General features: G+C 29.9%; 41 protein-coding genes, 1 tRNA gene, 2 rRNA genes and 1 other annotated feature (1 of these 45 only partly in view). Of the genes, 29 read left to right on the top strand and 15 right to left on the bottom strand.

The window, feature by feature from the left end; translation table 11 throughout:
• Together KQI86_RS18195 and rrf are read left to right on the top strand one after the other, a co-directional pair.
• Positions 1–156 (top strand): 23S ribosomal RNA (locus KQI86_RS18195); the annotation flags it as partial.
• Between the two features lie 112 nt (positions 157–268).
• Positions 269–385 (top strand): 5S ribosomal RNA (gene rrf / locus KQI86_RS18190).
• Positions 386–427: 42 nt separating this feature from the next.
• Here rrf and KQI86_RS18185 read toward each other — a convergent pair.
• Positions 428–2,161, bottom strand: a complete 1,734-nt coding sequence (locus KQI86_RS18185) for a sigma-54-dependent Fis family transcriptional regulator (RefSeq protein WP_216440829.1) — start codon at positions 2,159–2,161, stop codon at positions 428–430.
• A 288-nt stretch (positions 2,162–2,449) separates the two neighbouring features.
• Here KQI86_RS18185 and KQI86_RS18180 point away from each other — a divergent pair, with 288 nt between their 5' ends.
• The 3 genes from KQI86_RS18180 (at position 2,450) to KQI86_RS18170 (ending at position 4,685) form a co-directional block, all read left to right on the top strand.
• The gene (locus KQI86_RS18180; protein ID WP_216440828.1) at positions 2,450–3,739 is read left to right on the top strand and encodes an L-cysteine desulfidase family protein; all 1,290 of its coding nucleotides are present in this window, start codon (positions 2,450–2,452) and stop codon (positions 3,737–3,739) included.
• 61 nt (positions 3,740–3,800) lie between these two features.
• The gene (locus tag KQI86_RS18175) at positions 3,801–4,538 is read left to right on the top strand and encodes an NAD-dependent protein deacylase (RefSeq protein WP_216440827.1); all 738 of its coding nucleotides are present in this window, start codon (positions 3,801–3,803) and stop codon (positions 4,536–4,538) included.
• Positions 4,539–4,610: 72 nt separating this feature from the next.
• Positions 4,611–4,685, top strand: a tRNA-Cys gene (locus KQI86_RS18170).
• Between the two features lie 114 nt (positions 4,686–4,799).
• On the opposite strand, the gene KQI86_RS18165 is transcribed toward KQI86_RS18170, so the two are convergent.
• On the bottom strand, positions 4,800–5,750 hold the full coding sequence (locus KQI86_RS18165; RefSeq protein WP_216440826.1) for a magnesium transporter CorA family protein: 951 nt from the start codon (positions 5,748–5,750) through the stop codon (positions 4,800–4,802).
• A 284-nt stretch (positions 5,751–6,034) separates the two neighbouring features.
• Here KQI86_RS18165 and KQI86_RS18160 point away from each other — a divergent pair, with 284 nt between their 5' ends.
• The gene (locus tag KQI86_RS18160; RefSeq protein WP_216440825.1) at positions 6,035–6,511 is read left to right on the top strand and encodes a hypothetical protein; all 477 of its coding nucleotides are present in this window, start codon (positions 6,035–6,037) and stop codon (positions 6,509–6,511) included.
• Positions 6,512–6,519: 8 nt separating this feature from the next.
• Here KQI86_RS18160 and KQI86_RS18155 read toward each other — a convergent pair whose 3' ends face one another.
• Positions 6,520–7,683, bottom strand: coding sequence for a zinc-binding metallopeptidase family protein (locus KQI86_RS18155; protein ID WP_216440824.1), 1,164 nt, complete (start codon positions 7,681–7,683; stop codon positions 6,520–6,522).
• 148 nt (positions 7,684–7,831) lie between these two features.
• Here KQI86_RS18155 and KQI86_RS18150 point away from each other — a divergent pair, with 148 nt between their 5' ends.
• The 12 genes from KQI86_RS18150 (at position 7,832) to KQI86_RS18095 (ending at position 16,307) form a co-directional block, all read left to right on the top strand.
• Positions 7,832–8,044, top strand: coding sequence for a sigma factor G inhibitor Gin (locus KQI86_RS18150; protein ID WP_216440823.1), 213 nt, complete (start codon positions 7,832–7,834; stop codon positions 8,042–8,044).
• On the top strand, positions 8,023–9,450 hold the full coding sequence (locus KQI86_RS18145) for an aminotransferase class I/II-fold pyridoxal phosphate-dependent enzyme (protein ID WP_216440822.1): 1,428 nt from the start codon (positions 8,023–8,025) through the stop codon (positions 9,448–9,450). The genes KQI86_RS18150 and KQI86_RS18145 overlap by 22 nt, the downstream gene beginning before the upstream one ends.
• 19 nt (positions 9,451–9,469) lie before the next feature.
• Positions 9,470–10,147 (top strand): dTMP kinase, encoded by a 678-nt coding sequence (locus KQI86_RS18140; protein WP_216440821.1) that lies wholly within the window; start codon positions 9,470–9,472, stop codon positions 10,145–10,147.
• Positions 10,148–10,193: 46 nt separating this feature from the next.
• Positions 10,194–10,523 carry a cyclic-di-AMP receptor gene (locus KQI86_RS18135; protein ID WP_216440820.1) on the top strand — a complete coding sequence of 110 codons (330 nt, stop codon included), beginning with the start codon at positions 10,194–10,196 and terminating at the stop codon, positions 10,521–10,523.
• A 14-nt stretch (positions 10,524–10,537) separates the two neighbouring features.
• Positions 10,538–11,473, top strand: coding sequence for a DNA polymerase III subunit delta' (locus KQI86_RS18130; RefSeq protein WP_216440819.1), 936 nt, complete (start codon positions 10,538–10,540; stop codon positions 11,471–11,473).
• Between the two features lie 6 nt (positions 11,474–11,479).
• Positions 11,480–12,385 carry a PSP1 domain-containing protein gene (locus KQI86_RS18125; RefSeq protein ID WP_216440818.1) on the top strand — a complete coding sequence of 302 codons (906 nt, stop codon included), beginning with the start codon at positions 11,480–11,482 and terminating at the stop codon, positions 12,383–12,385.
• Positions 12,386–12,394: 9 nt separating this feature from the next.
• Positions 12,395–12,598 (top strand): heavy-metal-associated domain-containing protein, encoded by a 204-nt coding sequence (locus KQI86_RS18120; RefSeq protein WP_216440817.1) that lies wholly within the window; start codon positions 12,395–12,397, stop codon positions 12,596–12,598.
• 81 nt (positions 12,599–12,679) lie between these two features.
• A complete protein-coding gene (locus KQI86_RS18115) occupies positions 12,680–12,850 on the top strand; it encodes a DUF362 domain-containing protein (protein ID WP_216440816.1) in 171 nt (56 codons plus the stop codon).
• Between the two features lie 61 nt (positions 12,851–12,911).
• Entirely contained in the window at positions 12,912–13,388 is a 477-nt protein-coding gene (locus KQI86_RS18110; protein WP_216440815.1) for a PTS sugar transporter subunit IIA, read from the top strand.
• Between the two features lie 71 nt (positions 13,389–13,459).
• Positions 13,460–14,221: a tRNA1(Val) (adenine(37)-N6)-methyltransferase gene (locus KQI86_RS18105; protein WP_216440814.1), complete on the top strand. Its 762-nt coding sequence runs from the start codon at positions 13,460–13,462 to the stop codon at positions 14,219–14,221.
• Entirely contained in the window at positions 14,205–15,068 is an 864-nt protein-coding gene (rsmI, locus tag KQI86_RS18100) for a 16S rRNA (cytidine(1402)-2'-O)-methyltransferase (protein WP_216440813.1), read from the top strand. Before KQI86_RS18105 ends, rsmI begins: the two co-directional genes overlap by 17 nt.
• Before the next feature lie 144 nt (positions 15,069–15,212).
• Positions 15,213–16,307 carry a C40 family peptidase gene (locus tag KQI86_RS18095; protein ID WP_216440812.1) on the top strand — a complete coding sequence of 365 codons (1,095 nt, stop codon included), beginning with the start codon at positions 15,213–15,215 and terminating at the stop codon, positions 16,305–16,307.
• 95 nt (positions 16,308–16,402) lie between these two features.
• Here KQI86_RS18095 and KQI86_RS18090 read toward each other — a convergent pair whose 3' ends face one another.
• A complete protein-coding gene (locus KQI86_RS18090) occupies positions 16,403–16,645 on the bottom strand; it encodes an AbrB/MazE/SpoVT family DNA-binding domain-containing protein (protein WP_216440857.1) in 243 nt (80 codons plus the stop codon).
• 437 nt (positions 16,646–17,082) lie between these two features.
• Between KQI86_RS18090 and fsa the strand changes: the two genes are divergently transcribed.
• Positions 17,083–17,724, top strand: coding sequence for a fructose-6-phosphate aldolase (gene fsa / locus KQI86_RS18085; RefSeq protein WP_216440811.1), 642 nt, complete (start codon positions 17,083–17,085; stop codon positions 17,722–17,724).
• 381 nt (positions 17,725–18,105) lie between these two features.
• Here fsa and KQI86_RS18080 read toward each other — a convergent pair whose 3' ends face one another.
• On the bottom strand, positions 18,106–19,026 hold the full coding sequence (locus tag KQI86_RS18080) for a polysaccharide deacetylase family protein (protein ID WP_216440810.1): 921 nt from the start codon (positions 19,024–19,026) through the stop codon (positions 18,106–18,108).
• A 494-nt stretch (positions 19,027–19,520) separates the two neighbouring features.
• Between KQI86_RS18080 and KQI86_RS18075 the strand changes: the two genes are divergently transcribed.
• Positions 19,521–19,688, top strand: a complete 168-nt coding sequence (locus KQI86_RS18075; protein WP_216440809.1) for a hypothetical protein — start codon at positions 19,521–19,523, stop codon at positions 19,686–19,688.
• A 131-nt stretch (positions 19,689–19,819) separates the two neighbouring features.
• Here the strand turns inward: KQI86_RS18075 and KQI86_RS18070 are convergent, their stop codons facing one another.
• Both KQI86_RS18070 and KQI86_RS18065 read right to left on the bottom strand, forming a co-directional pair.
• Entirely contained in the window at positions 19,820–21,007 is a 1,188-nt protein-coding gene (locus KQI86_RS18070; RefSeq protein WP_216440808.1) for an ABC transporter permease, read from the bottom strand.
• Positions 21,007–21,729, bottom strand: coding sequence for an ABC transporter ATP-binding protein (locus tag KQI86_RS18065; protein WP_216440807.1), 723 nt, complete (start codon positions 21,727–21,729; stop codon positions 21,007–21,009). The genes KQI86_RS18070 and KQI86_RS18065 overlap by 1 nt, the downstream gene beginning before the upstream one ends.
• A gap of 144 nt (positions 21,730–21,873) precedes the next feature.
• On the opposite strand from KQI86_RS18065, the gene ispF reads away from it, so the two are divergent.
• The gene (ispF, locus tag KQI86_RS18060; RefSeq protein WP_216440806.1) at positions 21,874–22,347 is read left to right on the top strand and encodes a 2-C-methyl-D-erythritol 2,4-cyclodiphosphate synthase; all 474 of its coding nucleotides are present in this window, start codon (positions 21,874–21,876) and stop codon (positions 22,345–22,347) included.
• 23 nt (positions 22,348–22,370) lie between these two features.
• Here ispF and KQI86_RS18055 read toward each other — a convergent pair whose 3' ends face one another.
• Together KQI86_RS18055 and KQI86_RS18050 are read right to left on the bottom strand one after the other, a co-directional pair.
• Complete coding sequence (locus KQI86_RS18055; RefSeq protein ID WP_216440805.1) at positions 22,371–23,723, bottom strand: Na+/H+ antiporter NhaC family protein; 1,353 nt, start codon at positions 23,721–23,723, stop codon at positions 22,371–22,373.
• A 39-nt stretch (positions 23,724–23,762) separates the two neighbouring features.
• Positions 23,763–24,449: a helix-turn-helix transcriptional regulator gene (locus KQI86_RS18050; RefSeq protein ID WP_216440804.1), complete on the bottom strand. Its 687-nt coding sequence runs from the start codon at positions 24,447–24,449 to the stop codon at positions 23,763–23,765.
• Positions 24,450–24,818: 369 nt separating this feature from the next.
• On the opposite strand from KQI86_RS18050, the gene KQI86_RS18045 reads away from it, so the two are divergent.
• The 3 genes from KQI86_RS18045 to KQI86_RS18035 all read left to right on the top strand — a co-directional run bounded on the left by KQI86_RS18045 (position 24,819) and on the right by KQI86_RS18035 (position 28,450).
• Positions 24,819–26,201 (top strand): tryptophanase, encoded by a 1,383-nt coding sequence (locus KQI86_RS18045; protein ID WP_216440803.1) that lies wholly within the window; start codon positions 24,819–24,821, stop codon positions 26,199–26,201.
• 377 nt (positions 26,202–26,578) lie between these two features.
• Positions 26,579–27,937: a sodium-dependent transporter gene (locus tag KQI86_RS18040; RefSeq protein ID WP_216440802.1), complete on the top strand. Its 1,359-nt coding sequence runs from the start codon at positions 26,579–26,581 to the stop codon at positions 27,935–27,937.
• A 129-nt stretch (positions 27,938–28,066) separates the two neighbouring features.
• On the top strand, positions 28,067–28,450 hold the full coding sequence (locus KQI86_RS18035) for a RidA family protein (protein ID WP_216440801.1): 384 nt from the start codon (positions 28,067–28,069) through the stop codon (positions 28,448–28,450).
• A gap of 52 nt (positions 28,451–28,502) precedes the next feature.
• On the opposite strand, the gene rluF is transcribed toward KQI86_RS18035, so the two are convergent.
• From rluF to KQI86_RS18020, 3 genes are read right to left on the bottom strand one after another with little or no spacing between them, the layout of a single operon-like run.
• Positions 28,503–29,240 carry a 23S rRNA pseudouridine(2604) synthase RluF gene (gene rluF / locus KQI86_RS18030; RefSeq protein WP_216440800.1) on the bottom strand — a complete coding sequence of 246 codons (738 nt, stop codon included), beginning with the start codon at positions 29,238–29,240 and terminating at the stop codon, positions 28,503–28,505.
• Between the two features lie 14 nt (positions 29,241–29,254).
• A complete protein-coding gene (locus KQI86_RS18025) occupies positions 29,255–30,574 on the bottom strand; it encodes a sensor histidine kinase (protein ID WP_216440799.1) in 1,320 nt (439 codons plus the stop codon).
• Between the two features lie 22 nt (positions 30,575–30,596).
• Positions 30,597–31,259 (bottom strand): response regulator transcription factor, encoded by a 663-nt coding sequence (locus tag KQI86_RS18020; RefSeq protein WP_216440798.1) that lies wholly within the window; start codon positions 31,257–31,259, stop codon positions 30,597–30,599.
• A 224-nt stretch (positions 31,260–31,483) separates the two neighbouring features.
• Here KQI86_RS18020 and KQI86_RS18015 point away from each other — a divergent pair, with 224 nt between their 5' ends.
• Entirely contained in the window at positions 31,484–32,977 is a 1,494-nt protein-coding gene (locus KQI86_RS18015) for an N-acetylglucosaminidase (protein WP_216440797.1), read from the top strand.
• Between the two features lie 78 nt (positions 32,978–33,055).
• On the opposite strand, the gene KQI86_RS18010 is transcribed toward KQI86_RS18015, so the two are convergent.
• Positions 33,056–33,301: a metal-binding protein gene (locus KQI86_RS18010; protein WP_216440796.1), complete on the bottom strand. Its 246-nt coding sequence runs from the start codon at positions 33,299–33,301 to the stop codon at positions 33,056–33,058.
• 132 nt (positions 33,302–33,433) lie between these two features.
• Between KQI86_RS18010 and KQI86_RS18005 the strand changes: the two genes are divergently transcribed.
• Together KQI86_RS18005 and KQI86_RS18000 are read left to right on the top strand one after the other, a co-directional pair.
• A complete protein-coding gene (locus tag KQI86_RS18005; protein ID WP_216440795.1) occupies positions 33,434–34,009 on the top strand; it encodes a nucleoside recognition domain-containing protein in 576 nt (191 codons plus the stop codon).
• Positions 34,010–34,020: 11 nt separating this feature from the next.
• Positions 34,021–34,539, top strand: a complete 519-nt coding sequence (locus KQI86_RS18000) for a spore maturation protein (protein ID WP_216440794.1) — start codon at positions 34,021–34,023, stop codon at positions 34,537–34,539.
• A gap of 185 nt (positions 34,540–34,724) precedes the next feature.
• On the opposite strand, the gene KQI86_RS17995 is transcribed toward KQI86_RS18000, so the two are convergent.
• Together KQI86_RS17995 and KQI86_RS17990 are read right to left on the bottom strand one after the other, a co-directional pair.
• Positions 34,725–36,062, bottom strand: a complete 1,338-nt coding sequence (locus KQI86_RS17995) for an MATE family efflux transporter (RefSeq protein WP_216440793.1) — start codon at positions 36,060–36,062, stop codon at positions 34,725–34,727.
• Positions 36,063–36,309: 247 nt separating this feature from the next.
• On the bottom strand, positions 36,310–37,668 hold the full coding sequence (locus KQI86_RS17990) for an MATE family efflux transporter (RefSeq protein ID WP_216440856.1): 1,359 nt from the start codon (positions 37,666–37,668) through the stop codon (positions 36,310–36,312).
• A 283-nt stretch (positions 37,669–37,951) separates the two neighbouring features.
• Positions 37,952–38,189 (top strand) — a binding site (T-box leader).
• 80 nt (positions 38,190–38,269) lie between these two features.
• Here KQI86_RS17990 and metG point away from each other — a divergent pair.
• The gene (gene metG, locus KQI86_RS17985; RefSeq protein WP_216440792.1) at positions 38,270–40,204 is read left to right on the top strand and encodes a methionine--tRNA ligase; all 1,935 of its coding nucleotides are present in this window, start codon (positions 38,270–38,272) and stop codon (positions 40,202–40,204) included.
• A gap of 468 nt (positions 40,205–40,672) precedes the next feature.
• Positions 40,673–41,492, top strand: the 5' portion of a protein-coding gene (locus KQI86_RS17980; protein ID WP_216440791.1) for a DUF362 domain-containing protein. Its footprint extends 293 nt past the window's final position; 820 of the gene's 1,113 nt are visible here — the first part of the coding sequence; its start codon is at positions 40,673–40,675; its stop codon lies off the right edge, out of view.

Raw genomic sequence — 41,492 nt, 5'->3', positions numbered from 1 at the left:
GCTGAAAGCATCTAAGCGTGAAGCCCACCTCAAGATTAGATTTCCCATAGCGTAAGCTAGTAAGACCCCTTGAAGAACACAAGGTTGATAGGCTAGAGGTGTAAGTGTAGTAATACATTCAGCTGACTAGTACTAATAGGTCGAGGGCTTGATCTTAATTAAAATGCTTTGTGCAATTTTGAAAGAATTATTCTTTCAATGAAACTTCGGCAGCTAAAGCTGCGAAGTACTGTTCCAAAACGAAATCAGAGATTTCTGTGGAACAGTATCTGGTGATAATGGCTTGAAGGTAACACCCGTTCCCATTCCGAACACGACGGTTAAGCTTCAATGTGCCGATGATACTACAAGGGAGGCCTTGTGGGAAAGTAGGTCGTCGCCAGGTCTAATAAATATTAAATGCAGAAGAAAAAATCTTCTGCATTTTTTAATTTTCATCTATTTTTCTGTATAAAGTTGCTATACTTATGCCAAGTTTTTCAGCTATAGTTTTTTTACCATTTAAATCATTACCGTATCGATTAAGATAATCTTTTATAATCTTTTTTTCATAAGTTTTAGTCATTTCTGAAAGTGTTAAATCTACATTTCCAATACTTGCATTATTCCATTTTTTATTTATGGTTTCAGTATCTATGTAATCTTTACTTTCAAAATTAACAGCGTATTCTATTAAGTTTTTTAACTCTCTTATGTTTCCAGGAAAAGAATAGTTAAGTAGTGCTTGTTCACAGTTTAAAGTAAAGCCTTTGATGTCTTTATTATATATATTATTATATTTGTTTAAGAAATACTTAGCTAATATAATAATATCATACCCTCTTTCACGTAAAGGTGGTATTACTATAGGAACTACATTTAATCTATAAAAGAGATCTTCTCTAAATCTTTTCTCTAAAACCATATTATGAAGATTTTTATGAGTGGCAGAAATAATTCTTGGATTAATCTTTATGTTAGTGTAGCCACCTACTCTCATAAATTCCTTTTCTTCAAGTACTCTTAAAAGTTTTACCTGCATATGTAAAGGTAAATCCCCTATTTCATCCAAAAATATAGTACCATCTTTAGCTAATTCAAATTTTCCCATTTTGCCTGTGACATTTGCTCCAGTAAAAGATCCTTTTTCGTATCCAAAAAGTTCACTTTCTATTAAATTCTCTGGTATGGCACCGCAATTAATAGGCATAAAAACATCATTTTTTCTTCTGCTAGAAAAATGTATAGCCCTAGCAAAGACCTCTTTTCCTGTGCCACTTTCGCCAAGTAAAAGTACTGATATATCCTTTTCAGCTATTTGGATAGCTTGGCTTTTAACATATTTTATAGCTTCGCTTTCACCAATTATATCATCAAAGGTTACTATACCTGATATTTTACTAGCATTTAGTACAGATTCTTGCATTTTATCAAAATCTGAAAATACTAATACCACTCCTTGCTTTTTTCCTTTAACTATAATTGGAGAAGCATTAATCAAAAACTTATTTTTTTCAATGGTAATAGGGCCGATTTCTCCATTAAAACTCCTCTCAGCTAAATTTTTTACTATTTTGAGAGGTAAAATATCAGATATATTGGCATATGGATTTACATTTGATATATTTAATCGATCTTTTATATATTTATTTATTGATAATATTGCTTTGTTGTTATTAAGTATTATAATTCCTTCATTTAAAGAATTAATCAAAGTCATAAGTTCTGATGAGCGATATTCAACAATTACTCCTAGTTTTTCTTCATTTATTCTTGTAGAGATTAAACTGCTTAATCTACTTTCAAAGTTTTTAAAATCTTCTTGCTTACTCATAAAGTCTAATTTTGTCTTCTCGTCAAATATACACATGCCTAAAATACCTATTATTTTATTATCGATTCTTATAGGTATACATAATTCTAATTTTTCTTTACAGGTATCTTTGCCATGACAGTCAACACATAATTCATCTGTGGAAGGATCAATGATTAAATATTGACGACCTGAAATTAAGGATTTTTCAAAAGCAGAATTTTTAGGAACATAACCGCCTATCTTATCTTTTAATACACCTGTTCCAGCAATTCGCTTAAGATTATTATCAACAATAGTTACATCAACACCTGTTATAGCTTTTATGGTTTCAGCTATGTTTTGAAGTTCATTTCCTATATGATTCATAAAAATTAACCTCCATTTAACTATTTAATGGGAGTATATATTAATAATATCATGAATCTATATAAAAATTCATGAAATAAAAATTATTTATCATTTTTGATAAATAATTTTTATTTTTGATAAATACAAGCATTGTTTAATAAATCAAGGGAATTGTATAAAAAGTATATTTTATTATCAAAAATGATAATTTAACGGTAGAAATGTCATGTGTTTTGTAGAGTTAGCTTAATGGCATAAACTTTGCTTTATAAATTAACAAATGTTTATGAAGGGGAGATGCTAGATATGGATAAGAATCTTATTATAGAAATATTAAAAGCAGGAGTTACACCAGCATTAGGATGTACAGAACCAGGAGCAGTAGCTTATGCAGTGGCGAGGGCTAAAGAAATATTGGACAAAGAAGTAACAGAGTTAGATATATGGGTGGATAAAAATATATTAAAAAATGGTATGGATGTAGGTATACCTGGAACGAAAGAAAAAGGAATTATATTTGCGGCAGCACTTTCTCTAGTATGTGGTAAACCACAGTATAAATTAGAAGTATTAAAGGACTCAAATAATGAGGATATAGAAAAGGCTTATGAAATAGTTAATAAAAAAGTTATTAAATTAAATTTGGAGGAAGGTACTGAAGGATTATATATAAAGGTTGTAGCAAAGGGACAAGGAGAGGAAGCAGGAGTTGTTATTAAAAATAATCATTTAAATATAGTTTGTGAAGAGAAGAATGGAAAAATGCTTGAATTATTAGAAGATACAAATATTGATAATGAAAGAGAAGAAAAGAATAAAAGCTATGCAATAAAAAATAGAATAAAAGAATTTTCTATTGATCAACTAATAGAGTTCTCTAATGATGTAGATTACAGTGATATTGAATTTATAAATGAAGGAATAGAAATGAATAAAAGAATTGCTTTTATAGGAGCTAATGAAGAATTAGGTATAGGAATGGGAAAATTATTAAAAAATGAAGCTAACGATTTAGAATCACTAGCTAAGGCACTAACTGCAGCGGCTTCAGAAGCAAGAATGTCTGGATATCCTCTACCAGTAATGAGTAGTGCAGGTTCAGGAAATCATGGATTAGTTACCATACTACCTATTTCTATTATTGGAGAAGAAAAAGGAATGGATAGAGAGAAAATAGTAAGAGCAGTAACATTGAGCCATTTAATAACCGCCTATGTAAAAATATATACAGGAGCTCTATCAGCAGTTTGCGGATGTGGTGTGGCAGCAGGGGTAGGTTGTAGCGCAGGCTTGACTTACTTAATGGGAGGAGATAAGAAGCAGATAAAAGGGGCTATAAAAAATATGATAGCAGGATTGACAGGAATGATATGTGATGGAGCTAAAATTGGATGTTCATATAAACTATCTATATCTGTAGCATCAGCAATTGAAGCCTCAAAATTAGCTTTGAATAACTTATTTATCCCTTCAGACAATGGAATTTTAACGGAAACTGCAGAAAAAACAATCGAAAATTTAGGAAGAGTTTCTATAGAGGGAATGAATAATACTGATGACGTTATACTAGATGTAATGTTAAAAAAATGCATTTAATTGATATTATTGCTCCTATAAGTATATAATATAAATAATATATTTAATGGGGGTAATAGTAATGAATAATAGAGAAAAGCTTAAAGACATAATAAAAAATAGTTCAAATATAGTTTTCTTTGGAGGAGCTGGGGTTTCTACTGAAAGTAATATACCTGATTTTAGATCAGAAGTTGGACTATATAAAACAAAGGATAATTACTCCTACCCACCAGAAGTTATGCTAAGCCATACTTTCTTCTGTGATCACACTGAAGATTTCTATGATTTTTATAAAAATAAGATGATATACAAAAATGCAAACCCTAACGCAGCTCATTATGCTTTATCTCAATTAGAAGAGATGGGTAAATTAAAAGCTGTAATAACTCAAAATATTGACGGTCTTCACCAAAAGGCAGGGTCTAAAAATGTTATAGAGCTTCATGGTAGTGTTCATAGAAATTTCTGTATGGATTGTGGACAATTTTATGATTTAAATCATATATTAAATAGTAAAGAGGAAGTTCCTAAGTGTGAAGAGTGTGGTGGTGTTGTTAAACCAGATGTTGTTCTATATGAAGAACCTTTAGATGATAATGCAATAAATAAAGCAATTTATTATGTTAGAAACTCTGATGTTTTAATTGTAGGGGGAACATCTTTAGTAGTTTATCCAGCAGCTAATTTAATTTACTATTATGAAGGAAATAAGTTAATACTTATAAATAAATCATCTACTTCTTATGATACTAATGCATCTTTAGTTATCAATGATAAAATAGGAGAGGTATTGGGAGAAATAGTTAAAGAGTTATAATTTAAAATAATAGCATTTAAAAGTCATTGACAAAATGATTTTTAAATGCTATACTAATAAGGTATTTTGCGTGGCGCTATAGCCAAGTGGTAAGGCAGAGGTCTGCAAAACCTTTATCCCCCGGTTCAAATCCGGGTGGCGCCTCCAGAAAAAAGCACTCAATTCAATTGAGTGCTTTTTATTTTATATTTAGAATTTTTAAAAAGGAAAAAATTAATGGTTTTATTAATAAGAAATTATTTTGACTTAAAGATATTTAAATTAAAACATATCTTTTTTGTTTAAAACAATAGTAATCAAAGCAGAAATTGTTATGATTAAAGCAAATACTATCCAAAAGCCAAAGGGGGAGTCGGCAAAGGGAATATCCCTAACATTCATTCCAAACATACCAGAAATCATATTAGGTATAGACATTATTATAGTAACTGAGGCTAGAAATTTCATAACTATATTTAAGTTATTAGATATCACTGAAGCAAAGGCATCCATAGTTCCACTAAGAATATTGCTATAAATATTTGCCATTTCGATAGCTTGCTTATTTTCAATTATAACGTCTTCTAAAACATCTTGATCTTCTGGGTATTTTTGCATAATTTCTAGTTTTAGCATTTTTTCTAATGTTATCTCATTTGATTTTAATGAAGTAGAAAAATAGACTAATGATTTTTCAAGGGAAAGAAGTTGAATAAGTTCCTTGTTTTTCATAGATTTATGTAATTTTTTTTCTATCATAAGGCTTCGTTTATCTATTTGCCTTAAGTAAATTAAATAATAACTTGCAATTCTATGGAGTATTTGAAGTATAAATCGCGAACGTTTAAAGGTGAAGAAAGATTTAACTTTTCCATCAGTAAAATCTAATAGTATTTTACTTTCTTTTAAGCATACTGTTATTAGCAAATCTTTCGTATGAATCAAAGCAAGTGGATAGGTATCGTAAATTAGAGCGCTGTTTTCCATCTCACTAAAGGGAATGTCTAATAATAATGATATATTGTTATTTTCATCTATATCTATTCTTGATGTTTCTTCATCATCTAAGGCTGCTCTTAATAATTCCATAGCTACATTAGTTTTTTCAGAAATAGATAGTAATTCCTCATGAGATGGATCAATTATATTAACCCAACAACCTGCTTCAATAGCTTCAATATCTTTTAGTTTTGGACCATTGGAACTTTCTATGGTTTTATATATAGATATCATTTTTAATCTCCTATGTAATAATTAACACTTATTTTATATAGCATGTGATTAATTCATGAATATTATTAAATACATGAAAAGTTTTTTTTAGTATAGGTGAAAATCAATAAAATACGAAGATATAATGAGTAAAGATGAAGCTTTTATAGTGACATAGTATATAGAGGTGAATAATTGATTTTATAGGGCTATAATAAAATGCGACTGCTATGGATAAAATGTAAAAACCCTAGTATAATCTCTATGTTGTCAATAATAATTTCTTTTATAGTGGAGGTTATTTTATGGGAAACATGTATAAAGAAACTATAGGCAGAAGAAAACTTCCTTCAATTGTTAAATTTTTTTCTGTTTTAGTTATATCTTTATTTTTCATGCAAATTATGGATGAGTTTGGAGGATACACTGTTGCTATATCTTCTGCACTTATAATTCTCACTTTAATTTGTGAAATTATGTATTGCAGAGTTAGATATACTTATTCTATAATAGCTGATCAGTTTATAATTCATAGAATAAGTGGCAATGAAGATAAAGTAGTGGAAAATATAAAGTTATGGGATATTGAATATGTTGGACAAGAAAATCTATTGGTTTCACATAGGAAAATATTCAATGCTAAAAGATATATATGTTCAGCTTTCAATGTTAAACCATGTTATTGCATCTATAGAGATGGAGATAAAGTGAAAAAATTTTATTTTGAACCTAGCGATGACTTAGTAAAAAAAATAATGTTTAATAAAGAAAAAGTAGCCTAGTTTGTAGGCTATTTTTTCTTTGTTTTTCTATCAAATTCTAATTTTATTTCACTTAATAAACTTTCTTTTTGTAGTAAATCGAGAGCTGTTATTGCTAATGCCTGAGCAACTTTCATTACTTGCTCATGGGCAAAACGTGAAATAGTGACCATTGCAAACTCTGGGGATGAATATTTAATAGATTCATCTTCTACAATTGAAATATAAGGATGTATACAAGGTACAACATGACTCACTGTTCCTAAGCTTAATGAAGAAAATGTATCTTTAGGTGTATCTACTTCAATTACACCACTTTCCTTAAGATTATGAGAAAAAATTCTTGATAAAGTACTATTGGTTATAAACTCGTCATAAGGTAATTCATATAAAGAAACTTCTGAATGAACATCTAGCAAATTGGAAATAGATTTAACAAAATCACGAATTCTCTTTTCTAGAGGTTCAATATGGTACATTTTTGAACCTCTTATATAAAACCTTCCTCTCCATAGATGAGGAAGCAATGAAGGAGAAGTTCCGCCTTCTGTTATAACACCATTAACAGTAGTTGCAGAATCAAATCCTTTCGACAAGGTATTTAAGGCATTGAATGTAAGTATACCAGCGTCTAGTGCTGAATATGATGAAGTTTTCATAAAGCTCATTCCCTTTTCACTAGTATATGTAATTTCTAACGGAATTAATGCAGTAGAGCTGCCAATTTCTGCTGTTATTGTATTAGGATGAGCCATTAAAACTACATCAATTCCATTAAATACTCCCTGTCTGGTCATAGTTATTTTTGAACTTCCAACATATTCACCAGGACAACCAATAACTACTATAGAACCACCTATTTTATCTATAACCCTTGTAAGGGATAAAGCAGCGGCGATAGACATAGAAGATATAAGATTATGGCCTGAAATATGCCCAAGGTCATCCGCTGAATCATATTCGCATATAAAGCATATCTTAGGGTGGCCGACTCCATATTCAGCATAAAATGCAGTAGGTATATGTATAAAATTTTCGGTTACATTAAAACGATATTTTCTTAATATGTTAATTAAATAATCAGAACATTTATATTCATGAAAACTTTCCTCGGGATTCTCATATATATATTTTGAGAGGTTAAATATTTCTTCATCTAATAAACTTAAAGAAGTTACAATCTCTTGCTTCATAAAATCATCTCCATATTAGGTTTTTTATTATTATAACCAAAATTTATTTCATATATTTATGTGGACAAAATAAATTTGAGTACTATACTGAATAAAATATATAGTAAGAGGCAAAAATTTAGACGTAGAAATTTTAAGGAGGAAATTTATGAAAAGACAATGCTGTATTATATGTGGTAAGCCTCTAAACCGTGGTATAATAGTAAGTGGAAAAGGAATATGCCAAAATTGTGAAGAGAAAATAGTAAATGTAAGAATGGATACAGATTTTTATTTGTATTATAAAAATTGCATAAAAAAATATTTAACGTACTCGATGATAAGAGGAGAGGATAACAGGTGTCAAAATTACCACTTATAGAAGGGGTTTTAAAATACGTAAAAGAAAATAATATTAATTTTGCCATGCCAGGTCACAAGAATGGGGAAGGATTTCTCGCTACCATTGAAGGAAAAGAGTTTATGGATAATTTAATTCATTTTGATATCACCGAAGTAGACGGTGTTGACAATCTTCATAATGCTGAAGGGATAATAAAAGAAGCTAGTGAACTTCTATCCCAACTATATGGTAGTGAAAAGTCTTATTTTCTAGTTAATGGAAGTACAAGTGGCAATATGATAATGGTATTTTCCTCTTTTGAAGAAGGAGATAAGGTTATAATAGATAGAAATTGCCATAAATCTATATTTAATGGCATTATAATGAGAAAATTAAAACCAATCTATATTGAAAATATAATAGATAAGAAATTTAATGCTCCTTTTTCCATAAATATGGAGCATTTTTTTCAATGTATAAAAGAAAACAGTGATGCTAAGGGTATAATACTAACTTACCCTAACTACTATGGTGTATGTTGTCCTTTAGATATGGTAATTAAAGAAGCTAAAAAATACAATATGAAAGTTTTAGTAGACTCGGCCCATGGGGCACATTTTGGGATGAATCCTAGTTTACCTGAGAGTGCAGTAAAATTAGGAGCGGATATGGTAGTTGTAAGTTCTCATAAGACATTACCAAGTTTTACTCAAACTTCATTTCTTCATGTAAATAACAAAGAAGATATAGATAAGGTGGATTTTTACTTTAGTTCATTTTCTAGTACAAGTCCATCGTACTTATTTTTATGCTCAATGGATTATGCAAGATACTATTTAAGTGAATTTGGGTATGAGAGCTATAATAGACTGATAAATGTAATGGAAAAATATAAACATAAAATTAATAAAATAGAAGGTATAAATATAGTAGACAAAAATTATGTGCAAAGCGAGTATGGTTATGATTTAGACATCACTAGATACGTATTAAGTTTAGATAAAGGGCATAATTCTAACCTGCTTTTAAGCTATTTAAGAAAAAATAAAATACAATGTGAAATGAGTGATACTTTTAATTGCATATTAATTTTTTCGCCTTTTAATACTGAAGAGCAGTTTAAGCATCTCTATGAGGTATTAGAAAAGTGCGATTTATCAAAACTAAAGGATAAAAGCGTAGATTTGGTAAATAATCATATACCAAAATCTATTATATCACCATACGAAGCTTTAGATATGAAAAAGAAAAAGGTAGAATTAAATGAAGCTGTTGGTAATATATGTGGGGAAAATATAACCCCTTATCCACCAGGGATTCCAGTAATTATGATGGGCGAGCTTATAGATAAAGAAGTGATAGATATGTTAAAATATTATAAAGAGCATGGATTAGATATTATAGGATTACATGGTGAAGAAATAAATATAATTGAAAATGATTAATACGGAAGAGGTTAAGAATATGAGCAAAGGGAAATTAATTGTGTTAGAAGCTTGTGATGGAAGCGGAAAAGCCACTCAAACAAAAAAACTTTATGAAAGACTAATAAAAGAAGAATATAAAACAATAAAAGTGCAATATCCAAATTACGATAGTCAATCATCAGCTTTAATAAAAATGTATTTAAATGGTGAGTTTGGAGATAAGCCTGAAGATGTAAACGCATATGCGGCATCCACATTTTATGCAGTAGATAGGTTTGCTTCATTTAAGAAGGAATGGGAAGATTTTTATAATGATGGAGGCATAGTTTTAGCAGATAGATATACTACATCAAACATGGTTCACCAAGCATCTAAAATAGACAATAAAGAGGAAAAATATAAGTATCTAGATTGGCTTTGGGATTTAGAATTTAATTTAATGAGATTGCCTATACCTAATACTGTAATTTTTCTTGATATGCCACCTAAATATAGTAGAGAATTAATTATGAATAGAAAGAATAAATTTACTGGTAAAAATGAAAAGGATATACATGAAAAAGATGAAAGTTATCTAATTCATTCTTATGAGAATGCCTGTGAAATTGCGGACAAGTATAATTGGCTTAAAATCAATTGTGTATATAATGAAAAGATTAAGACTATTGATGAAATACATGAAGAAATATATAATGCAATAACTAAAAGTTTATAATATATGATAAAATATAATTATAAACCATTATGAGGAGGTATGTTTTATGAAACTTATAATTGCGGTTGTTCAAGATGATGATGCAAATGATTTAATAGATTTATTAACTGACAAGGGCTTTAGAGTTACAAAACTAGCTACCACTGGTGGATTTTTAAAATCAGGAAATACTACACTTATGATAGGTGTAGAGGAAGAAAAAATAGATGAGGTAATAGGTCAAATAGAAGAAGTGTGCAAAACAAGAAATCAAATAATGACAACACCATCACCTATAGCAGGTTCTACTGGGGTATATGTTCCATATCCCATTGAAGTAAAAGTAGGTGGAGCTACCATATTCGTAGTAGATGTAGATAAATTCGTTAAAATATGATGGAGGAGTAATCATTGGATTATATAATTGGCCATGATCATATTAAAAATCAAATAGTAAATTCCATAAATAGTGGAAGATTCTCTCATGCTTATCTTATATGTGGGGAAGATGGCATAGGAAAAAGTTTAATAGCTAAGGGAATAGCTTGTTTATTATTAGGCAAAGAGCCGAATAAGGAATATGCAGACATAATAGAATGCAAAATTAGTAAAAATAAAAAATCTATTGGTGTTGAAGAAATAAGAAATATTATTGAAGAGACTAATACTAAGCCCTATGAAGGGGATAAAAAAGTAATAATTATATATAATGCAGAGCTTATGACAATGCAAGCTCAAAATGCATTTTTAAAGACTCTTGAGGAACCTCCTAGAGGAGTTTTTATAATAATGTTATGTGAAGAAGCGGAAAATATATTGGATACTGTTAAATCAAGATGTCAAGTCTATAAACTTAATCATTTGAGTAATGATGAGATGAGACAGTTTTTAATTAATAAATATCCTCATTTGAGTGAAGAAGAATTAAATATAATATCTGTAATTAGTGACTGCATTCCCGGAAGAGGGGAAAAGTATATTGGAAATTCAAATCTAAAAGAAATACGTGACAATGTACTATGTATTTTAAACAGTTTAGCAAATAAGGATTTAGATATTTTAAGTTATGAGGAAATTCTTACAAAATATAAATCTATTTGGAAGGAGACCTTAACGTGGTTTCTTTCCTATGAACGTGACATTATGATATATAAAGAAACAGGAAAAAACTCATTGATAATAAACTTAGATAAATTAGATGACATAAAAAACCTAGCTGAAGTGTTTTCATTTACACAATTGAATGATATTATGGAAATAATAAAAGATACAAGGGATAAATTAGAGAGCAATGTAAATACATCTTTAGTTTTTGATGCAATGTTGCTGAAGATGCAGGAGGTATAAAACAATATGGTAAAAGTAGTAGGAGTACGCTTTAAAAAGGCTGGGAAAATATATTATTTTTCCCCTGGAGATTTAGAGCTAAGCCAAGGTAATAATGTTATAGTAGAAACTGTTAGAGGAGTGGAGTTTGGTCAGTGTGTAATTGGTCCAAAAGAAGTAAGTGAAGATGATATAGTTGCTCCTTTAAAAAATGTTATAAGAAAAGCTACAGAAGAAGATGAGGATAGACATTCACAAAATAAGAATAAAGAAAATGAAGCTTTCAATGTATGTTTAGAAAAAATACAACAACATAATTTACAGATGAAGCTTATAGATGTAGAGTATACCTTTGACAATAATAAGGTAATATTTTACTTTACTGCAGATGGAAGAGTAGATTTTAGAGAGTTAGTTAAAGATTTAGCAGCTATATTTAGAACAAGAATAGAGCTTAGGCAGATCGGTGTAAGGGATGAAGCTAAGATGGTAGGGGGACTAGGTCCCTGTGGGAGAGCTATGTGTTGTTCCACATACTTAGGTGATTTTGCACCAGTATCAATAAAGATGGCTAAAGAACAAAATCTTTCATTAAATCCTACTAAAATATCAGGTATTTGTGGAAGACTTATGTGTTGTTTAAATTTTGAACAGGATACCTACGAGGAAATAAGAAAAAGATTACCAAGGGTTGGATCCATAATAAGTAGTTCATATGGAGAAGGCGAAGTAATATCAAATAGTGCTGTGAAAGAAAGTGTAAAAGCTAAAATAAAACCTTTAAATGGTGAGGAGTTTATTCAGGAAATTCCAATAGAAGAATTGAGTTTAATCTCAGGATCATTTGAAGGAACAATAAGTGATGAAGATATAAAAATAGAGATAGATGATGAAGATGAAGTTATAATTAAGGAATTATTTAAAGAAAACTAGGAGGAAGCTATGAAGTCTATTATAAAGATATGTAATATGAAAAACATGAACGATATTAGTAGAGTTAGAAAGGCTATATCTAATAATGAGGGTGTAATAGCTTGTCAAATAAATCCTGAAAAAGGAGAAGCTAACATAGTTTATGATGAACATTTCATATTATTAGATGAAATTATAGAGTCCATAGAAGACTTAGGATATACTATTTTATAAAAATCACTTTAAAAACTTCAGTAAACGTGGTAAAATATAAATCGTAATAACTTGTCCAAAATTTAAGGAGGTGTGCACATTATGGCATACAAAATAACAGACACTTGCATAAGCTGTGGAGCATGTTCATCAGAATGTCCAGTTAATGCTATAAGCCAAGGAGATAGTCAGTTTGATATCGATGCTGCATCTTGCATTGATTGTGGAAACTGTGCTAACGTTTGCCCAGTAGGAGCAATTGTTCAAGAATAATAAAAGACCACTTAAATAAGTGGTCTTTTTTATAACAATTTAAATTTGTATGGAGGATAATATGTTTAATTTATTAAAAAGGAATCATATTTTAACTGCCCCTATGGATGGGAAGGTAGTGGATTTATCAACTATACAGGATAAAGTATTTTCAAAGAAGTTAGTAGGAGAAGGGGTAGCGATAGATCCTACTAATGATGTTGTAGTTGCACCTGCTGATGGGAAATTAAGTTTGTTATTTAAAACGAATCACGCTTTTGGAATGGTTTTGGACAACGGTATTGAAATATTAATTCATATAGGAATAGATACAATAGGATTAGAAAGCGAAGGTTTTAATCCTTTAGTAAAAGAAGGCGATATGCTAAAATCAGGAGAGCCTGTAATTAAGATAGATAGAGAACTCATTATAAATAAGGGTTATTCTTTAATTACTCCAATTATAATAACTAATGTTGATGTAGTAAAAGAAATAGAATATAATACAAATGAGAATGTAAAGTCTGGTGAAGATACTTTACTTACTTATAAATTATAGAGACTTGAAAATGAAACAAATAAAATTTATTTGTTTCATTTTTTTAGTATTTTATAGAAAGGGAAAATGCTATGAAGAAACTAGAACTTATAAAAGATGGAGAAACCTTAGATGATTTGCAAGTAAATGGGTATGCAGTTATACAAAAAGAATACGGATTTAGGTTTGGTATGGATGCAATATTATTAGCTAACTTTGCAAAAGTAAGGGAAAAAGATTTTTTAGTAGACTTATGCAGTGGTACGGGAATAATACCTTTCGTTATTGCTGCAAAGAATAAGGTCAATAAAATTGTAGGCATAGAAATACAAGAAGATATGGTAGAAATGGCTAACAGAACAGCCTTATATAATGATATTAGCAGAAAAGTAGAATTTATAAATGGAGACTTAAAAGATAAAGAGTTAATTAAGTCTTTAAATAAAGCAGATATAGTAACAGTTAATCCACCTTATAAGTTAATAAATAGTGGACTGGTGAACTTAGACAATAAAGATTCTATAGCAAGGCATGAAATATGCTGTACTTTAGGAGATGTTATAGAAGCGGCTAGTATTATATTGAAAGATAAAGGTAGACTATATATGGTACATAGGCCGGAGAGAATAGCAGATATTTTATGTGAAATGAGGAAATATAAGATAGAGCCTAAAGTGATTAAAATAGTTCAACCTTCTATTAATAAACCTCCAAATTTAGTATTGATTGAAGGACAAAAAGGTGGAGGTAAATTTTTAAAATGGGATAGTACCTTATACGTGTATAATGAGAAAGGTAAATATACTAAAGAGATAAATGTAATATATGGTAAAGAGGATGATAAAAATGAGTAAGGGAAAGCTTTATATTGTTCCTACACCAATAGGAAATTTAAAGGATATTACTTTGAGGGCTATAGAAGTGTTAAATTCAGTAGATATTATAGCGGCAGAAGATACAAGGCAGACATTAAAATTAACTAATCATTATAATATAAAAAAACAATTGATTAGTTATCATCAGCACAATGAATATGGTAAAAGCAATAATTTAATAGAAATTCTCCAAGAAGGAAAAGAAATTGCATTAGTAAGCGATGCGGGAACACCGGGCATTTCAGATCCAGGAAGTGTTATTATTAAAAAATGTATTGATAATAATATAGATTTTGAAGTATTGCCTGGAGCTACAGCATCTATTACAGCATTAGTATACTCAGGTATGGATACCTCTAAATTTATGTTTTTAGGTTTTATTCCTAAAAGTAATAAAGAAAAGAAAGAACTAATCGAAGAAATAAAAGAAAGAAAAGAAACGTTAATATTTTATGAGGCACCTCATAGATTAATAAATACTTTAGAATTTTTAAAGGATAATTTAGGTGAACGTAGAATATCCTTATGCAGGGAGCTTACAAAGCTTCATGAGGAGATTATAAGAACCACTATTAGCGATTCTTTAGAGTATTATAAAAAAAATTCGCCAAAGGGAGAGTATGTTCTCATATTAGAGGGAAAAAGCCAGCAGGAAATAGAGATGGAAGAAAAAGAGAAATGGCAAGACTTATCAATAGAAGAACATATAATGATGTATATGGAAGAGGGATTAAATAAAAAGGAAGCAATCAAAAGTACTGCAAAAGATAGAAGATTATCAAAATCTGAAGTATATAAATTTTCTATAAATATTCATAAAGAATAATTTGACATTAATTTCCGCAATTAATATGTATTTTTCCATTGAGATTTTGTTAGTAATAATGTTATAATAAAAAGGTGACAAAACGGTAACAAATTTTAAAATTATGATTAAATTAATGAACTAAAGTATACGGGGGGTGTCTTAGTGAATAAAAAATTAGTGTCTGCTATAATAGCTCTTTCCTTGGTTGGAACATTGAGCGCACCGGTATTAGCAGAACCACTTAATGAAAGAATAAGAAACCAGCAGCAACAAATAGATGAAAACAAAAAAGCTTTAAAAAATGTTCAAAAAAAGCAAGAAGACATTGAAGTGGAATTGGAAAAATTAGACAGCAATATAGAGGCTCTGTTAAGACAGGTAGAAAATACAAAGAAAAAAATATTAAATACTGAAAAAGAAATAAAAGTAGTAGAGAAAGACATAGAAAAAGCAGAGGAAGATATTAAGGAAGAACAAGAACTCTTTAATAAAAGAGTTAGAGCAATGTACATAAATGGAACGGGAAGCTACCTTGATATGCTTATAGAATCAGAGGGAATAAGTGATTTTATTTCAAGGGTAGACTCTATAAAGAAGATAATTGAATTAGATAAGAAGATAATTGCTGAGCTTAATGCTAAAAAACAAGCTATAGAAAAGAAAAAGGAAGCTCTAAAAAATGAAAATAATAAATTATTAGCTCTAAAAGCTGATAATGAAAAGAAGTTAGCAGATGTAAATAGCAAAAAATCAGAACAGGACAAGCTATTAGCAGAATTAAATAAACAAGAAAGAATGTATGCATCGAAGATAAATGAGTCACAAAGAGTTATAAACGCTGCAATGGCAGAGATTAATGCTATTAGGGACAAGGCTCCTGAATACAAGCCTTCTAGAGGTCCATCTCAGATTTCTTCTAATACGATTGTGGCATATGCATCAAACTTTTTAGGCACACCTTATCAATGGGGTGGAAATGGTCCAAATAATTTTGATTGCTCAGGATTTACGAGATATGTATATGCGCATTTTGGTGTAAATATACCAAGAGTAGCTTCTGATCAACAGAATTTTGGAACATCTGTATCTAGAGAGAATCTTCAACCAGGAGATTTAGTTTTCTTTGGGTATCCTGCTCATCATGTAGGCATTTATGTAGGAAACAATGCCTATATGCATGCACCAAGAACAGGTGATGTTGTAAAAGTATCTCCTTTAACTAGAAGTGATTATAGTGGAGCAAGGAGAGTAAGATAGAAAATTAATAGGGGTTTTAACTTGATTAAGTTAAAACCCCTTTTTATTATAAAAAAACCTCACACTTATAAGTGTGAGGGGATAGAGCAATTGTGTTATTCTGATTTTAATTCGTTTAAACAGTTTTTGCAGATGTTTTTACCTTTATAATTTATAACATCTCTTGCATCACCACAGAATATACAAGCTGGTTCATATTTTTTTAATATAATTTGTTCACCATCAACGTATATTTCTAAAGCATCTTTTTCTGCTATATCTAATGTCCTTCTTAATTCTATTGGTATAACTATTCTACCAAGTTCATCTACTCTTCTAACAACACCTGTAGATTTCATCATTCATTCCTCCTGTAAATCAATTTCAAAATTCAACAAATTGTAACATAATACTACAATAAATATAGTATTTAAAAGTTAATAAATTATTTTATAAAACTACAAAATTCTTATAAAAATTTATCTAATGTTACTATACTACCATTTAATTCAAATGTCAATACATTTTCAATGCAAAAATACATATTTTTACTATATCGATAAAGCTAATAATACCAATGGACAAGCATTAAAGCTAAGATAAATGTAAAAATAAGGATTTGATTTTTCCTGAGCAAATTACGACAAAAATTTATTTCAAATAATAGTAATAAAATTACAATAACGCGTATTATGTCGAATAAAGATGAGCGGATTTTTGAATCTATCAAAGATGAAGATAAAACTTTATTATGTTATAATTATTTATATTTAAAATAAAAAGTGAGGTGCTTAGAATGAAAATTTTTATCGATACTGCAAATGTTGAGGAAATCAAAAAAGTAGCTCAATGGGGTATACTGGATGGTGTAACTACTAACCCAACATTAATTGCAAAAGAGGGAAGAGATTTAAGAGAAGTAATTGAAGAAATATGTTCTATAGTTGATGGGCCAATAAGTGCTGAAGTTATTAGTTTAGAAGCTGATGCTATGGTAAAGGAAGGAAGAGAGCTATCTGAGCTTCACAAAAATATAGTTGTAAAAATTCCTATGTGTGAAGAAGGAATAAAAGCAGTAAGTAGATTGAGCAAAGAAGGAATTAAAACAAATGTTACATTGATTTTCTCTGCTCAACAAGCTTTAATGGCAGCTAAAGCAGGAGCAACATATGTTAGTCCATTCTTAGGAAGATTGGACGATATAGGTAATGGGGGGCTACAGATAGTAGAAGATATAATGGATATATTTAATATATACGGAATTTCTACAGAAGTGATTTCTGCTAGTATTAGAACTCCTATGCATGTTTTAGATTGCGCAAAGGTTGGAGCGGATATTGCAACTGTACCTTATAAAGTATTAGAACAAATGTTAAAGCACCCATTAACAGACATAGGTATAGAAAAATTCGTAGAAGACTCTAAGAAAATGGTATAAAAAGTAATATAATTGCATATTAAATTGCAAGAAATAATAATAATATTTCTTACTACTCCACAATATATAAATAGAGTTATCAACAATAAAATTGTGGATAATGTTAATTGTAATGGGAAGGTTAATTAAATCAGTGTATGATTTCATATAGGTTATCCACTTTTTTTGTGGATAACATCGCATATATTGTTGATAACTAAAAAACACAAGAGAAATACAAAAGAAATAGAACTTGCAAAAGTCAATTGTTAGAAAAAAGTATGCATTAATGCATACTTTTTTTAATAAATTCAACCTAATTTGTATACTATAATTGACATATTACCCCAGTAGTTCTAGAATAAATATCAAAATAGCTTCTAAGTAGTCTTTTTTTGTAGTTTATTTGTAATCTTTATTAGTTAATCTTCTATGGAATTCATCCATATCAAAGTTAGCACTTATATATACCCTATCTAAACTTAATATACCATCCGTTTTATCTGACCACGTTCCCTTTGTAGTAAAGGCCATCTTATATCCTGCCTCTTTTGCAGCCTTAATCGTATCACTATTCGCATCACCATAGGGATAGGCTATATAAAGTGATTCTTTATTCAACAATTTTTCTAAGAATTCTTTTGAAACTTTAAGAGTTCTCACTTGATTTTCATAACTCAATGTAGGTAATCTCTCATGATTTGCTGTATGACTTTGGATCTCAATACCATTCTTGTCCATTTCTAAAATTTGTTCAGAAGTCAAAAAGTTCTTATGGTTATCTATATTATTAGTAATAACAAAAACTACAGCATTAAAATTAAATTCTTTCAATATTGGAAAGGCATTAGTGTAATTATCCTTATATCCATCATCTAAGGTTATAACAACAGATTTCTCAGGAATAGGTTTGTTATTTATAAAAAAATCATATAACTGGTTTAAAGTAAGAGTTGTATACCCGTTTTCATATAAATAATTCATCTGCTCTCTAAATTGTTCTTTTGGTACCATCAACTCATTTCCTTCTTCATAGTTTATTGAGTGATACATCAATACCGGAATTGCTCTATCATTATAGATTAGTGGAGAATTTTTATTAAGGGCATCTTTCTCCTTTTGATCATTACTTTGTTCAGTATCATCCTTCTTGTCTTCAATCTCATTTGAAGAATTGTTAGTTTCTTTGTTGATAACTTGTGTATTATTGTTAACAATAGACTCACTATCTTTAATGTTGCTTTTGGAACAAGAAGAAGAGAAAAGGAGAATTAGCAAGGAAATTAGAATTAATTTAAAATTAAAAGTTTTTTTTAATGACATTTGTACACTCCTTAATATATAATATATTGTAAACCCTTTAATTTTAAGGGCTTTGTGCAGATATACCTTTTTTAAAGTGAAAAAAAGATATATTATATGCACATTATCCACAATTAGCCTGTGAATAACTTGTGAAATTAATGTTGATTCTCAACAATTTATATATATTATAAAGTAGTATTAGTAATTTTAAAAGAATTTTTAGAAAATTAGTTGGAAATAATATAAAATGTGCTAACATTATCCACAGAAATGTGGATAACATGTGGACAACCATAGGAAATATATAATTTTTATAAATAGCATGTAACAAAAATTGAGATATATAAATATAATATAATATGTTACTTAAAGCCCATTTACAATTTATTATTAAGCATCTATTATTTAGGTGCTCTTTTTTATTAAGAAATATTTAGAATTTTCTTAACAATTTGAAGGGTTTATGTTATTATTATATTAAGAAGCAATAATTATTAAAGGGTGTGAATAATATGAAAGATAACGTAATTAATGTTGATTTTTCTAAGGGGAATAAAAGTATAAATAAAAACAATAACATTATATTAAAAATAAAAAATATACTAAAGAGATTCATTAAATTTAATAAGAAATCTCCCACACCTAAAAATGTAATAGCTTATAGGAAGAATATATCATAGGATAAACTAATTAAATAATAAAAGGAAACTATTAGCTAAGTAGTTTCCTTTTATGTTGCTATTTAAATTGCAATATATGAATTATCTAAAAAAAGAGATTTGTAAAATAGAATTTACAAATCTCTTTTAACTTATGTTCTAAATATTACATCTTCACGGCTAAACATAAATCTAGCAAACAATACTGAAGAAACTATATATACCAATATCCAACTAAAGGTTATGATTATATGGGTTGGATTATATATTCCCATTATAAATTCCTTCAATAAGCACACAATATTGCTCAATGGAATATGAAAATATATGTTGCTAATATTCTTTACGTCCATCATGTAGGTAGCATAAGTAGGTATTATAGCTAGTATGGTAAGGGGAGAAAGGTAAGTTTGAGCTTCTTTAAAAGAACGAGCATATATACTTATAGCTAATTCCAATGCTCCAAATACCATTGTTGTCAATACAGCGATAAGGCCAATCAATAAAATGCTTTTAATATCCAAACTTATAACTGCTTCTGCTGACCCAGATAAAAATCCATCCTTTTGATTCATTCCAAGATACAAACCCAGAAGGGATGAGATGGTAGTAAGTAGTCCCATAACTGTTATTGCACCAAATTTACCCCATAGAAGCGACATTCTTCCTGCTTGAGTAGTTAATAGGGGTTCTAAGGTTCCTCTTTCTTTTTCACCAGCAGCTAAATCTGTAGCTGGTGCAAGTGGACCTGTTACACTGTATATAACAAGCATCAAAGGTAGTAACAAAGATAACATGAATTTACCTAATCCATCTGTTTCTTTTACAGAAGTAATATTTTTTACTGTTATAGGATTTAATATGTCAGGATTTATATTTTTTGTTGAAAGTCTCTTGCTTACTATAGTTTTCGAATAATCATCTATATAAGAATTAATTATTGAATGTGCCATCATAGATTGTTGACTAGCATTATCATAAGTTAATTCTATATTAGATATTTGCTCTTTAGAAATTTTCTCTTCGAAGTCATCTGGAATAGAAACTCCAACCAATATATTTCCGGATTTAACATCTTCACTTATATTAGAAGAATCCACAATGGTTATATTATCTTGAGATTTAAGAAATTGAGATAGAGCAGTATTCCTATTATCTGTTATAGCTATTTTGAAATTTTTCTCTATATCTTTTGTATTTTTGTTAATGCTTTTTCCCATTACAGTAAATATTATGGGAAAAAGTATTAAGGGAATCACTATGCTCATTATTAGAGATTTCTTATCTCTGAATATATCTTTTAATTCCTTCTTAAAAACTATCATAGTTATGTTCTTCATTATTTATCACCTACCAATTGCATAAATATATCTTCCATGTCTTCAGAGGAGTATTTCTCTTTAAAGTAGGAGATGGTTCCATTGTCCACTATTCTGCCTTTGTGTATGACAACAATTCTATCGCAAAGTTTTTCAACTTCTCTCATACTATGACTAGAAAAGATTATAGCTTTACCATCGGACTTACATTTTAATATGAAATCTTGAACTACTTTAGTAGCTGTAACATCTAAGCCAATAGTAGGCTCGTCAAATAACATTACAGAAGGGTTATGCACTATAGAACGAGCGATAGCTATTTTTTGTTTCATTCCTCTTGAGAATTTACCAACTCTTCTATCTATATACTCTTTCATATCTAAAATATCTGTTAAATAGTCCATACGTTTATCTATTTCTTCTTTATTCATACCATTTAGTTCTGCGAAATATTGAATATTTTCACGGCCTGTTAATCTATCATAAAGGCCAACTTCACCGCCAAATAATATTCCTATACTACCTCTTACTTTATTGCTTTCTTTTATAATATCATAACTATCAATTTTTGCTGTCCCACCTGTAGGCTTAAGCATTGTTGCTAGCATTCTTAAAGTAGTAGTTTTACCAGCACCATTTTCTCCCAGTAATCCTAGTATTTCTCCTTTTTGTACAGAAAAACTGATAGAGTCAACAGCATTAATTTTTTTGAATTGTTTACTTAAATTAACCACTTCAATCAAGAGGGTCACCTCCTTAAAATTACAATACTAATTATAGCATTTTGATTTATTAAATATTAGTGAATAAAGTCATTATATTTTGTGACTTTTAGTATTTGTTGATGTATACTAATATTGAAAATTTTAAACAAGGGAGAGATTATAATGAGAATAGGCATGGGTTATGATGTACATAGATTAGTTGAGGGAAGAAAACTTATAATAGGAGGAGTAGAAATTCCTTATGAAAAAGGGCTTTTAGGTCATTCAGATGCGGACGTTCTATTACATGCGTTGATGGATAGTATATTAGGAGCTGCAGCTTTGGGAGATATAGGAAAACATTTCCCAGATAAAGATGATTCATATAAAGATATAAGCAGCGTAAAACTTTTGAAAGAAGTTAAAAAGATAGTAGAAAATAAGGGTTATAAAGTAACGAATATTGATTCTACTATAATAGCACAAAGTCCTAAAATGGCTCCATATATAGAGGAAATGAGAATGAAAGTATCTGAGACATTAGATATATCTATAGATATGATAAATATTAAAGCCACTACTGAGGAGGGGTTAGGGTTTACAGGATCAGGAGAAGGCATTTCTGCACAGAGTATTTGTTTATTAAGTAAAATTTAAAATTAAAAAGCTTTGGGTTAGACTCAAAGCTTTTTACTATTACAAGAAATACTATTAGATAAGGCAAAGTTATCTTTTATAAAAAGAAAAATTAAGTTGACTAATGGAACTAGATATAAATAGAAAGCATAAAGAATTACTTTATAATCAACGCCTAGAATAGATGTAGATAAAAATAATGCAGTATTCCAAGGTAGAAGAGGAGCTATAAGAACAGAAGTGTTCTCTAGATCCGTGGCCAGGTCATATTTATCTATATTTCTAAAATTGTATCCGTCCTTTACAAACATATCAGTAAGAACTATTGCAAGTACTTGATTGCAACCAAAAGCTGAAGTTAATATGCTAGTGAGTATAGTTCCCAAGAATAATTCACTTCTATTTTTAGCTTTATAAATTAAACTAGTAAAGTCTTTTAACATACCAGTTTCATTAAAAATTCCTGCCATGGCTGAGGAGATTAATATAACTAAACATAGCCTTAACATGGAAGTTATTCCCCCACCATAAAATATATTACTAAGCTGTCCATGGTCTATCTTATCAAACCCAAATATTATATATTTAAAAGATTCTATAAAAGAATTTTTTTGTATATACACAGAAATTAAAAAGGAGGACAGGATACTAATCATCATAGCGATTCGCATATTTATTTTTGAAAGAGATAAAAAAATAATTAAAGCTACAGGAATAAGAACTATGTAGTTTAATGTAAAGAAGCTTTCTATTTCCATAAGAATGTTTGTTGATGTAATCTTAAGAGGATGATTATAAGAAATAATAGTATAAATTAATACAGTTATAGAGAAAGGAATTAAGGATGTTTTAAACATATTCTTTGTATTTGTATGAATATCTGTTTCAGTTAATTCTACTATTAAGTGGGCCCCAGATGAAACTGGAGAACATCTATCTCCAAAATAAATTCCTGAAATAATTGCACCAGCAGCAATTATAGGATTAATTCCTCCGCTTCTAGCTATAGCCATAAGAGCAATACCTGCTGTTCCAGTAGTGCCTGAAGATGTGCCTATAAGAAACGAAACAATGCAGCAGATTAAAAAGCAGGAAAGAATAAATAAATTTGGACTTATAAAATTTATGCTGTAATAAACTATAGCAGGCACTGTAGCAGAAGCCATCCATATGCCTATTATAGATCCTATTAATAAAAAAGTAATTACAACAGAAGAAGTTTTTTTAACTCCATTAATACACATGGTATAGATATTTTTTGATGTAAATCCTTTTTTAAAAGAAAGTAATATGAATATAATTAAACATAAGATAAGAGGATATAATATATAAATTTTTTTATAAACGCTAATTATTAAAAATATAAAACAGAGAATAAAGGATAAGATAACATCCATAAACATCCCCCTTATAAAATTTCTTTAGTATATAATATCCTAATTATTTTTATCTTTATTAAGTATACTTAGATAGCGATAGATACTTGGTTCTGAACAGTGAAGTTGCTTAGCCACTTCGCTAACAGCCCCTTTTAACATAAATATTCCTTTTTGGTTTAAAATATCTACAATGCTAAGACGTTCATCTTGAGTTAAACGATCGATAGGGATATTTTTATCAGCTAAAACCTTATTTAAAACGGTCTCGGTAACCTCTCCAATGGACTCAGAGAAATTTTCGGGAACCTCGTTTAAAATAGAGTTAATTGACTCATAAGTGCTATTTTGAAGTATCAATTCATCAGGATGGCAGAGTTTTAAAATGTCTTCACTTATAGAAATGTACTTACTGTCATCAAAATTAATACATAGCATTCCGATAATTTCTTCATTATTATCTTTTATAAACATAGTTGATGAACGTAGAACCCTATTAGTCCTTGAAGCACCGTTGTAATTAATAAGATAATCACTATTCTTATAACTTCCCATGGCAATTGTTTTCAATCCAAGGTTTGTTAAAGGAGCACCGACGCTGCGCCCACTAACATGTCCATTTGCTATAGCCACAATAGAATATGTTTTATCAGTTAAATCATGTAGTACAATTTCATAATCAGGACCTAAGACTTTTCCTAAAAACTCAACTAATTTAGTGTATTGTTTTAATATAGTTTTATCCATTTTATGCACCTACTTTATGGGTTAATATTCTATATTATACAATATCATGAAGAATGATATATTACAATAAAATATAAAATAAATTATTATGATAATAAATTATTCTATCTATTAAAATAATTTATTTATACAATCTATATTTAAACTAATAAATTAAGGTTAAATAAGGATAAAGACTGCTTATTTTCAAATAAATTACATAAAAAGGAATAAAATCAATTATTTAGTTGACTAAGATTTATAGCGGTGATATAATTTTATTAAATAAAGAATAGTTGGAATCTTCTAAATAAGTATGAGCTATTTATTCTGGATTAAGTTATCTTAGAATAAATAAAAAATAAAAAATTAAAAGATGGAGGGTTTAACATGGCAATTAAATATGTACCAGAACCATTTAGAATTAAAATGGTTGAAACAATTAAAATGCTTAGTCGTGAAGAAAGAGAAATAAAAATTTCTGAGGCGAAATATAACTTATTTAATCTTAATGGAGAAGACGTATATATTGATTTATTAACAGATAGTGGAACAAATGCAATGAGCCAAGAACAATGGGCTGGCGTAATGAGAGGTGACGAAGCTTATGCAGGATCATCAAGTTACCATAGATTAGTTGAAGCAGCACAAGATATATTTGGATATAAATATATTCAACCTGTACATCAAGGTCGTGCAGCAGAAAAAGTTCTTTTCGGACTATTAATGGGTAAAGGACAATACTCTATATCTAATATGCATTTTGATACAACAAGAGCACATGTTGAACTTTCAGGCGCAAGAGCAATTGATTGTGTTGTTCCTGAGGCTGCAGATCCAACGTTAAGAGTGCCGTTTAAGGGGAATATGGATGTTGAGAAGCTTGAAGAATTAATAAATAAACATGGTGCAGATAAAATTGGACTTGTTATTATGACTATAACAAACAACTCAGCAGGTGGTCAGCCAGTATCCATTCAAAACATAAAAGAAACCTCTGAAATTTGTAAAAAATATAATATTAAACTTTGTATAGATGCCGCACGTTATGCGGAAAATGCTTATTTTATAAAGCAGCGTGAACCTGGTTATGAGAATAAATCCATAAAAGAAATCATTAAAGAAGTATTTAGTTATGCAGATATGTTTACAATGAGTGCTAAGAAAGATAGCATTGTAAACATGGGAGGATTAATTGGAATTAAGGAAAATGAAAAATTATTTCAATTGTGCAAAGGCCGTACAATTTCCTTTGAAGGATTCATTACTTATGGAGGACTTTCAGGGCGTGATCTTGAGAGCTTAGCAATTGGTCTCTATGAAGGAATTGATGAGAACTACCTAAGATATAGAATAGGACAGATGGAATATCTTGCAGGACGTCTTGATGAAGCTGGAATAGCCTATCAATCGCCAGTAGGAGGACACGGAGTGTTTGTAGACGCGAAAGCTATGTTCCCACATATTCCATATAATGAGTTTCCAGGACAGGCTTTGGCAGTAGAGCTCTACAAAGAAGCAGGAATCCGTACATGTGATATTGGATCCTACATGCTAGGTAATGACCCTGATACTGGGGAGCAACTTCATGCAGATTTTGAATTTACAAGACTTGCAATTCCACGTCGTGTGTATACTCAAGCACATATTGATATCATGGCAGATGCTCTGATTGCAATTAAGGAAAGAGCAGATGCTGTTAAAGGCTATAGAATTACATGGGAACCACCTATTCTTCGTCACTTCCAAGCAAGCCTTGAACCAGTAAAATAAGAAAAATCTATACCCGTAAAATACTAAGCTTATATATTTTACGGGTAATATTCCCATTATAAAACTACCAGTGATAACTAACACATTTAAAAATTTCTTCAAAAATAGGTATAACAAATAAAAATTAATCATATCTTATAAAACCTTTATAAATTTCATTCTTTCGCTCTTTTGTTCTTTTAAATCAGCAATACTACAATTTTATTTATGACAAAGGTAATTTCTACAGAAAATCTAGCCATTATAAAAGATTAGTAAAAAACTTACTTGATATGACTTGAATAAAATAATATTATAAAAAAGAGTCAATGTTCAATAGAATATTAATAAATTTTCTATTGGGTATTTATGGCTATATAAATGTAAGAGGTGAAGTTATGGGGAATAATAAAAAAGAAGACGATTACAATTCGTTGAATAATGAAGTTAATCGTGATACCTTTGATTCAAAAGTTGGGTTTATTTTGGCCTGTATTGGTTCTGCAGTAGGTATGGGTAATATTTGGCTTTTTCCTTATCGTGTAGGGCAGTTTGGAGGAGCTGCATTTTTAGTGCCATATTTTATATTTGTTATAGTTATTGGATTTACAGGGGTTATTGGAGAGATGTCTTTTGGCCGTGCAATGAGAACAGGACCAGTCGGAGCCTTCAAAAAGGCATTAGAGAGAAGAGGAAAGAGACATGGAGATCTTATTGGACTTATTCCAGTAGTAGGTTCCATAGGGATTGCCATAGGGTATTCGGTAGTTGTAGGTTGGATACTTAGGTTTATGGTAGGAGCTATTACTGGTTCTATGATAAAAGCTCCAGATAGTGGAGCATATTTTGGTGAGATAGCTGGAAGACTAGGAAGCATTAGTTGGCACATGCTGGCATTAGCGTTAACATTTATTGTTATGCTTGCTGGTGTTTCTCAGGGAATAGAAAAGCTTAATAAGGTGATGATGCCTACTTTCTATGTATTATTTTTAATTCTTGCAATACGTGTGGCAACATTACCAGGAGCTATGGAAGGATATAAATATTTATTCACTCCTAAATGGGAGTTTCTTGGTAATCCTAGAACTTGGGTATATGCTCTAGGACAGGCGTTTTTCTCTCTTTCATTAGCTGGTTCAGGAACTGTAGTATATGGAAGCTATTTGAAAAAAAGCGAAGATATTGTTAGCAGTGCAAAGTATGTAGCCATCTTCGACACTTGTGCAGCAATGTTATCAGCACTTGTAATCATACCATCTGTATTTGCCTTTGGAATGGACCCAGCGGCAGGACCACCACTTATGTTTATTACAATGCCAAGTATATTTAAGCAGATGCCAATGGGACAATTATTTGCAATTATTTTCTTCATAGCTGTTTTATTTGCAGGAATTACATCTCTGGTGAACTTATTTGAAACTCCGATAGAGGCATTACAAGAGAGATTTAAACTTTCTAGGAAAGTTTCAGTTGCCATCATTGCATTACTTGGGGCAGTTACAGGAATAATACTTGAAGATGCAGATAAACTTGGTATTTGGATGGATATAGTATCCATTTATGTTATTCCACTAGGGGCACTTCTTGCAGGAGTTATGTTCTTCTGGGTTTGTGGATCAAAATTTGCAAGAGAACAAGCACAATTGGGTCGTACTAAGGAAATAGGATCTTGGTTTGAGCCAATGACAAAATATGTATTTTGTGGACTTACGATTATAGTTTATATTTTTGGCATATTCTATGGAGGTATTGGCTAAAGCCATATATCTAATTTTACCTAATTTTTTTAATTAATTGATTATATAACTGATATATAATATATTAGTATTAGTGAAATAAATAAAAGTTCAATGACTAAAAAACATTAACTAAAGGAGGAATTATAAATGAAAAAGGTAATTTCAACAGAGCTAGCACCTAAGGCAATAGGACCATATTCACAGGGGATAGAATTTGGAAATTTGGTGTTTTTATCAGGTCAAATACCTGTAGATCCAGCGACAGGAGAAATAGTAACAGGAGATGACCCGGTAGTAGCCCAAACTCATCAATCAATGAAAAACATAAAAAGCATATTAGAATCTCAAGGGTTAAGCTTCAATAATGTAATAAAAAGTACAGTATTTATTGCAGATATGAACGATTTCCCAAAGGTGAATGAAGTTTATGCTCAATATTTCGAAGAAACTTACCCATCACGTTCTTGTGTACAAGTAGCTAAACTTCCAAAGGAAGCTTTAGTAGAAATTGAGGTAATTGCTCATAAATAAATTAAAAAGAATATAAAGTTAAAAAGGGTGTCTTAATTAAAAGACCCCTTTTTTATTTAATAATAGAAGCTTCTTCAGTTTTAGAGGAATCCTCTACTAATTTTAATATTGTATGTAATTCATTTTCAGTTAAATATCTCCATTTACCAATAGGAAGTCCTGATAATGTTACATTCATAATTCTTATTCTTTTTAGTTTTATAACATTATAACCTAGAGCTTCACACATTCTTCTTATTTGTCTATTTAAACCTTGAGTTAGTATTATTCTAAATACGTTTCTACCTTCTTTGTAGATTTTACAAGGCTTTGTCACTGTATTAAGAATTTCTACTCCTGAGGACATTTTTTTAATAAAATCTCCCGTTATAGGCCTATCTACGGTAACTATATATTCTTTTTCATGATTATTTCCTGCCCTTAATATTTTGTTTACTATATCTCCATCATTTGTAAGAAAAATTAGTCCTTCAGAATCTTTATCTAATCTTCCGATGTGAAATATTCTCTCAGGATAATTAATAAAATTTACTATATTATTTTTTTCTTTCTTATCTGTAGTACACACGATACCTACTGGTTTATTGAGAGCTAAGTAAACCGATTTAGGTTTTTGTCCTATAGTTTTTCCATTTAGCTTTACGTCATCTCCAGCATAAACCTTTGAACCAGTTATAGCTAGTTTACCATTTATAGTTACTTTACCAAGTTCTATTAATTTATCAGCTTCTCGTCTTGAGCAGATTCCCTTTTCGCTAATAAATTTATTTATTCTTATTCCTTCATTCATAAGTTTTCTAAACCTCACTTTGAATAATAGTCCTTAGATATTATAAAATAAAATTCAGATCCTGAGCCTAGTTTACTATTTACACCATAATCAAAATTATGGAGCTTTAAAATTTCACTGCAAATAGGAAGACCTAATCCCATTCCGCCACTTTGAGAGTGCTTATGGTATCTATTCCATATCTCATGTATCATGTCTTCTTCTATTCCTAGACCTGAATCTTTGACGGATACCATTATACCATTATTAGTATATTTTACATACAACTCTATTTTAGATAAGTCTGGGCTAAATTTAATAGCATTATCCATAAAGTTATATAAAACCCTTTCTAAAGCAATTTTATCTCCACAAATGACTATATCTTTTGATATATCAAAAACTAAATCTATAAATATGTTTTTTTCCTGTGCTTTATATTTGAACTTGTTTATTAAAGAGTTTGAGAATTCATAAATATTAAATTCTGACTTGTTTAATTTAACCTTTCCTTCTTGAAGTTTAGATAGCTGTAAAATATCCATAACTAAGTTGTTTAATTTATCTACTTCATCTATGATATCTTTAGAATATTTTTGAGCTGATTCTAGATCCACCAATCCATCGTTTATTGCTTCGCTATAGTTTCTTATTATACTTAAGGGAGTTTTAAAGTCATGGGATACATTTGCTATGAAATCTCTCTGCATAGAATATTTTTCTTCTAATTTTATAGCCATATTTTTCAAACACAAGGATAGTTCTTCGATTTCATCCCCTGTTTCCACTACTATATCAGTTTTAAAATTTCCATTAGAAATATCATAAGATGATTTTTGTAATTTTAATATAGGAGCAGTGAATTTTTTACCCCAAATTAGTATAAAAGGTATACACACTATTAATGCCATTAAAAATACTAGGGATAATACAATATTAATTACCCTTATATAATCTGTGGTAGCTTTCATATTTTCAAATAGTACTATTGTACCTATACCTGTATCCATTCTATAATAAAGATATTCTTCGCCCATATGGTGCTTGAATGTACCTTTTTCTCCTATGGAGTTAATATCTTTACTGTGCAAAAAACCCATTACAGCCATCCTATTTTTCCCTATGCTATGAACAGAATCTTTAGTTATGATTATTCCAGTAGCATCAATATTTTGATAGGGAGTACCTTCCATTATAGCATTACAAACATTTCCTATCTTAGATTTCAGTTGATCATATTGATTTTCAACATGAAATTTCGACAAAAAAATTGAGCTGGTTAAAAACGATAAAATAGCTACTAGCGCTGTTATCAATAAAAAACCCTTTATTAATTTTTTTGTTATTTTTTCCATAAATCCAATCCTCCGAAGGTTATCATAGTTCTAATTTGTAACCAACTCCCCATACAGTTTTTATATGGTTATTACAAAATTTAATTTTTTCTCTTAAATTTTTCACATGGGTATCTACAGTTCTAGTATCCCCAGCGTAATCATAACCCCAAACATTATCTAAAAGTTGATCTCTTTTAAAAACTTGAGAGGGATTATGGCACAAAAATATCAATAAGTCAAACTCTTTTGGAGTTAAATTTATTTGAATTCCATTCTCTACAATTTCTCTTTTGTCTTCATTAATAGTCATGTTCTCAAAATTTAAACTATTATCTTTGCTAGAAGAATTGTTTATTCTTAACTTTACTCTAAGCACTAATTCTCTCATGCTTAAAGGCTTAACCATATAATCATCTGCTCCTAATTCTAGTCCGAAAATCCTATCTTCTTCTTCACCTCTAGCAGTGGTAAGTATTACAGGAGTGTTAGATATGGATTTTATCTTTTTTAGAAGAGACCAGCCATCTTTTTTAGGCATCATCACATCTAATATTATTAAATCAAAAATAGCATTTTCTATGCAGGATTCACCTTCATCACCATCATTAGCTGTAAACACTTCATATCCTTCATTTTTTAAATATAAAGCCATAACTTCAGATAGTTTTCTTTCATCTTCAATAATTAATATTTTTTTTCTCATTTCCCTATACCTCATCATTTTTATTTAAAATATAATAAATGCTATAAAAATATGTAGAAATTATAAGCATTAAATATAATATTCCTTAATAACATTATATAAATTTATAATATAATTTAAAATATAATTGATAAAATAAACTATTCATTTATTTTCCATAGCAAAAATGTTAAATATTATATATAATAATTATATATAACAATAATTACGGTAGGGGGTATTTTATGAAATTTTTGAAAAAGACTGCATTAACTTTTTTTATAACAATGACCGTTGCAGCAGGAAGTGTGTCAGCTGCTGGAAATTTTACAGAAATAAGCAGCAAAAGTAATGTGGCTACAGACAAAAAGTGGACGATTACATTTAATTCAAATTTAAATAAAGATACTATAAATGACGAAAATATTACTGTTACCGATGCAAAAGGTAATAAAGTTAAGGCATCCGTATCTATGGGATCTACAGATAATACTGTAATAGTAACGCCTAAAGTAGAAGGATATTTGCCAGGGAGTACATATTATGTGAATTTTGGAACGGGAATAAAATCTTTAGGAGGAAAAACTTTTTCATTACCAAAAAGAATGAAGTTTGTAACTACAGGAAAATTCTCAGATGCTTCAACTTATGAGGGAATTCCTAATATTGTACAAGCTAAAATGGAATATGAACCTATATTACCTAATCAAAAACAAACTTTTCATCTAAAATCATCTTCTTCAGAGGAAGTACAATATAAAATATTTGCAAGTAAATATGTTTATAAATTTGACAAATATGAGCCTTATGAAGAAATTACTAATGGATATGTAAGTGCACAAGATGGAAAGATAACTACAGATAAATTATTTGAAGCAGGGGAAAATGGAGAGAAATACAAAATATTAATTTATGTTAAAAGAGCCAATAAACAAGGTGCTCATGTGGATGAAAATACAGATTATGATAACTACTATATAGATTATTTAAGATGTGTAAATTCTGTAGATAAATCTATATTTACTGATTTAGATTTAAATTTTACTTTTAACGAAGCTTTGGACAAGCAAAATAATACTAAAGTATCAGTAACAGATGAGGGGCCGACTTCTTGGATGGGGGCTAGTGCTAATCAGATAAAATACTATATGAATCCATTAAATTTTACAGACGAGTATGGTAAATATATGTTCTTAAAATTGAACTATATAGATGATAGTATTACTGAGGAAGATTTAAATGGAATACTTAAAGGCAAAGGAGTGTTAGAGGGTAAGGGAAAAGCTTTTTTGCAAGCAGCAAAAGAAAATAATATAAATCCTGCTTATTTAGTATCTCATGCACTTTTAGAAACTGCTAGTGGAACATCAAAACTTGCTACAGGAATAGAGGTAGATGGAAAAGAAGGAAAGAAAAAGGTATATAATACTTATGGAATAAAAGCTTTTGATGATGATCCTAATAAACATGGATCAGAATATGCATACGAACAAAAATGGTTTACTGTAGAAGAAGCTATAATTGGGGGAGCAAAATATATTGCTGAAAAGTATGTAAATAATCCTACAGTAAAAAGAGATACATTATATAAAATGAGATGGAACCCTTCAACACCAGGAAGCTATCAATATGCTACAGATATTGGATGGGCATATAAGCAAGTAATTAAAATTAAAGAGCTAATGGATCAATGTGAGAACCCTACATTAAATTTTGAGTTTCCAGTATATAAAAAATAAATTGCTTAAAAATTTTTGAATCAAAATTAAAAATAAAGAACAAAATTAAGAAGGATTTTAGCAAAGCTAAAATCCTTTTTAATTTAAAGTTCCTTTTTTTCTCTTTCTTTTATGAATCTCATCTATAAATGGAGCGTAAAATTCAAATATTTTTTCATGTCCACAATCAGAACATACACATATGCAAATATCATGAGGAATATCATCTATTAAGTCTACATTTAGGTCATCAGCAAAGTATTCCCCACCACATACTTCGCAAGGAGTATTGTTTATTATTTTATATTCACTTTCAATAAATTCCATTATATCTTTAATAGTCATAAGTGACCTCCAATTCAACTAAATATCACATTATACATGGTAACACTATTAAAAATTAATTGCAATACAAAGGTTTTAATTTACATATACATTAAGTAGGCATTTGTATCAATAAATATTTAGGAGGAAAGTATGATAAATTATATCTGGTTTTTAATTTTAAGTTCTGGAATTGTGGTGGGAATACTTACGGGGAGGGGGGAGATAATATCTCAAGCTATAGTATCTTCTACAAACTCAACTGTTGAGCTTATTATAAAGCTACTAGGTATGATGTGTTTGTGGTGTGGGGTAATGAAAATAGCTCAGAAAAGTGGACTAACGGATAAGTTAGCTAAGCTTTTGAAGCCTATACTAAAATTGTTGATGAAAGAAGGAGGAGATGATGATAGTGCTCTAGGTTCTATGGTTATGAATATTACGGCAAATATGATGGGACTATCCAATGCAGCTACTCCTTTTGGAATAAAGGCAATGGAAAGTTTGCAAAGGATTAATAGAAAAAAAGACACAGCTAGTGACGATATGGCGCTATTTCTAGTATTAAATGCGGCATGTATTCAGTTTATCCCTACCACAGTAATATCTATAAGAGCTGCTGCTGGATCTAAAAATCCGGGAGAAATAATAGTTCCAGCTATAATTACTACTACTTGTGCTGCAATAGTAGGGGGAATATGTTGTAAAGTACTAGAAAAGCATTTTTAATGGAGGGGGCTATGAACATAACAAATTTAATTATACCTATTATTATTGTGTTAATTACTACTTATGGAATGATAAAGGGAGTTAAAGTATACGAGTGCTTCATTGAAGGAGCTAAAGAAGGTATGAGTATTTGTGTTAGAATATTTCCTTACCTTTTAGCAATGATACTAGCTGTAACAGTTCTAAGAGAATCTAAGGTTCTTGACTATATAATTGGAATTATGAATCCTATAGTAAAATTTATTGGTTTGCCAGGAGAAGTAGTTCCATTAGTGCTAATAAAACCTCTATCCGGAAGTGGAGCTTTAGGAGTATTTACAGATGTTATAACCAATTATGGAGCAGATAGTTATATCGGAAGAATAGCTTCTATAATAATGGGATCTACTGAAACTATTTTCTATACAATTACAGTTTATTTTGGTGCAGTAGGTATAAAAAAAATAAGACACACTTTGTGGGCAGCCATACTTGCTGATTTAACGGCCATAATAGTATCAGTAATAGTAGTAACTCTATTCTTTTATTAAAAGAAATATAATTTATGTTATAAAGCTTAAATTTATGCTAGCATTTAACTAACACTATAACTTTGAAAAAAAGGAAACGGTATGATAGAAATTATAAATTAGAAGACTATAAATAAAAAAAGCTTTTGGAAATTTCCAAAAGCTTTTTTATTTGTGATTACGATTTTACAATGTAATTAAACAATTTATGCTTTAGCATTTAAAATAAATTTTTTCAAAAAGAAGTACGCTATAAATGCGGTGAGTACTTCCGCTATAGGAACTGATACCCATACACCGTTATTACCTAAAAACGTAGGTAGAACAAATAATAATGGTAGTAGTAAAATTAAGCTTCTGCATAGAGAAATTACTACAGACTCTCTCCAATGCCCTATTGACTGTAAACCAGAAGCTATAACAATGTTGATACCAGAGATAAATAGGGCTGGGAAATAATAAATAACTGCATTCACAGAAGTATTGATAAGATCAATATCTTTACCTGCGAATACGGATACTGGGTATTTTCCAAAATTATATAAAAGAAAATAGGTGACAGTTCCAATAACTGTAGAAATTATTAAACTTATATTTATAATGTCTTTAATTTTTGAATCTTCCTCGGCACCATGGAAGAAGCTTATCAATGGCTGAGATCCTTCTGCCATACCTAAGAATATGGATGTTGCTATTAAAGCTATATATCCTACAATACCATAAGCTGCGAAACCTAATGATCCCATGTGTATACCTATGGCAATATTACAAATAAGTGTAGTTATACCTAAAGCAAATTCCATCATAAAAGAAGGTATACCTCTTTTTATAGTTAAAAGTATAGTCGCAATATCTAATTTTACCTTCTGGAAATATAAGTTTCCTTTTTTTCTTAAAAAGTGTGGTAACATTATAAGTATACTGAATACGGGTCCAAGGCCAGTTGCTAAAGCAGCACCAGCAAGTCCCATTTCAAGTGGAACCATAAAGTACCAATCTAAAATGATGTTGGATAAAGCACCTACAATCTGTGCAATCATTACAAGTGATGGTTTTGAATCATTTCTAAGCCATGTGCACATACCATAACTAAGCATAAAAGCAGGGGAAAATGCAAAGAAATACCTTAAATACTCTACTACCAAGTCAATAATATCAGGAGTAGCCCCTAAAAAACTTGATAAAGGATATATAAATATTAATGATAATCCTGCAATTATTATAGAAGTTGCCATCAACAATCTAAAGGATAGATTAAAGATTCTTCGTCCTTCTTTAGTATCTCCAGCACCATTACTATTAGAGATAAGCACTCCAGCACCAACAGATATAAGCATACTTAAAGCAAGTAATACCTCTACTACAGGTACTCCTACGGTTACAGCTGCTAAGGCCTCTCTTCCTAAAATTCTCGCTACAAATAGTCCGTCAACTAAAATGTACATAGAGTTGAAAAGAAGACCAGCAATGCCTGGAATAGCATAGGATAAAAATAAACGTAAAAGACTCTTTTTGTTATTAGTAACTTCACATACGTTGTCCATAAATTCTCCTCCTTAAATAAAAATAAAAATAAAAAAGCAGGCTTGGTGCACATTCAAGCCTACTTATGCAAACGAATCTCGTATTCATAGTATTAATTCTCCGGCGAGAGTTAATACAACGAGTAATATTCAGTTCTCCCTACATACTATCAAAGTTAAATTCATATGTCAATATATTGCTTTTAATTTTTAAATAAATTTTTTCATTATTTTTAATATTTTATTATTTAATCATGAGGAATAAAACTTATGAGTTTTTACAGTCGTTAATTAAAGTATGAAACTTCTTTCTATAAACTATATACATAACCGTTCCTTGAAATATCCACTGTATACCTGTAATCAACCACACCCAGGCCACTGATAATTTTAATATATATATGAAGTAAATCATCAATGGAAGTCTAATAAACCAATTAGATATAAAGGATACTATAAAAGGTGTTTTTGTATCCCCAGCTCCGTTTAAAGCCCCACTTAAAATCATATGAACTCCCATAAAGGGTTGTTCGATGGAAGCTATCATAAGACAGGTTGCCCCTAAACTAATTACATCTACTTCGTTTTTACTTATGAAAAGAGATATAAGAAATCTTGGAAATAGTAGAAACATTACTCCACATAACGACATAAGCAGAGTTCCCATAATTGTACTAGTTTTTGTATATTCTTTTGCTTCTTTAAAGTTCCTTTCACCAATCTTATGTCCTACTAAAGTTGTAGTAGCTACGGCAAATCCATTACCAGGCATGAAAGAAATTGACTCTATAGTAGTAGTGATCTGATTAGCGGCAAAGGCCAATTCTCCTAAATTCATTACCATAATTGTACCAATAAGCCTTATCACACTAAAAGCACCTTCCTGAAGAGAAGATGGTATAGACAATTTTATGAGATCTTTGCATCTGGAAAAGGAAAGATTTTTTATATATTTCAATCTTGGCTTAATCGAAGAATGTTTTAAAATATAAGTACTTATAAAAATAAAGCCTGAAACATGAGCTATGGCAGTAGCTATGGCAGCCCCTCTAATACCTAGCTCTGGGAATCCTAGTTTTCCAAAGATTAAAACCCAATCTAGAAATAAGTTTACAACATTTATTAGTGCAGAAGCTATTAGAGGAGTTTTTGTGTTTTTTCCGCCACGTAGTATAGAGTTCAATACATTCATTACCATATTAAAGAATATTCCTAAAGAGGTTATTCTCATGTATATAATTCCATATTTTAATACATCATTTTTAGCTCCAGCATAGGTTAAAATACTAGGAGCAAATATAAAGGTAGTACTAGATATAATTAGTGCCAATATTGAGCCTATCAACAGTCCTAAAGTAGCATACTCTTCAGCTAAGTTTTCCTCATTAGCTCCTAATTTTCTTGATATTAATGATACTGTTCCTACAGATACACCTACTGCAATAAATATATTTACTAAGGAGTACAATATTTCAGAACTAAGTCCTACAGTACTTACAGCGACTTGTCCACCATATTTTCCAACCATCATAGTATCTAGAACCCAGATCATCATGTAAAGGACCATTTCTCCTACTGCAGGCAAGGCTAAATGTAAAACTTCTTTTAGTATTTTTCTATTTATTATAAATATCCCCCCTTAAACATGAAGTTGTCTATTATATTAATTATATTAGTTATATTAATTATATTAATGATAAAATAAATAATTAAGTACAAATATAATAATACATTATTCTTGCGTGAAGTGACAAGGCTGTTGAAATAGAAAGAATTATGTGATGAGTGTAGCATATGTAGATTTAATGTAAATAGAAGATAATAGAGAAAAGCTTGTTGAATATATAAATGGAATTAGTGAAATAATAAATAAAATAGTTGACAACAATTGTTTATATATTATAATTATACTAAATGCAATGATAGGAAGAGTAGTAAATGAAAATGCTTAAAGAGAGCTGGGTAAGGTGAAAGCTGGCAGTATGGAAGTTTATGAACATGGTCCTAGAGCATGTTATCTGAAGATTATAGTAGGGTGATACGGTAGCAACCGTTATATTGCAAGGTGATTATTTAGTCACTTATGAAGATTCTATCTGTGAAGATAGAATAAATTAGAGTGGTAACGCGTAAAATTGCGCCTCTATACAGAAAAAACTGTATAGAGGTTTTTTTATTTAATAAATTAAAAGTTTAAATCACAAATCAACTTAAAAGGAGGATTTAAAATGGAAAAGAAAACTTATTATATTACTACCCCAATATACTATCCATCAGCTAAATTGCATATAGGAAATACGTATACTACAATAGCAGCAGATGCATTAGCAAGATTTAAGAGACTTACAGGTTATGATGTAATGTTCTTAACAGGAACAGATGAACACGGACAAAAGATTCAAAGATTAGCTGAAGCTAAAGGAGTTACACCAAAGGTATATGTAGATGAAATTGTAGCAAGTATTAAGGATTTATGGAAGTTAATGAATGTAAGTTACGATAGATTTATAAGAACTACAGATGACTATCATATAAGTGCTGTTCAAAAGATATTTAAGCAACTTTATGATCAAGGTGATATATATAAAAGCGAGTATGAAGGATGGTATTGTACACCTTGTGAATCATTCTGGACAGAAACTCAGTTAACAGATGGAAAATGCCCTGATTGTGGTAGAGCTATAGAAAAAGCAAAGGAAGAAGCATATTTCTTTAAAATGTCAAAATATGCAGATAGACTTTTAGAACATATAGAAGCACATCCTCACTTCATACAACCAGAATCAAGAAAAAATGAAATGATCAATAACTTTTTAAAACCGGGATTACAAGATTTATGTATATCAAGAACTTCATTCAACTGGGGCATACCTGTAAGTTTCGATGAAAAGCATGTTATATATGTTTGGATAGATGCCTTAGCAAACTATATAACTGCATTAGGATATAATAGTGGGAATGAAGAATTATTAAAGAAATATTGGCCAGCAGATGTACATCTTGTTGGAAAAGATATTTTAAGATTCCACACTATTTATTGGCCAATTATGTTAATGGCTTTAGGAGTTCCACTACCTAAGCAGGTATTTGGTCATGGCTGGTTACTAGTAGATGGAGGAAAGATGTCAAAATCTAAAGGTAATGTAGTAGACCCAGTAGTACTTGTTGACCATTTTGGAGCAGATGCAGTGAGATACTATCTATTAAGAGAGATACCTTTTGGATCTGATGGAATATTTAATAATGAATTATTCATACAGAAGATTAATTCAGATTTAGCTAATGATTTAGGAAATCTTCTATCAAGAACTACAGCTATGATACAAAAATACTTTGATGGAATAATTCCAGCTCCAACATGTAAAGAAGACATTGATGACAGTTTAATTAACTTAGCAATTAGCACTTCACAAAAAATAGAGGAACATATTGATAAGTTAAGAATTCCTGAAGCTCTAGACGAAATATGGACTTTAATTGGAAGAGCTAACAAATATATAGATGAAACTACTCCTTGGATATTAGCTAAAGATGAAGATAAAAAGGAAAGATTAGGAACAGTACTTTACAATTTGGCGGAAAGTTTAAGAATAGTATCTGTATTACTTTCAGCATTCTTACCAGAAACAAGTGGTAAGATTAATGAACAATTAAATGTAGAAGCTACTACTTGGGAAAGTATAGCCTCCTTTGATGGAACAAGTGCAGGAACTAAAGTAGCAAAAGGAGATGCAATATTCCCAAGAATAGATATTGAAGCTAAAATTGAAGAATTAAATAAATTAAGAGAAGAACAAATGAAAGAAAATGCTCCTAAAATGCAACCATTAAAGGAAGAGATAACTATAGAAGACTTCGAAAAAGTAGATCTAAGAGTAGTTAAGGTTTTATCTTGTGAACCAGTTAAAGGAGCTAAAAAATTATTAAAGCTTAAGGTAGACTTAGCTGGAGAAGAAAGACAGGTAATATCAGGTATAGCCCAGTATTATAAACCTGAGGACCTTGTAGGAAAGTATGTAGTACTAGTTGCTAACTTAAAACCTGCAAAATTAAGAGGAGAAATTTCTCAAGGCATGATATTAGCTGCAGCTACTGATGATGACAGCAAGTTATTTACAGTAAGTGTTCCAGAAGAGTTACCAACAGGAAGCATTGTTAGATAAAATAGAAATTGCAAGAAACTTTATTTAAATATTTAGTCTTTTAAATTTTTAGAATTATATAATCGTAAGACATAAAGGAACTAAGTATATAATGGAAGGAACGCCTTTTGTGAAGTGACGTCATTATGTACTTAGTTCCCATTTTTAGATATCAAATTATTTTGAGAAACTTATAAATATGGAAATAATTTGGCATGATATAATTTTGAAAATTCATTTGTAAACTATAAAAGAGCTAAGTATGTAGTGAAAAAGCGACTTTTTTCGGAGGGGCTTCACTGTGTGCTGAGCTCTCTATTTATTAAATTAAACATTTTAATAAAATACTTTTTTATTGATTCTATGAAATATTGTTATAAATTTAGGGTAATTTTAATATCATGTATATTACAATATATAACTTTTGGTTTTTGATATGTAGTCTTCTATATGATAAAATATTCATAAAAATAAAGAGAGGTGATTTATATGGGAAATTCAAAGGTATATTTTACAGATTTGAGAACAAGACCTGGACTTAATTTGCTTGACAAACTAGAGAGGTTAGTAAAAAAAGCTGGAATTGAAAATATAGATTTTGAGAATAAGTTTACAGCCATTAAAATTCACTTTGGAGAGCCAGGTAATTTAGCTTACATTAGGCCTAATTATGCTAGAAGATTAGTAGATATAATTAAGGAATTAGGAGGTAAGCCATTTTTAACAGATGCTAATACTCTTTATAAAGGAAGAAGAGACAATGCATTAGATCATTTAGAAGCTGCAATGGAAAATGGATTTAATCCTTTAACTTTAGGATGTCAAATTTTAATTGCGGATGGTCTCAAAGGAACAGATTATAGTGAAATAGAAATAGAAAATGGAATACATTGCAAAACTGCAAAAATTGGAACTGCTATCGCAGATGCAGATATTGTTATTTCTATGAATCACTTTAAGGGGCATGATATGACTGGTTTTGGAGGTGCAATCAAGAATTTAGGAATGGGTTCAGGTTCTAGAGGAGGAAAATTAGAAATGCACTCAGCATCTCAACCCAAAATAGTTAAGAAGAATTGTGTAAGCTGTGGCTTTTGTATAAGGAACTGTTCACAGGATGCTATATCTTATGATGATGATAAAAAGGCAGAAATAAATTATGCAAAATGCATAGGCTGTGGACAGTGTGTAGCAGTATGCCAGTTTAACTCTGCTCAAGTTATTTGGAATGAATCAGCAGATATTGCAAATGAAAAAATTGCCGAGTATACATATGCAGTTATAAAAGGCAAACCTCATTTCCATATAA

The sequence above is a fragment of the Clostridium mobile genome, from assembly GCF_018918285.1.
Classification (GTDB): domain Bacteria; phylum Bacillota; class Clostridia; order Clostridiales; family Clostridiaceae; genus Clostridium_AW; species Clostridium_AW mobile.
Note: the sequence above shows the minus strand (reverse complement) of the source record. Positions and strands in the feature narration are given on the sequence as shown.

What these genes read in the sequence shown, in the direction of transcription:
- KQI86_RS18185 (WP_216440829.1), bottom strand. Translation starts at nt 2,161, where the DNA reads ATGAATCATATAGGAAATGAACTTCAAAACATAGCTGAAACCATAAAA.
- KQI86_RS18180 (WP_216440828.1), top strand. Translation starts at nt 2,450, where the DNA reads ATGGATAAGAATCTTATTATAGAAATATTAAAAGCAGGAGTTACACCA.
- KQI86_RS18175 (WP_216440827.1), top strand. Translation starts at nt 3,801, where the DNA reads ATGAATAATAGAGAAAAGCTTAAAGACATAATAAAAAATAGTTCAAAT.
- KQI86_RS18165 (WP_216440826.1), bottom strand. Translation starts at nt 5,750, where the DNA reads ATGATATCTATATATAAAACCATAGAAAGTTCCAATGGTCCAAAACTA.
- KQI86_RS18160 (WP_216440825.1), top strand. Translation starts at nt 6,035, where the DNA reads ATGGGAAACATGTATAAAGAAACTATAGGCAGAAGAAAACTTCCTTCA.
- KQI86_RS18155 (WP_216440824.1), bottom strand. Translation starts at nt 7,683, where the DNA reads ATGAAGCAAGAGATTGTAACTTCTTTAAGTTTATTAGATGAAGAAATA.
- KQI86_RS18150 (WP_216440823.1), top strand. Translation starts at nt 7,832, where the DNA reads ATGAAAAGACAATGCTGTATTATATGTGGTAAGCCTCTAAACCGTGGT.
- KQI86_RS18140 (WP_216440821.1), top strand. Translation starts at nt 9,470, where the DNA reads ATGAGCAAAGGGAAATTAATTGTGTTAGAAGCTTGTGATGGAAGCGGA.
- KQI86_RS18135 (WP_216440820.1), top strand. Translation starts at nt 10,194, where the DNA reads ATGAAACTTATAATTGCGGTTGTTCAAGATGATGATGCAAATGATTTA.
- KQI86_RS18125 (WP_216440818.1), top strand. Translation starts at nt 11,480, where the DNA reads ATGGTAAAAGTAGTAGGAGTACGCTTTAAAAAGGCTGGGAAAATATAT.
- KQI86_RS18120 (WP_216440817.1), top strand. Translation starts at nt 12,395, where the DNA reads ATGAAGTCTATTATAAAGATATGTAATATGAAAAACATGAACGATATT.
- KQI86_RS18115 (WP_216440816.1), top strand. Translation starts at nt 12,680, where the DNA reads ATGGCATACAAAATAACAGACACTTGCATAAGCTGTGGAGCATGTTCA.
- KQI86_RS18110 (WP_216440815.1), top strand. Translation starts at nt 12,912, where the DNA reads ATGTTTAATTTATTAAAAAGGAATCATATTTTAACTGCCCCTATGGAT.
- KQI86_RS18105 (WP_216440814.1), top strand. Translation starts at nt 13,460, where the DNA reads ATGAAGAAACTAGAACTTATAAAAGATGGAGAAACCTTAGATGATTTG.
- rsmI (WP_216440813.1), top strand. Translation starts at nt 14,205, where the DNA reads ATGATAAAAATGAGTAAGGGAAAGCTTTATATTGTTCCTACACCAATA.
- KQI86_RS18090 (WP_216440857.1), bottom strand. Translation starts at nt 16,645, where the DNA reads ATGAAATCTACAGGTGTTGTTAGAAGAGTAGATGAACTTGGTAGAATA.
- fsa (WP_216440811.1), top strand. Translation starts at nt 17,083, where the DNA reads ATGAAAATTTTTATCGATACTGCAAATGTTGAGGAAATCAAAAAAGTA.
- KQI86_RS18080 (WP_216440810.1), bottom strand. Translation starts at nt 19,026, where the DNA reads ATGTCATTAAAAAAAACTTTTAATTTTAAATTAATTCTAATTTCCTTG.
- KQI86_RS18075 (WP_216440809.1), top strand. Translation starts at nt 19,521, where the DNA reads ATGAAAGATAACGTAATTAATGTTGATTTTTCTAAGGGGAATAAAAGT.
- KQI86_RS18070 (WP_216440808.1), bottom strand. Translation starts at nt 21,007, where the DNA reads ATGAAGAACATAACTATGATAGTTTTTAAGAAGGAATTAAAAGATATA.
- ispF (WP_216440806.1), top strand. Translation starts at nt 21,874, where the DNA reads ATGAGAATAGGCATGGGTTATGATGTACATAGATTAGTTGAGGGAAGA.
- KQI86_RS18055 (WP_216440805.1), bottom strand. Translation starts at nt 23,723, where the DNA reads ATGGATGTTATCTTATCCTTTATTCTCTGTTTTATATTTTTAATAATT.
- KQI86_RS18050 (WP_216440804.1), bottom strand. Translation starts at nt 24,449, where the DNA reads ATGGATAAAACTATATTAAAACAATACACTAAATTAGTTGAGTTTTTA.
- KQI86_RS18045 (WP_216440803.1), top strand. Translation starts at nt 24,819, where the DNA reads ATGGCAATTAAATATGTACCAGAACCATTTAGAATTAAAATGGTTGAA.
- KQI86_RS18040 (WP_216440802.1), top strand. Translation starts at nt 26,579, where the DNA reads ATGGGGAATAATAAAAAAGAAGACGATTACAATTCGTTGAATAATGAA.
- KQI86_RS18035 (WP_216440801.1), top strand. Translation starts at nt 28,067, where the DNA reads ATGAAAAAGGTAATTTCAACAGAGCTAGCACCTAAGGCAATAGGACCA.
- rluF (WP_216440800.1), bottom strand. Translation starts at nt 29,240, where the DNA reads ATGAATGAAGGAATAAGAATAAATAAATTTATTAGCGAAAAGGGAATC.
- KQI86_RS18025 (WP_216440799.1), bottom strand. Translation starts at nt 30,574, where the DNA reads ATGGAAAAAATAACAAAAAAATTAATAAAGGGTTTTTTATTGATAACA.
- KQI86_RS18020 (WP_216440798.1), bottom strand. Translation starts at nt 31,259, where the DNA reads ATGAGAAAAAAAATATTAATTATTGAAGATGAAAGAAAACTATCTGAA.
- KQI86_RS18015 (WP_216440797.1), top strand. Translation starts at nt 31,484, where the DNA reads ATGAAATTTTTGAAAAAGACTGCATTAACTTTTTTTATAACAATGACC.
- KQI86_RS18010 (WP_216440796.1), bottom strand. Translation starts at nt 33,301, where the DNA reads ATGACTATTAAAGATATAATGGAATTTATTGAAAGTGAATATAAAATA.
- KQI86_RS18005 (WP_216440795.1), top strand. Translation starts at nt 33,434, where the DNA reads ATGATAAATTATATCTGGTTTTTAATTTTAAGTTCTGGAATTGTGGTG.
- KQI86_RS18000 (WP_216440794.1), top strand. Translation starts at nt 34,021, where the DNA reads ATGAACATAACAAATTTAATTATACCTATTATTATTGTGTTAATTACT.
- KQI86_RS17995 (WP_216440793.1), bottom strand. Translation starts at nt 36,062, where the DNA reads ATGGACAACGTATGTGAAGTTACTAATAACAAAAAGAGTCTTTTACGT.
- metG (WP_216440792.1), top strand. Translation starts at nt 38,270, where the DNA reads ATGGAAAAGAAAACTTATTATATTACTACCCCAATATACTATCCATCA.